Origin of the sequence: Variovorax sp. YR750, assembly GCF_900109805.1 — a bacterium.
Taxonomy (GTDB): domain Bacteria; phylum Pseudomonadota; class Gammaproteobacteria; order Burkholderiales; family Burkholderiaceae_C; genus Variovorax; species Variovorax gossypii.
In genome coordinates, this window is record NZ_FOBJ01000026.1 from 1 (window position 1) to 55722 (window position 55722).

50 protein-coding genes (1 of these 50 only partly in view) are annotated in these 55722 nt (G+C 68.9%); 21 read left to right on the forward strand and 29 right to left on the reverse strand.

Annotation, left to right across the window (positions count from 1 at the left end):
• On the forward strand, positions 1–5082 hold a 5082-nt coding region (locus BMY35_RS35480), incomplete at its 5' end, for a non-ribosomal peptide synthetase (protein WP_143080818.1).
• An 88-nt stretch (positions 5083–5170) separates the two neighbouring features.
• On the opposite strand, the gene BMY35_RS35485 is transcribed toward BMY35_RS35480, so the two are convergent.
• The 7 genes from BMY35_RS35485 to fhuF form a co-directional block, all read right to left on the reverse strand.
• Complete coding sequence (locus tag BMY35_RS35485; protein WP_093209680.1) at positions 5171–6391, reverse strand: PepSY-associated TM helix domain-containing protein; 1221 nt, start codon at positions 6389–6391, stop codon at positions 5171–5173.
• 10 nt (positions 6392–6401) lie between these two features.
• Positions 6402–8789: a TonB-dependent receptor gene (locus BMY35_RS35490; protein WP_093209548.1), complete on the reverse strand. Its 2388-nt coding sequence runs from the start codon at positions 8787–8789 to the stop codon at positions 6402–6404.
• A gap of 166 nt (positions 8790–8955) precedes the next feature.
• The gene (locus tag BMY35_RS35495; protein WP_093209682.1) at positions 8956–9993 is read right to left on the reverse strand and encodes a FecR family protein; all 1038 of its coding nucleotides are present in this window, start codon (positions 9991–9993) and stop codon (positions 8956–8958) included.
• Positions 9994–10010: 17 nt separating this feature from the next.
• Complete coding sequence (locus BMY35_RS35500) at positions 10011–10628, reverse strand: RNA polymerase sigma factor (protein WP_093209549.1); 618 nt, start codon at positions 10626–10628, stop codon at positions 10011–10013.
• A gap of 187 nt (positions 10629–10815) precedes the next feature.
• The gene (locus tag BMY35_RS35505; protein WP_093209551.1) at positions 10816–12129 is read right to left on the reverse strand and encodes a lysine N(6)-hydroxylase/L-ornithine N(5)-oxygenase family protein; all 1314 of its coding nucleotides are present in this window, start codon (positions 12127–12129) and stop codon (positions 10816–10818) included.
• On the reverse strand, positions 12111–14186 hold the full coding sequence (locus BMY35_RS35510) for a GNAT family N-acetyltransferase (protein ID WP_093209553.1): 2076 nt from the start codon (positions 14184–14186) through the stop codon (positions 12111–12113). The genes BMY35_RS35505 and BMY35_RS35510 overlap by 19 nt, the downstream gene beginning before the upstream one ends.
• Positions 14187–14282: 96 nt before the next feature.
• Complete coding sequence (gene fhuF / locus BMY35_RS35515) at positions 14283–15035, reverse strand: siderophore-iron reductase FhuF (protein WP_093209554.1); 753 nt, start codon at positions 15033–15035, stop codon at positions 14283–14285.
• Positions 15036–15216: 181 nt separating this feature from the next.
• Between fhuF and BMY35_RS35520 the strand changes: the two genes are divergently transcribed.
• From BMY35_RS35520 to BMY35_RS35530, 3 genes are read left to right on the forward strand one after another with little or no spacing between them, the layout of a single operon-like run.
• On the forward strand, positions 15217–15456 hold the full coding sequence (locus BMY35_RS35520) for a hypothetical protein (protein WP_093209556.1): 240 nt from the start codon (positions 15217–15219) through the stop codon (positions 15454–15456).
• A 41-nt stretch (positions 15457–15497) separates the two neighbouring features.
• Positions 15498–17177: a cyclic peptide export ABC transporter gene (locus BMY35_RS35525; protein WP_093209557.1), complete on the forward strand. Its 1680-nt coding sequence runs from the start codon at positions 15498–15500 to the stop codon at positions 17175–17177.
• A 56-nt stretch (positions 17178–17233) separates the two neighbouring features.
• Positions 17234–17794 (forward strand): Fur family transcriptional regulator, encoded by a 561-nt coding sequence (locus BMY35_RS35530; protein WP_143080819.1) that lies wholly within the window; start codon positions 17234–17236, stop codon positions 17792–17794.
• 15 nt (positions 17795–17809) lie between these two features.
• On the opposite strand, the gene BMY35_RS35535 is transcribed toward BMY35_RS35530, so the two are convergent.
• The gene (locus BMY35_RS35535; RefSeq protein WP_093209560.1) at positions 17810–19255 is read right to left on the reverse strand and encodes an FAD-binding oxidoreductase; all 1446 of its coding nucleotides are present in this window, start codon (positions 19253–19255) and stop codon (positions 17810–17812) included.
• Positions 19252–19659, reverse strand: a complete 408-nt coding sequence (locus tag BMY35_RS35540; RefSeq protein WP_093209562.1) for a DUF2069 domain-containing protein — start codon at positions 19657–19659, stop codon at positions 19252–19254. The genes BMY35_RS35535 and BMY35_RS35540 overlap by 4 nt, the downstream gene beginning before the upstream one ends.
• A 35-nt stretch (positions 19660–19694) precedes the next feature.
• Here BMY35_RS35540 and BMY35_RS35545 point away from each other — a divergent pair, with 35 nt between their 5' ends.
• Positions 19695–20906, forward strand: a complete 1212-nt coding sequence (locus tag BMY35_RS35545) for a YihY family inner membrane protein (RefSeq protein WP_093209563.1) — start codon at positions 19695–19697, stop codon at positions 20904–20906.
• On the opposite strand, the gene BMY35_RS35550 is transcribed toward BMY35_RS35545, so the two are convergent.
• The gene (locus BMY35_RS35550; RefSeq protein ID WP_093209565.1) at positions 20903–21241 is read right to left on the reverse strand and encodes an Mpo1-like protein; all 339 of its coding nucleotides are present in this window, start codon (positions 21239–21241) and stop codon (positions 20903–20905) included. The genes BMY35_RS35545 and BMY35_RS35550 overlap by 4 nt on opposite strands.
• Positions 21242–21353: 112 nt before the next feature.
• On the opposite strand from BMY35_RS35550, the gene BMY35_RS35555 reads away from it, so the two are divergent.
• Complete coding sequence (locus tag BMY35_RS35555; RefSeq protein WP_093209566.1) at positions 21354–21740, forward strand: thioredoxin family protein; 387 nt, start codon at positions 21354–21356, stop codon at positions 21738–21740.
• A 14-nt stretch (positions 21741–21754) separates the two neighbouring features.
• Positions 21755–22417: an NAD-dependent epimerase/dehydratase family protein gene (locus tag BMY35_RS35560; RefSeq protein WP_093209568.1), complete on the forward strand. Its 663-nt coding sequence runs from the start codon at positions 21755–21757 to the stop codon at positions 22415–22417.
• Here the strand turns inward: BMY35_RS35560 and BMY35_RS35565 are convergent.
• Positions 22401–23369, reverse strand: coding sequence for a LysR family transcriptional regulator (locus BMY35_RS35565; RefSeq protein ID WP_093209570.1), 969 nt, complete (start codon positions 23367–23369; stop codon positions 22401–22403). The genes BMY35_RS35560 and BMY35_RS35565 overlap by 17 nt on opposite strands.
• A 128-nt stretch (positions 23370–23497) precedes the next feature.
• Between BMY35_RS35565 and BMY35_RS35570 the strand changes: the two genes are divergently transcribed.
• Positions 23498–24925, forward strand: a complete 1428-nt coding sequence (locus tag BMY35_RS35570; RefSeq protein ID WP_093209571.1) for a M20 family metallopeptidase — start codon at positions 23498–23500, stop codon at positions 24923–24925.
• 8 nt (positions 24926–24933) lie between these two features.
• Positions 24934–25923, forward strand: a complete 990-nt coding sequence (locus BMY35_RS35575; RefSeq protein WP_093209573.1) for a Bug family tripartite tricarboxylate transporter substrate binding protein — start codon at positions 24934–24936, stop codon at positions 25921–25923.
• Positions 25924–25927: 4 nt separating this feature from the next.
• On the opposite strand, the gene BMY35_RS35580 is transcribed toward BMY35_RS35575, so the two are convergent.
• Complete coding sequence (locus BMY35_RS35580; protein ID WP_093209574.1) at positions 25928–26737, reverse strand: alpha/beta fold hydrolase; 810 nt, start codon at positions 26735–26737, stop codon at positions 25928–25930.
• Between the two features lies 1 nt (position 26738).
• Positions 26739–28049 carry an O-acetylhomoserine aminocarboxypropyltransferase gene (locus tag BMY35_RS35585; RefSeq protein ID WP_093209576.1) on the reverse strand — a complete coding sequence of 437 codons (1311 nt, stop codon included), beginning with the start codon at positions 28047–28049 and terminating at the stop codon, positions 26739–26741.
• A gap of 164 nt (positions 28050–28213) precedes the next feature.
• On the opposite strand from BMY35_RS35585, the gene BMY35_RS35590 reads away from it, so the two are divergent.
• Entirely contained in the window at positions 28214–28666 is a 453-nt protein-coding gene (locus BMY35_RS35590) for a CBS domain-containing protein (protein ID WP_093209578.1), read from the forward strand.
• Between the two features lie 33 nt (positions 28667–28699).
• Here the strand turns inward: BMY35_RS35590 and BMY35_RS35595 are convergent, their stop codons facing one another.
• From BMY35_RS35595 to add, 3 genes are read right to left on the reverse strand one after another with little or no spacing between them, the layout of a single operon-like run.
• A complete protein-coding gene (locus BMY35_RS35595; protein ID WP_093209684.1) occupies positions 28700–29776 on the reverse strand; it encodes a nucleoside hydrolase in 1077 nt (358 codons plus the stop codon).
• 22 nt (positions 29777–29798) lie between these two features.
• The gene (locus BMY35_RS35600) at positions 29799–30776 is read right to left on the reverse strand and encodes a Bug family tripartite tricarboxylate transporter substrate binding protein (RefSeq protein ID WP_093209580.1); all 978 of its coding nucleotides are present in this window, start codon (positions 30774–30776) and stop codon (positions 29799–29801) included.
• 8 nt (positions 30777–30784) lie between these two features.
• On the reverse strand, positions 30785–31876 hold the full coding sequence (add, locus tag BMY35_RS35605) for an adenosine deaminase (RefSeq protein WP_177213789.1): 1092 nt from the start codon (positions 31874–31876) through the stop codon (positions 30785–30787).
• Positions 31877–31963: 87 nt separating this feature from the next.
• On the opposite strand from add, the gene BMY35_RS35610 reads away from it, so the two are divergent.
• The gene (locus tag BMY35_RS35610; RefSeq protein ID WP_093209583.1) at positions 31964–32920 is read left to right on the forward strand and encodes a LysR family transcriptional regulator; all 957 of its coding nucleotides are present in this window, start codon (positions 31964–31966) and stop codon (positions 32918–32920) included.
• Positions 32921–32924: 4 nt separating this feature from the next.
• On the opposite strand, the gene BMY35_RS35615 is transcribed toward BMY35_RS35610, so the two are convergent.
• The 3 genes from BMY35_RS35615 to BMY35_RS35625 form a co-directional block, all read right to left on the reverse strand.
• Positions 32925–33560, reverse strand: coding sequence for an N-acetyltransferase (locus BMY35_RS35615; protein WP_093209584.1), 636 nt, complete (start codon positions 33558–33560; stop codon positions 32925–32927).
• The gene (locus BMY35_RS35620; RefSeq protein WP_093209586.1) at positions 33557–34441 is read right to left on the reverse strand and encodes a universal stress protein; all 885 of its coding nucleotides are present in this window, start codon (positions 34439–34441) and stop codon (positions 33557–33559) included. Before BMY35_RS35620 ends, BMY35_RS35615 begins: the two co-directional genes overlap by 4 nt.
• 351 nt (positions 34442–34792) lie before the next feature.
• Positions 34793–36013: a polyhydroxyalkanoate depolymerase gene (locus BMY35_RS35625; RefSeq protein ID WP_093209588.1), complete on the reverse strand. Its 1221-nt coding sequence runs from the start codon at positions 36011–36013 to the stop codon at positions 34793–34795.
• A 92-nt stretch (positions 36014–36105) separates the two neighbouring features.
• Here BMY35_RS35625 and BMY35_RS35630 point away from each other — a divergent pair, with 92 nt between their 5' ends.
• Positions 36106–36762 (forward strand): glutathione S-transferase, encoded by a 657-nt coding sequence (locus tag BMY35_RS35630; RefSeq protein ID WP_093209685.1) that lies wholly within the window; start codon positions 36106–36108, stop codon positions 36760–36762.
• 10 nt (positions 36763–36772) lie between these two features.
• On the opposite strand, the gene BMY35_RS35635 is transcribed toward BMY35_RS35630, so the two are convergent.
• On the reverse strand, positions 36773–37600 hold the full coding sequence (locus tag BMY35_RS35635; RefSeq protein WP_093209589.1) for a helix-turn-helix domain-containing protein: 828 nt from the start codon (positions 37598–37600) through the stop codon (positions 36773–36775).
• Positions 37601–37710: 110 nt separating this feature from the next.
• Here BMY35_RS35635 and BMY35_RS35640 point away from each other — a divergent pair, with 110 nt between their 5' ends.
• Together BMY35_RS35640 and BMY35_RS35645 are read left to right on the forward strand one after the other, a co-directional pair.
• The gene (locus BMY35_RS35640; protein ID WP_093209591.1) at positions 37711–38697 is read left to right on the forward strand and encodes a Bug family tripartite tricarboxylate transporter substrate binding protein; all 987 of its coding nucleotides are present in this window, start codon (positions 37711–37713) and stop codon (positions 38695–38697) included.
• A gap of 34 nt (positions 38698–38731) precedes the next feature.
• Positions 38732–40051, forward strand: coding sequence for an aromatic ring-hydroxylating oxygenase subunit alpha (locus BMY35_RS35645; RefSeq protein ID WP_093209592.1), 1320 nt, complete (start codon positions 38732–38734; stop codon positions 40049–40051).
• On the opposite strand, the gene BMY35_RS35650 is transcribed toward BMY35_RS35645, so the two are convergent.
• From BMY35_RS35650 to BMY35_RS35675, 6 genes are all read right to left on the reverse strand, one after another.
• Complete coding sequence (locus BMY35_RS35650; RefSeq protein ID WP_093209594.1) at positions 40048–40395, reverse strand: DOPA 4,5-dioxygenase family protein; 348 nt, start codon at positions 40393–40395, stop codon at positions 40048–40050. The genes BMY35_RS35645 and BMY35_RS35650 overlap by 4 nt on opposite strands.
• Positions 40396–40402: 7 nt before the next feature.
• Positions 40403–41032, reverse strand: a complete 630-nt coding sequence (locus BMY35_RS35655) for a DUF4166 domain-containing protein (protein WP_093209596.1) — start codon at positions 41030–41032, stop codon at positions 40403–40405.
• Positions 41029–42063 carry an SRPBCC family protein gene (locus BMY35_RS35660; protein ID WP_093209597.1) on the reverse strand — a complete coding sequence of 345 codons (1035 nt, stop codon included), beginning with the start codon at positions 42061–42063 and terminating at the stop codon, positions 41029–41031. Before BMY35_RS35660 ends, BMY35_RS35655 begins: the two co-directional genes overlap by 4 nt.
• Positions 42064–42112: 49 nt before the next feature.
• A complete protein-coding gene (locus tag BMY35_RS35665; RefSeq protein ID WP_093209599.1) occupies positions 42113–43069 on the reverse strand; it encodes an SAM-dependent methyltransferase in 957 nt (318 codons plus the stop codon).
• Between the two features lie 44 nt (positions 43070–43113).
• Positions 43114–43533 carry a thiol-disulfide oxidoreductase DCC family protein gene (locus BMY35_RS35670; RefSeq protein ID WP_093209600.1) on the reverse strand — a complete coding sequence of 140 codons (420 nt, stop codon included), beginning with the start codon at positions 43531–43533 and terminating at the stop codon, positions 43114–43116.
• 63 nt (positions 43534–43596) lie between these two features.
• Positions 43597–44190: a GbsR/MarR family transcriptional regulator gene (locus tag BMY35_RS35675; RefSeq protein ID WP_093209602.1), complete on the reverse strand. Its 594-nt coding sequence runs from the start codon at positions 44188–44190 to the stop codon at positions 43597–43599.
• Between the two features lie 123 nt (positions 44191–44313).
• Between BMY35_RS35675 and BMY35_RS35680 the strand changes: the two genes are divergently transcribed.
• Positions 44314–45408 carry a PA0069 family radical SAM protein gene (locus tag BMY35_RS35680; protein ID WP_093209603.1) on the forward strand — a complete coding sequence of 365 codons (1095 nt, stop codon included), beginning with the start codon at positions 44314–44316 and terminating at the stop codon, positions 45406–45408.
• 16 nt (positions 45409–45424) lie between these two features.
• On the opposite strand, the gene BMY35_RS35685 is transcribed toward BMY35_RS35680, so the two are convergent.
• The gene (locus tag BMY35_RS35685; RefSeq protein WP_093209687.1) at positions 45425–45883 is read right to left on the reverse strand and encodes an Lrp/AsnC family transcriptional regulator; all 459 of its coding nucleotides are present in this window, start codon (positions 45881–45883) and stop codon (positions 45425–45427) included.
• A 147-nt stretch (positions 45884–46030) separates the two neighbouring features.
• Between BMY35_RS35685 and BMY35_RS35690 the strand changes: the two genes are divergently transcribed.
• The gene (locus tag BMY35_RS35690; protein WP_093209605.1) at positions 46031–48289 is read left to right on the forward strand and encodes an aminotransferase class V-fold PLP-dependent enzyme; all 2259 of its coding nucleotides are present in this window, start codon (positions 46031–46033) and stop codon (positions 48287–48289) included.
• Between the two features lie 41 nt (positions 48290–48330).
• The gene (locus BMY35_RS35695) at positions 48331–48888 is read left to right on the forward strand and encodes a DsbC family protein (protein WP_093209606.1); all 558 of its coding nucleotides are present in this window, start codon (positions 48331–48333) and stop codon (positions 48886–48888) included.
• A 20-nt stretch (positions 48889–48908) separates the two neighbouring features.
• Here BMY35_RS35695 and BMY35_RS35700 read toward each other — a convergent pair whose 3' ends face one another.
• Positions 48909–49808, reverse strand: a complete 900-nt coding sequence (locus BMY35_RS35700) for a LysR family transcriptional regulator (protein WP_093209608.1) — start codon at positions 49806–49808, stop codon at positions 48909–48911.
• A gap of 132 nt (positions 49809–49940) precedes the next feature.
• Between BMY35_RS35700 and BMY35_RS35705 the strand changes: the two genes are divergently transcribed.
• From BMY35_RS35705 to BMY35_RS35720, 4 genes are all read left to right on the forward strand, one after another.
• Entirely contained in the window at positions 49941–51350 is a 1410-nt protein-coding gene (locus tag BMY35_RS35705; protein WP_256230556.1) for an amidase, read from the forward strand.
• 32 nt (positions 51351–51382) lie between these two features.
• A complete protein-coding gene (locus tag BMY35_RS35710; RefSeq protein WP_093209611.1) occupies positions 51383–52354 on the forward strand; it encodes a Bug family tripartite tricarboxylate transporter substrate binding protein in 972 nt (323 codons plus the stop codon).
• Positions 52355–52361: 7 nt separating this feature from the next.
• Positions 52362–53810 carry an MFS transporter gene (locus tag BMY35_RS35715; RefSeq protein ID WP_093209612.1) on the forward strand — a complete coding sequence of 483 codons (1449 nt, stop codon included), beginning with the start codon at positions 52362–52364 and terminating at the stop codon, positions 53808–53810.
• Between the two features lie 82 nt (positions 53811–53892).
• The gene (locus BMY35_RS35720) at positions 53893–54927 is read left to right on the forward strand and encodes an RNA methyltransferase (protein ID WP_093209614.1); all 1035 of its coding nucleotides are present in this window, start codon (positions 53893–53895) and stop codon (positions 54925–54927) included.
• 31 nt (positions 54928–54958) lie between these two features.
• Here the strand turns inward: BMY35_RS35720 and BMY35_RS35725 are convergent, their stop codons facing one another.
• On the reverse strand, positions 54959–55722 hold the 3' portion of the coding sequence (locus tag BMY35_RS35725) for an alpha/beta fold hydrolase (protein WP_256230559.1). Its footprint extends 7 nt past the window's final position; only the last 764 of its 771 coding nucleotides appear in the window; its start codon lies beyond the right edge, outside the window; the stop codon is at positions 54959–54961.

A 55722-nucleotide genomic window follows, 5' to 3' on the forward strand; every position in this document is an offset into this window, starting at 1 on the left:
GCGTTGCAGACCGACCTGGCGGAGGACCTGCATGAGCTGGGCGTGGAGCTGTGGAACATGTACGGCCCGACGGAGACCACCATCTGGTCCAGCGCACAGCGCATCGGTACCGATGCCCCGAGCATCGGCGAAGCCATCCTCGATACCCGCCTGTTCGTGCTGGATGCCGATCTGCAGCCTGTGCCGCAGGGCGTGGCGGGCGAGCTCTACATCGGCGGCGTCGGGTTGGCGCGCGGCTACCTGCACCGTCCGGGCCTCAGCGCGGAGCGCTTCCTGGCCGATCCCTTCGGCACGGGCGGCGGGCGCATCTACCGCACGGGCGACATGGTGCGCTGGACCTTCGACGGCCGGCTGCAGTACCTGAGCCGGGTCGACCACCAGATCAAGATCCGCGGCTTCCGCATCGAGCTCGGCGAGATCGAGACGCAGCTGCTCGCGCAGCCGGAGGTGCGCGAGGCCGTGGTGGTGGCGAAGGAAGGGCCGGGCGGCGCGAGGCTGGTTGCCTACGTCTCGTTGTCGTCCGACGCGGACCCGCAGCTGCTGAAGGCGCGCATCGCGCAGGCGCTGCCCGAGTACATGGTGCCCGCGAGCATCGTGGCGCTGCCTTCGCTGCCGCTGAACATGAACGGCAAGGTCGACCGCAGGCAGCTGCCAGACCCGGAGCCGGCCGCCGAAGCGGCTTGCGAGCCTCCGCAGGGCGCGGTCGAGGAGGCCCTTGCCGCCGTCTGGCGGCAGGTGCTCGGCGCGGACAGGCAGATCGGCCGCCACGACAACTTCTTCGAGCTGGGCGGCGACTCCATCCTGAGCCTGCAGATCGTCACGCGCGCGCAGCGTGCGGGCTGGACGCTCACGCCCCGCCAGCTCTTCGAGCACCAGAGCATTGCCCGTCTCGCGCTGGTGGCGCAGGCCGCCGGTGCGAGCGAGGCTCGGCGCCCGCCACAGCCGCGCGGCAAGCCGCAGGACTTCCTGGCGGCGGATATCCTGGCGAGCCTGCCTTTCGCGGTGGGCGAGATCGAGGACATCTATCCACTGGCTCCTACGCAGGAAGGCATGTTCTTCCACTCGATGGAGGCGCCGGGCTCTGGTCTCTACGTGAACCAGCTCAGCGTGGAGATCGGCAAGGTCGATCCGGAACGCTTCGCCCGCGCCTGGGAGGCAATGGTGGCGCGCCACGCGATGCTGCGCACGGCCTTCCTCTGGCAGGCCGGCATGAAGCGCCCGCTGCAGCTGGTGCTGCGGCAGGCACCGGCACAGGCCGCCCGCATCGCGCAGCTCGACTGGCGCGGCAGCGCCGACGTGCAGCAGCGCCTGGCCGAGCACGTGCGGCAGGAGCTGCTTCGCCCGGTCGACTGGCTGCAGCCGCCGCTGGCCCGCGTGAGCCTGATCCGGCTCTCCGAGGACCGGCATCAACTGGTCTGGACGCATCACCACATCCTGTCCGACGGCTGGACCGACTCGCGCCTGCTGGGCGAATGGCTGGCCTGCTATGCGGGAGAAACGCCGGCTTCGGTGCTGCCGGAGTACGGCGACTACGTGCGCTGGCTGCAGCGCCAGGACGCCGGTGCGGCCGAGTCCTTCTGGAAGTCCGAGCTCGCGCTGCACGATGGTCCGACGCTGCTGTCCGAGCCGAACCGCGACGCCGGCGCACACGAGGGCTTCGAGAAGATCTACACGCGCCTGTCCACCGAGGAGACGGCCGCGCTGCAGCGCTTCGCGCAACGCGAGCGCGTGACGATGAACACGCTGGTGCAGGCCGCCTGGGCGCTGCTGCTGCAGCGTCACACCGAGCGCGAGCACGTGATCTTCGGTGCCACGGTGGCCGGCCGGCCGGCCAGCCTGCCGGGCTCCGAGGACATGATGGGCCTGTTCATCAACACCATTCCCGTCGCCGTCTCGCCGCAGGCGCACCAGACTGTGGGCGACTACCTGCGCTCCGTGCAGGAGCGCAACCTGCGTGCCCGCGAATACGAGCACTCGGCACTCGCCGACGTGCAGCGCTGGGCCGGCTCGGCCGGCCGGCCGCTGTTCGACAGCATCGTTGTGTTCGAGAACTTCCCCGTGGACCAAGCCATGAAGCAGCTCGACCGCTTCGGCCTGCAGTTCGGCGAGGTCGCCGGCGGCGGGCTCACGGGCTACGCGATGGACCTGCAGGTCACGATGGGCGACGTGCTGGAGATCGAGTATTGCTACGCGCGTGCGTCGTTCGCCGACGAATCCGTGCGTGCGCAGCGCCAGCAGATGGAGCACCTGCTGCGCCGCATGACGACGGATGCCTCGCGTCCGGTGGGCGAGCTCGGCTGGCTCGACGCTCCGCTGGAGACGGCCGTGCTCGGGCTGGGACGCGCGGAGCACCTGCGGGCGCTCGATGCGCAGGCCGGCCGCACCATGGTGCATTGGCTCATCGAGGCGCAGGCGCGGCAGCGGCCCGACGCCATCGCGCTGCTGCTGGGCGACGACGAGATGAGTTATGCGCAGCTCAATGCGCGCGCCAACCGCCTCGCGCGTCATCTGCGCTCGCTCGGCGTGGGGCCGGACCGGCTCGTGGGCGTGGCGCTGGAGCGCTCGCTCGACACCATCGTCGCGCTGCTCGCGGTGCTCAAGGCGGGAGGTGCCTACGTGCCGCTCGACGCGGCCTATCCGGCGGACCGGCTGGCCTACATGCTGGGCGACAGCGGCGCGATGCTGCTCGTCACTCAGCGCAGCGTGCTGCCGCGCCTGCCGGAGACGGCGGTGCCGCGACTGCTGCTCGACGAACTGGCGCCGGAAGCGCTCGATGCCCTGAGCGACACCGACCCGGCGCCCGCCGTGGGCGTCGACAACCTCGCCTACGTGATCTACACCTCGGGCTCGACGGGCATGCCCAAGGGCGTGGCCGTCACGCACGGCCCGCTTGCCATGCACTGCCAGGCCACCGCGGACATCTACGGGCTGAATTCGCATTCCTGCGAGCTGCACTTCATGTCCTTCTCTTTCGACGGCGCGCACGAGCGCTGGCTCACGCCGCTGTGCGTGGGGGCTGGCCTCGCGCTGCGCGACAACGAGCTGTGGACGGCCGAGCAGACCTACGAGGCGCTGCACCGCTACGGCGTGACCACCGCCGCGTTCCCGCCCGCGTACCTGAACCAGATCGCCGACTGGGCCGCGCCGCGCGACGACGCGCCGCCGGTGGAGCTCTACGTGTTCGGCGGCGAGGCCATGCCCAAGGCTGCCTACGACAAGGTACGGACGCACCTGAAGCCGCGCATGCTCATCAACGGCTACGGGCCGACCGAGACGGTGGTCACGCCGCTGATCTGGCGCACCGAGGCGAGCCGGACATTCGACTGCGCCTATGCGCCCATCGGGCGCCCGGTGGGCGAACGCACGGCCTACGTGCTCGATGCCGACATGCAGCCGGTGCCCGAAGGCGTGGCGGGCGAGCTCTACATTGGCGGCTACGGCCTGGCACGGGGCTACCTGGGACGCAGCGCCCTGACCGCCGAGCGCTTCGTGGCGGATCCGTTCGGAAGCGCCGGCGAGCGCCTGTACCGCACCGGCGACCTGGTGCGCTGGATGTCCGACGGCAACGTCGAGTACCTGGGGCGCGTGGACAACCAGGTGAAGGTGCGCGGCTTCCGGATCGAGCTCGGCGAGATCGAGGCGCGACTGCTCGCCGTGCCGGGCGTGCGCGAGGCGGCCGTGGTCACGCACGACGGCACCACGGGGCGCCAGCTCGTGGCCTACGTGGTCGCGGACGATGGGGAAGCACCGCCGCAATGGCCGCAGCAGATCCGCCAGCAGCTGGGCGCGCAGCTTCCCGACTACATGGTGCCCTCGCACGTCGTGGTGCTGCCCAAGCTGCCGCGCCTGGTGAGCGGCAAGCTCGACCGCCGCGCGCTGCCGGCCCCCGAGGCGGAAGGCGCGGCGCGCGCGTACGTGCCGCCGTCGACCCCGCAGGCCGAGCAGCTTGCACGTATCTGGCAGCAGGTGCTGGGCGTCGAGCAGGTGGGCGAGACCGACAACTTCTTCGAGCTGGGCGGCGATTCGCTGCTGAGCCTGAAGGTGATTGCACAGGTTCGCCGCCTGCGCGATCCGAAGCTCGACTTCAAGCTGCGCGACCTGATGCGCTGGCCGACCATCGGTGGACTGCTGCATGCGATGGGCGCCGCCGCGCAACAGGAGGGCAACCTGATCGCTCTCAACGGCGAAAGCCGGGGCGGCGGCATGCCGGCACTGTTCTGCATCCATGCCGGCATGGGCACCGTGTTCGACTACCGCCCGTTGGCACAGCGGCTGCAGGGCGCGCGCACCGTCTACGGGCTGCCATGCCGCTCACTCACCGACGCCGCGCATCGCGATGTATCGATCGCGCAGATGGCAGCCGACTACTGCGCCATGATCCGCAAGGTGCAGCCCGAAGGGCCTGTGCATCTGCTGGGATGGTCGCTGGGCGGCACGCTGGCAGCGGCCATGGCGGCGTGGTTCGAGGCGCGGGGCCAGTTGGTCGCGTTCCTGGGGCTGGTCGATCCCTATGTGCCGATGGAGTCCGATGCGTCCGCGCATGCGGCAGCGGCCGGCGGCGAAGAGGCGTGGCAGGACTTCACCGATTTCGTCTCGATCGCGCTGCCCGGCGTACGAACAGAATCGGTGAAGGCCGACGGCTTCGGGCTCGACGAGGCGGTCGTGGCCACGGCGCTGGACGGCCTGCTTTCGCAGATGCGGGAGCAGGGAGAGCAGTCTGGCGCTGCGGGCCTTCACGCCGGCTATGCGGCCCTCGGCAGCCAGGAGCTGGCGCGCATCTTCATCGTGGCGCGGCACCTCAAGGCGCTTTCGCTTCAGACCGATGCGCTGCCCGCGCTTCAGTGCCGGACGGACTGCTGGTGGATCGCGGGACGCCTGGCGGCGCATCGCGATGCGCTCGCCCGGCAGCTCGGCCAGCCTGTGCCGGCAGACCGCGAACTGGCGCTGGGGCACTTCGAGATCGTGCGCAGCGCTGCCTTGCTTGACGAGATCGTGGCGGTGCTCGCGGCGGCGGTACCCGAGTCGGGCGAATCGGGCGATTCGCGCGGTTCGGCGACACGCCAGCACCACGAGGCCGCGTAACGGAACGGCGCCCTCCCGTCAGGGGAGGGCGCTCTCGAATCCGGAAGGGATGAAGCGGTGCCGGAAAAAGAAGCCGAGCGACCCGGGCTCAGGTCGCGACGGCCGCGCCGCGCGCCGGCTGCAGGCTGGCCGCGCGTACCTGGGCGCGGCGCTTGCGCATCCAGATGACCACTCCGGTCACGCTGAGCATTGCCACCGCCAGGCCCATGAGCGAGATCATGATGCGTCCCGGCAGGCCGAGGATGCGGCCCGAATGCAGCGGGAACTGCGCCTGCAGGAAGATGTCGCCCGCACTGCCGGTACCCGGCACGTTGGTGCCCGCGAGCGCGCCGGTGATTCCGTCGATGTAGAGCCAGGGGTTGCCGAGACCGCCGTCGCCGTGGTCCTGGCCGGGCTCGAAGAAGCCGACGCCGTAGATGCCGTGGCGTGCCGAGTAGAAGACACCGCCGGGCGGCGCGGTCCAGCCCCTGCGCGTGGCGTCCGATTGCGCCAGTGCGATGGCGCGCTCGCGCGTGATCGCGGGTTCGATCGGCCGCTCCAGCGGCGCTGGCGTGCGGGTCGAGAAGACGTTGGGCGTGAGCGGCGAGAAGAACGACACCACCGGACGCATCACCTGGTCGCCGAGGTTCATCGAGATCGATGTCGTCGCGAGGATCAGCAGCAGGGCCCAGACCCAGACGCCGCCGGAGCGGTGCAGGTCGAAGTTGAGCTTGTGGCCGCCCTGGCGCCAGCGGAAGGCGAACGACTTGCGCCACGACTTGCGGCTGGGAAACGACAGCCACAGCGCAACGAAGCAGTCGAGCGTCCAGACGATGGCCACCAGCCCCATCAGCCACATGCCGAACTCGATGTCCCACCGGTCGGGAATGTGCAGGCTGTAGTGCAGCTTGTAGAGAAAGGGCAGCAGGTTCTCGCGCGACAGCGAGATGGCGCCCCACTCGCGCGTGCCCTGCACGACGCCGGTAGCGGGGTCGAGCGCCATCTGGTTGAACCCGGGCTCGTGGAGCCGGCCGGTGGCAGGGTCGACGCGGGCGTCGACCGACATCGACAGCGTGTGGCCGGGCTCGATGAAAAGAGGCAGGTAGTTGACCCGCAGGCGCGGATCGACCGCCTCCACCTGGCGTGCGAGCTCGAGCGGCGGAATGGGCGACGACGTGGCGCCGCTCTTCGCGTCGAACAGGACGGGATTGAGCCATTCGTCGAGCTCGTGGTCCCACGAGATCACCGCGCCGGTGAGCCCGGAGACGAACAGGAACAGCGCGGCGAACAGCCCCGCCCAGCGATGGAAGATGCCGAATGCCGCGCGCATGCCGGTCAACTCAGAACTGCACCTGGGCCGAGAACGCGATGCTGCGCGGTGCGCCCACGTAGTAGCTGTTGAGCCAGTAGCTCTTGTTGGTCACGTTGCTCACGTTCAGGCGCAGGGTGACCGGCTTGCCCGAGACCTTGGTGGCGTAGCGCATGCCGATGTCGGCGGTGGTCACGCCCGGCAGGCGGTCGGTGTTGGCGGCGTTGGCCCATTGCTTGCCGGTGTAGTAGATGCCGCCGGTCAGGCTCAGGCCCGGAACGGGGAGTTCGTACTCGGAGTAGATCTTGGCCACGACCTTTGCCACGTTCATGGGCGCGTTGCCGTTGAACTCGGAGCCCTTCACCTTGGCGTCGAGCGCGGTGATGCCGCCCACCACGGTCCATTTGTCGGTGACCTTGCCCGAGGCGTTGAACTCGATGCCCTTGTGGTTCTGGCGGCCGCTTTGGGTGTAGACGTTGTTGGCGTCGGTGAATTCGTAGGCCTTCTCGATGTCGAACAGCGCGGTGGTCAGCAGCATGTTGCCGACGGTGGCCTTGATGCCGATTTCCTTCTGCCGGCTGACCATCGGCGCGAGGATCGAGCCGAAGTTGCTCGCGGTGTCAGGCGCGGTGCCGCCCTGTTCCAGGCCCTCGATGTAGCTGGCGTAGGTGGTCAGCCAGGGCACCGGCTTGTACATGAGCGAGACCGAGGGCGAGTTGCGGCTCTTGTTGTAGTCGGGCTGCGACGGAGCTCCGGTGGAGTCGAGCGACTGCGTGCGGATGTTGCTGTGATTCACGCCCAGCAGCAGCGACCATTGGTCGTTGAACTGGATGTTGTCGCCGATCACGTAGTTGGAATTGACCACGCGGCCCGAGTAGTAGGGCGCGGAAAGGCTCGGCGGGAAATACGGCTCGGGCACGTAGGTCGGCGTGTTGAAGGGGTAGGGGCCCTGCCAGCCGGTGTTGGGGTTGCTGCGCGTGCTCCACGACCGGTCGGAATACATGTAGTAGCCGAGGGTCAGCTTGTGCGCGACCGGGCCGGTGTTGAAGCTGATGTCGGCCAGCGCGGAGCCGGCGTCGAAGGTGTCCTTGGTGCGGCCCGAGCGGATGCGGATCTGGTTGTAGCCGTCGGTGGAGGACACGCTGTTCATGGTGTGGTCCTGCACCGGGCGGTCGATGTTGTCGCGCATGTAGGCGGCGCGCAGCGTCACGTTGTCGTTGAGCCGATAGGTCGCCTTGCCCATGAGCTTGGTGTTCTCGAACTCGTCGCGCACCCAGGGCTGGCTCCAGTTCCTCTTCGCGTCGGGGGCGCGGCCGTGCGGCACGCCGTCGAAGAACCAGTAGGCGGAAGTGCCGGAGGTCTTGTACTTGTTGTAGACCGCGTTGAACTCGAGCAGCAGCCTGTCGGTCACCTGCCAGTCGACCGCGGCGCTGACCAGCGTGCGGTTGATCTTCTGGTCGTCGATGGCGGTGGAGCCTTCCTGCTTGACCACGTTCAGGCGGTAGCCGGCGCGGCCTGCCTCGTCGAAGCGGCCGCCGAAGTCGCCGTGGACGTAGCCCTGGCTGCCGCCGTAGTTGCCCACCGTGACGCTGTTGAGGCGCTCCATGGTCGGGCGCTTGTACACGTAGTTGATCATGCCGCCCGGCGAGGCCGCGCCGTAGAGGAAGCCCGAGAGGCCGTTCAGGATCTCGACGCGCTCCTTGTCCTCGAGCACCGCCGCATGGTTGTAGACGCGGCGCAGGCCGTCTTCGGCGATGTTCGATCCCTCGAAGCCGCGGATGCTCACCAGCGGGCTCCAGCTGGTGATCTGCGGGGTGGAGGTGCGGGTGGACGGATTGAGCTTGTAGATGTCGTCGGGCGACTGCGCCTGGATGTTCTGCATCAGCTCGCGCGGGACCACGCTCATGGAGAAGGGCGTGTCCTGCAGGTTCATGCTGCCCAGCGGGCCGAGCGACGACACGGTCTTGGCGCGGTAGCCGTCGGCGGCGGTGCCGTCCTTCTGCAGGGCAGACGAGTCGTTCTCGGCGTCCGCGGTGACCAGCACCTGCGGCAGGGTCCGGCCGGAATCCGTGGTGGTCGCGGAGCGGATGACGAACGCGCCGCCTTCGCGCGAGGCACCCAGGCTGCTGCCGGCGAGCAGCCTGTCGAGCGCCTGCTGGACGGTCAGGCGGCCCGAGACCGCCGGGGCATTGACGCGCGAGACCAGGTCACCGGAAGCCAGCACCTGGGTGCCGGTCTGACGGGAGAGTTCGTTCAACGCCGCCGCCAGCGGCTGCGCGGGCACGTTGACTTCGTAGGTCGGCGCGGTCGCCTGCGCGGTCGCTTGTGCCGAAGCGAGGCCGCTCCAGCTGACGAAGGTGGTTCCGAAGGCGGCGGCGAGCGCGGCGCTCAGGAGGCGGTGGCGAGGCGAAGAACGCATGTGTCAGGGCTCCAGTTCAAGTAAATGCGACGTATTCGTACTTTTGGGCGAAAGAACCCACGAAAATCGGAGTCCTGGCGCTTCTCAAAGTAAGACGTTTGAACTCGCCAAACAGAGACACCCCCCGCTTCCGGCGGGCGCAGGCCTTGGGGCGGCAGCGCTTTTTTCAGCGTGCCTGCAGTTCCACGCTGCCGTCCGGGCGGGGTACGGTCGTCACCGGGAGGATGGTCGGCAGTACTTCCACGAGGCCCACGGAATCGTTGGTACGGAAGCGACCGGAGAGCCGCATGGCGTCGATGCGGGCGTCGGCACTGACGATGGGGCGGGTGCGATAGCTGTTGACCACCGCCAGGGCGTCGCCCAGGGGGGTGTTGTCGAACACCAGCCAGCCGTCCCGCCATGCGGACAGCGCGCGGGCGTCGGCTTGCCGCACCGTGTCGGCGTGACCGTCCTGCACTTCCACGAGTTCGCCCGCTCGCAGGTCGACGACCTGCACGGTGGGCGTCTCGCCGTGCTGGCGGGTGGCCTGGACCTGCACGCGGACATGCCCCTGCTCCACCCCCACGGTGATCGGTCCGCCACGGTCGCGCACCGTGAAGACCGTTCCGACGACCTCGATGATCGCGCCGCGCGTGTGCACCAGGAAGGGGCGCTGCTTGTCGTGTGCCACTTCGAATCGCACTTCGCCGCGCGCCATCTCGACGATGCGGCGCTGGCGGTACAGCGTGACTTCGATCGCGCTCTGCGGTGCGATGTCGAGCTGACTGCCCGAGGCATCGGCAATGCCGTCCGGCAGCGTTACCTTCAGCATCTGTGCGGTACGGGTGCCGTAGGCCGAGTGAAAGACAGGCTGCTGCCAATACCACTGCACGCCGCGGCCTGCGACGAGTCCTCCGGCCACGAGCCCCGCGATGGAAAGCAGCAGCTTGCGACGCTGCGGCGCGCGGGCGGATGTCGCGGCCGCCGCTGCGGCAGCCATGCCGGCAGCCGGCGTGTCGAAGTGCGCGCGCAGGTCGTCGGCCATGCCGCCGAGGGCGTCCCAGCGATGGCGAGCCTCCAGCAGCGCGGCCGCGTGCTGAGGCGATCTGTTGCGCCATTGGCTCAGGGCCATGCGGGCGCGCTGCGCGGCCTCGCCGGGAGCGACTTCGCCTTCCACGATCAGCGCGAGGGCGCGCTCGATCAGCCGTTCGCTCGGAGCGCTCATCGCCATGCCGCCGTGGCTCACGAGAAGTCTTCGGCCAGTGCGGCGTCGAAGCCTGCGCGGCCCTGCACGTGCTGCGGCTCGATCATTTCGGCGCGCAGCTCGGCGAACACGCGCGAGCAATCGATGGTGGCGCGCAGCAGATGCTTGGCTACGGCCATTTCGGTGACGTTCAGCTGCTGCGCGATTTCCGCGCGCGTGTGTCCGTAGGCCCGGAACAACAGGAACACCTCACGCCGGCGCGGCGGAAGCTTTTCCATCACCTCGACCACCCGCGCCAGCACACGCTGCTGGGCCAGGATGAATTCGCTGGACGGCGCCACGGGATACGTGCTGACCGTGGCATGCGTGCCGACCCACTCCTGCGCCACCTTGCGGCGGCGTGCCTCGTCGATGCAGAGGTTGCGGGCTACGCGAAAGAGCAGGGCGCGCGGCGATTCGATGCCTGCGCCGTCCTTCGCGTCGTCCGGCGAAGCTTCGATGCGTGCTGCACCGGGCGACTTCGTGGCCAGCGCGTACACCCGCTCGAAGCTCGACTGGGCGATGTCGGCGGCGTAGTGGGGATCCCTCAGGTCGCGAGTGAGCTGTCGGCGCAAGTCCGCATAGTGAGCTACAAGTTCCTGGACGAGGTCGCGCATCCGGCAGCCTTCTCGCAAGCATCGACGATGGGCCCCGGAAACCGGCCGCTGGTCATGCTCGCGGAGTCGCCGCCTCCTTCCGGGAGCAACGAAATCGGCGCGCTGGCACTGCGTCTCGGCGACCCCGGGGAATGGGGTTAATAAGAACTATTCTTATTAAGTGTATCACCGAGCTGTGTCCTGACAGTTAAAGCACGGCTGCGGCGCGTGGTGCGCGTTCGGCAGCCTGCGCGGTCGGCTGCACCGGGCGCGGATTCGCATTCAGCAGCGCCTGGCCGATTTCGTCCGACCGTATCGCTGTGACCGACAGCAGCGTGTCGCTCAGTCCGTGGCTGGTTTCGCAGGCGCCCTGCAGGAAGATGCCCGGCTTCAGCTCCGGCGTGGCCAGCAGCCGGTAGTTGCGATCGACGGCGAAGTCGCCCAGGTAGGAGGCGAGCGGATCGAGCAGCGACCTGTGCGCATCGCGCGCATAGCCGGTGGCCAGGATCACGACGTCGTAGGCCTGGTTGCCGCGCTGTTCGGTGTTGAGGTCGTGCAGCGACAGGTGGATGCCGTCCGGCGCGGCGCGCACGGCCGACACCTCGTGGCGCCGCAGGAAGCTGTGGCGCGCCACGCCCGCCACGCGCTGGCGATAGAACACGTTGAAGATCTGCTGGATCAGCTCCAGGTCGGGCGCCGCGTAGTTGGTGTGCCAGAACTCCTCCAGCAGCTCGGCGCGCTCGGGTCCGGAGCGGTTGAACACGAAGTCGGTGAAATCGGCATTGAAGATCTCGTTGACGAAGGGGCTGTCGTCCGAAGGCTTGATCGAGCGTGCCCGCATGATGAGGTCGACAGCCGGCTTGTTCGGATGGCTCTGCAGGTCCATGAAGATCTCGGCCGCGCTCTGGCCGGCGCCCACGATGGCGATGCGCTTGGCGTCCGGATGCTTCGCGATCGCCTCCAGGTAGCTGCTCGAATGGAACACGCGCACGTCGTCCCTGAAGGGCTGGAAGCGCGCAGGAATGTTCGGCACGCCGCCAACGCTCACCACCAGGTTGCGCGCCAGCCGCTCGCGCACGGTGCCGTCGGCTTCGCGCGAGCGCACGCGCAGCATCTGCACCTCGGTGCCGCGCATCTCCGGCACCACCTCGAACACCGCCTCGCCGTACGCGCAGCGGTCCTCGAACTGCGCCGCGGCCCAGCCGAGGTAGTCGTTGAATTCGTGGCGGCTCGGGAAGAAGGTCTTGAGGTTGACGAAGTCCTGCAGGCGCTGCTTCTCGTGCAGGTAGTTCAGGAAGGTGAAGCGGCTCGCCGGGTTGCGCAGCGTCGCCAGGTCCTTGATGAAGGAGATCTGCATGTGCGCGTTGTCCAGCAGCATGTTCTTGTGCCAGACGAAGCCCGGCTGCTTCTCTATGAACAACGCATCCACGAACTGGCCGTGGTGGCGCTTCTCGTCGAGGGCGATCGCCAGGGCGATGTTGGACGGGCCGAAGCCGACGCCGATCAGGTCATGGATTTGCATGTGGTGTCCTCAGTGGGAAGTTCGGCGCGCTTGGCCGAAGTTGGCGAAATGGTGGGTTGCTCCCCTTGGGGAATCCAGAGGGCCTCGCCGAAGAAGCGTTCGCGCAGCAGCATGCCCAGCATGGCCCGCTTGTGCGGAAAGTCGAACTCCTTCACGTGCGCGTAGCCGCAGCGGCCCAGGCTCTTGATCATCTTGTGGTTGTCCGCGCGCGGCTCGATCACGATGCGCTGCGTGCGGCAGTCGTCGAGAAAGAGGTAGTGCGACACCGAAGGCATCCACGCCGTGAGAAACGGCTTGCCGCGAAAGCGCGCCTCGCCGATCAGCGCGTGCCAGCCGCGGTCGTGGTCGCCCGCGTCGTAGAAGGGCGCGATGCGGTCTTCCTTGGCCCAGTACACCTCGAAGTAGCCGAAGGCTTCCCCGTCGAGCCGGCCGATCAGTCCTGTGACGCGCGGGTCCGCCGCGATGGCGTCGAGATACGCGCGGTGCTTGGCGAGGTCGCCTTGTTCTTCCCAGAAGTAGGACACCACCGGGTCGTTCATCCAGCGGTTGAAGGCGGGAAGGTCGCGTTCGATGTCCACGGTGTCGAGCGTCAGCGTCTGCGACAGCCATGGAATGTGACGTTGGTAGACCGTGCCGACTGGCTTCGTCGGGCGCAGCGGATGGCGCTTGCCCTGGCTCATCACGTGGCGCTGAGCGAACGGCTCTCGCGGGTTGCGCTGCCATACGCGCGGCAGCTGCCAGAAGCCTTCGCGCGCCACGTTCGGCGATTGGCCGGCGCCGAGGCTGATCGCCCCCGCGTCGACCAGGCGCGTGAGGCTTGGCAACGGAGCCTGCAGCGACAGCGTCTTGCACTCCGGATGACGGACGAAGGCCGCTTCGATCGCTGCCAGCAGATGCGCTTCGGCTGGCTCCTGGTCGGCGTCGAGCGGCCATTCCAGACGCAGCGTGCCGGCCTGCCCGCGCAGCGTCCAGCGGCTGGCCGGCTCGTTGCCGGCCTGCGGACCGACCGTCAGCTTCGTCGCGTCGATCCTCGCTTCGAGCGGATGGCCGTCGGGGTGCGCGTGGAACACCCACGCACCGATCGACGCTGGCGTGGATGCCGCGTCGGCCGGGCGCCGGAACGCCTCGGCCAGCACCTGCGCGAGCGAAGAGCGCAGGGTGTCCGCCTCTTCCACCACCTGGCTCAGGCGGGCGAAGTCGTGGACCATGCCTTCGTGCACCTCGAGATGCGTGCGTACGCCGGCTTCGTGCAGGCGCGCGGCGTAGGCCTTGCCCTCGTCCACCAGCGGGTCGTATTCGGCCAGCACGATGTGCGCGGGTGCGATGCCCTGCAGGCTCCGCGCGGCGAGCGGGGCGAAGCGCCAGTCCTGGCGGTCGTCCTCGCTGCGCAGGTAGTGCCCGAACATCCATTGCAGCGTGCGCTGCTCGAGCAGGTGCCCGCTGGCATAGCGGCGGTGCGATTCGCTGTCCTGGCGGATGCTGGTGCAGGGGTAGAGCAGCACCTGCAGCAGCGGCTGCGGGCGGCCGGCGTCGCGCGCGGCAAGCGTCAATGCCGTGGCCAGCGTGCCGCCGACGCTGTCGCCTGCGAATGCCACGCGCGTGGTGTCGAGGCCGTGCGTGCCGCCGTGTGCCGCCAGCCACAGGGCGGCGTCTTCGGCGTCGTGGAAGGCAGTGGGGAACCTGTGTTCCGGCGCGAGACGGTAGTCGATGGCCAGCACGGCGCACGGTGTGCGTTGCGCGAGGGCGCGGCACAGCGCGTCGTGCGAATCCAGCCCGCCGACGACATAGCCGCCGCCATGGAAGTAGAGCAGGGTCGGCAGCGGCGCACCGGTGGCGGCACCCCGGTACAGCCGGGCGCGCAGCGTGGCGCCGTCGCGGGCGCGCAAGGCTATGTCCTCGACGGGCAGGTCGGGCCCGACGCCGTCGAGCGCCAGGGTCGACTGGTCGTAGCTGGCGCGGGCCTCGTCGGGCGACATGTCGCACATCGGCGGGCGTCCGTCCTCCTCGGCGAGGGTGGCCAGTTCGAGGAAGGCTTCGAGATCGGGATGCAGTGGCATGGGTGTCGCAGTGGCACCCGTGAATGGATGCATACCCGCAGAAGACGCGCCGCCCGGTCGTTTGTTTAGCCGGGCGTGTGGTTTTCGGGCGCTGTCTCAGTCCCGCGTCTTGCGGAATTCGGGAGCGAGCGGGCAGACGCCGCAGTAGCCCTCTTCGGGCAGCAGGTAGTAGAGACAGCACTGCCGGTGCAGCGTGAGCGATACCGGCGTGCCGGACTGCATGCGCACCACCTTGCGCGGCACCGTGAACAGCGGGTTGTCGCGGCAGCCCCAGCGCGGCTGGTGAAGCAGGTGGTCCAGGTCCTTCGCGATGGACGGCGCGTGGCCGCTCAGCGCCAGGCCCTGCTCGAGCACGGGTTCCAGGTAGCGCGCGACGTTGCCCCAGAGGATCTTGGGTGCGACGCGCGTCAGCCTCGTCAGCTGCTCGAAGAGCGGCGCAAGGTGCTCGGAAAGCAGCTCCGCATAGCGCACGGCCGTGTCGGTGCCGGTGAGCGTTCGCCCCTCGTGCGTGATGTGAAAGCGCAGCGGCACGGCGCCGTCGGCGAAGCTGATCCATACCTGCGACGGAGCCATTGGAAAGCCGTGCTGCAGCAGGCTGGCCGCGGCCGCCACTGGGGGGAGCAGGGCATTCAGGTAGTGCATGCTCCAGGCCGAGGCCACCGGCCGCAGGTCGGGTCTGCGCACGCGCCGGTGCCGGGCGTGCCGGTGCAGCAGCGCGGCAAGAAGCTCCGGATCGGCGATCAGCGCGGCCACCGGCACGGCGTCCGCTGGCGGCTGCTCGGCGCATGCCAGCGATTCGCCGTAGACGGCCCATTCGCCGCGGAAGATCGGCGCCAGCAGAGGAATCATCGGAAAGGCCCGGGCGCGAACGCGCAAGTCGTGCTCATCCAGTTGGAGACGGACGGGCTGCCCGAAGATTTAGTGCGAGGAATAGTTCACAGAACTGCGACGCGGCAATGACACGCGCTAAACATCCGACGGCGGGCCGCGTCTATCCACGCATCCACAGCAGTCCAGGCGTCCAGATGCGATGAACTCCCGACACCACGTTCCTTCCGATCCGGCTTTCAGCGAGGCCTGGCGGCTCTTTCGCGAGTTGCACGACGCCCCGTCGCTCGAGCGCGCGGAGAAGCTGGTCCTGTGGCTGGGGCGCGATGCGAGGCATGTGCGTGCGCTCGACGAGGCCCTGACCCTGTGGGCCCTGGCCGGCGCGGCCATGGTGGGGTCGGCTCCCGGCGACGAGTCGCGCCAGGAGCCGACGCTGCAGTAGCGGGCGGCTAAACATTCCGGCCGCCGGTCCGTCATACCGTCATGCAAACCCAACCCGTCAGCGCCAAGGCGACCGATCTGCTCCGGCTGCTGAAACCCTTCACCCCCTGGATCGCGCTTTCCGCCGTCACCGGCATCGGCGCGGGCGCGGCTACCGTGGCGCTGCTGGCGACCATCAACGAAGTGCTCAGCCGGCCCGGCGGCATGGCCGGCGGACTGCTGCTGACCTTCATCGCGCTGTGCGTGGTGGCGCTCGTCGGCCGCGCGCTCTCGGACATGTCGAACAACGTCGTGGGCCAGCGCCTGGTCGCGCAGGTGCGCAAGGATCTGGCCCTGCGGATCCTTGCGGCGCCCATCGACGCGCTGGAGCGCTATCGCATGCATCGCCTGATGCCCGTGCTCACGCAGGACGTGGACATGATCAGCGACGTGGCCTTCATGCTGGCCGCCACCATGATCTCGCTGGCCATCGCGCTGGGTTGCCTCGGCTACCTCGCCTGGCTGTCGCCGGCGCTGTTCGGCCTGCTGGTCGTGGCGATGCTGATCGGCGTGGCCATCCAGAGCTGGGCCCACAGCCGCGGTATCGCGGGTTTCTTTCAGTCGCGCGAGAAGGAAGAACTCCTGCACAAGGCCTACCGCGGCATCAGCGAGGGCGCCAAGGAGCTGCGCATGCACCGCGCGCGCCGCTCCAGGGTGTACGAGGGGCAGATCGAGCGCACCGTCGACGACATCCGCGACATCAACCATCGCGCCATCAACACCTTCGTGCTCGCCACCTCCTTCGGCTCGGCGCTGTTCTTCCTGCTGATCGCGCTGATCCTCGGCTGGGCCGCGTGGCGCACGACCGACTCGGTGGTGATCAGCGGCTTCGTGCTGGTGCTGCTGTTCATCAAGGGGCCGATCGACCAGATCGTCGGCGCGATGCCGCATCTCGGCCGGGCCAAGGTGGCCTTCGGGCGCATCGCCGACCTGTCGGCGCGTTTCGCCACGCCGGAGCCGTACCTGCACCTCGATTCGCCGCCCACCTCGCCGCCGCTGCGCGATGCCATCGAGCTGCGCGGCGTGCGCTACGCCTTCGATACCCCCGAGGGCGGCGAGGCCTTCGTGCTGGGACCGGTGGACCTGCAGATCGGCCGCAGCGAGATCGTCTTCGTCGTCGGCGACAACGGCTCGGGCAAGACGACTCTCATCAAGCTGCTGCTGGGCCTCTATGCACCGCAGCAGGGCGAGGTGGCGCTCGACGGCAAGGTCGTCACGCCGGAGACGCGCGACGACTACCGCCAGCTTTTCACCACCGTGTTCTCCGACTTCTACCTGTTCGAGGACCTGGTCGCCGGCGAGGAGGGTGGCCACCAGGCGCTGCCGGAAACCGCGCTGCCTTACCTGCAGCGGCTGGAGATCGCGCACAAGGTTTCGGTGAAGGACGGTGCCTTCAGCACCACAGACCTGTCCACCGGCCAGCGCAAGCGGCTGGCGCTGGTGCATGCGTATCTCGAAGGCCGCCCGGTGCTGGTGTTCGACGAATGGGCCGCCGACCAGGACCCGACCTTCCGCCATCTCTTCTACACAGAGCTGCTGCCCGAGCTGCGCGCCAAGGGGCACTCGCTGGTCGTCATCTCGCACGACGACCGCTATTTCCACGTGGCCGACCGCATCGTGCACATGAAGGCCGGGCGCGTCGCGCAGGTCACCACCACGCCGGCGCACGGCCTGGCCGCCTGAGGGCAGGCGGCCGTACAGGCAAGCAGGCAACGAACAGGGCAGGAGCGGTCGAGCCGGTGGCAGTTTCAGCAGCAATGCAATACGCGGCGGCACCCGCGAGCGAGAGCTTCTCGGTGCAGTTGCGCAGCATGGGCATACGGCCCACGGTCATCCGCCTCTGCGTGTTGCAGACGCTGGCCGAAAGCGGTTCCGAGTGGCTGGGCGGCGAAGAGGTGTTCCGCCGCATGCTCGCGCGCGGCACCGCAACGGGACTTGCGAGCGTCTACCGCGTGATCAAGGAGCTCGAGAAGGCCGACCTCATCCAGCGCGAATGGGAGCGCAGCCTGGGCGGCGTGCGCGCGGTGCACCGGCTGCGGCGGCCGCACATGGCCGAGAGCAAGGTGCGGCTGAGCTGCGGCGGCTGCAACGCTAGCGTCGAGGTGATCGACGAGGCACTGCACCAGGGGCTGATGCGCGCCGCTCAGGCGCATGGCCTGCGCGCCGGCGGGCCGGTCACGGTGCATCTGGGCTGCATGGAGTCGGATTGCGCGCGCTGCGACGACGCATTGCCGGCGGCGACCGGCATGCAGAGGCCGGACGCGGCGACGGCCGCATCCGTCAAGCTCCACGTCCGCTAGGCCGGTGGGGCCAGCCTAGACCCGGATCACGCGCCCCGGATTCAAAATGTTCTTCGGATCGAGCCCGCGCTTGATCGCCCGCATCATCTCCAGCGCCACCGGCGACTTGTGCTTCTCGAGCTTGTCGACCTTGAGTGAACCCACGCCGTGCTCGGCCGAGAACGAGCCGCCGAACTTCTCGACCGCGTCGTACACCAGCGTGTTGATGCGCTCCTCCTCGTTCTTCAGGAAGGCCTTGGTATCGACGTTCTCCGGCGCCTGCACGTTGTAGTGCAGGTTGCCGTCGCCCAGGTGGCCGAAGTTGACCAGCCGCACGCCGGCGATCTCGCGTGCGAGCAGCGCGTCGGTCTCCTGCACGAAGGCCGGGATGCGCGAGACGGGAATCGAGATGTCGTGCTTGATGTTCAGGCCTTCCTCGGCCTGCGCGAGCGGGATGCTCTCGCGGATGTGCCACAGCTGGTGCGCCTGCGTGAGGTTCTCTGCCACCACGGCGTCGGTCACGCAGCCGTCCTCGAAGGCGGTTTCGAGCAGCGCCTCGAAGCGCGCGCGGGCATGGTCTTCAGATTCGCTGTCGGAGTTCTCGAGCAGCACGCAGTAGGGCACGGCATCGTCGTCGATGAAGGGCACGCGCAGCTGGGGCATGTGCTTGTCGACCAGGCTCAGCGCGAACTTGCCCATCACCTCGAAGCCGGTGAGCCCCGGGCCCAGGTGCTTGTGGGCGAGACCAAGCAGCGTCACCGCGTGGTCGAGCGAAGGCACTGCGGCCCAGGCCGTGAGCTGCGCGGCGGGCAGCGGGTAGAGCTTCATGGTCGCCGCGGTGATGATGCCCAGCGTGCCCTCGCTGCCGACGAACAGGTCGCGCAGGTCGTAGCCGGTGTTGTCCTTGCGCAGGCCGCTGGTGCCTTCCCAGATCTCGCCCTGCGGCGTGACCACCTCCAGGCCCAGGCACAGCTCGCGCGTGTTGCCGTAGCGCACGACCTGCGTACCGCCCGCGTTGGTGGCCAGGTTGCCGCCGATGGTGCAGCTGCCCTCGGCTGCGAGGCTCAGCGGGAACAGGTAGCCCTGCTTCTCTGCGGTTTCCTGCAGGGTCTGCAGGATGCAGCCGGCTTCGACCGTCATCGTGAGGTTGGCGGCGTCGATCGTGCGGATCGCGTTCAGGCGCTGCAGGCTCAGAACCACCTGCGTGCCGCTGTCGTCGGGAATGGAGCCGACCGCGAGGCCGGTGTTGCCGCCCTGCGGGATCACGGCCGCGCCGGCCGCGGCGCAGGCCTTGACCACGTCGGCCACCTGCTGCGTGTTGGCCGGCCGCACCACGGCCAGCGACTTGCCGCGCGAGCGCTTGCGCCAGTCCTGCTCGTAGGCGGTGAGGTCGCCCTCGTTGAGCACATGCGACGCGCCGACGATGGCGCGCAGTTGTTCGATCAGGGAAGCGGAAGAAGCAGAAGCGGCGGTTGTGTTCATTGGGCGGAAGCCTCCAGTTGGCGGGCAGCGTTCTTGGCGTGGCGCAGGCGCAGTCGCACATGCCATGCGCAGGCGGCGAAGAGCACGAGGCACAGCAGCACCTCGATCAGCGCGAGCACCTGGCCCGTGCCGTTGGTGTCGCTCCAGGCGCGCACCACGCCCTCGGTGAAATAGAGCCAGATCATCAGGCTGACCCAGCGGTAGGTGTACATGCGGTTCTTCCACAGGCCCGCGAGCGGAATGACGAGCGGCAGCACCTTCAGCGCCATCAGCGAGCCGCCCGGACGCAGCGGCGCGAGCCAGAGTTCCCAGGCAAGGCCTAACACGATGAGGCCGAGCAGGCTGCCCACGGCGGCCCAGCGGGTGGCGCGAACGGAAGATGGAGGAAGCGGGGTGTCGGACACGGTGGGCGGCGGGCGCTGCGAAAAGGGCGGATGGCATGATACCGGCCATGAATCGACGGCAGCTCTGGAGGGATCTTTCGCGCTTTCCGTGGCGCAACACCGCGGCGGTGCTGGGCGAGCGTTTCCGCGAGGATCGGCTCGGCCTCACGGCCAGCAGCCTGACCTTCACCACCACCATCGCGATGGTGCCCTTCTTCACGGTGGCGCTGGCCCTCTTCACCGTGTTCCCGATGTTCGCGAAGATGCAGGGCCGCCTGCAGCGCTGGCTCATCGAGAGCCTGATTCCCGACAACATCGCGCGTCAGGTGCTGGGCTACCTGAACCAGTTCGCGAGCAAGGCCAGCGGGCTGGGCATCGCGGGCCTGATCGTGCTGCTGATCACCGCCATCGCGCTGATCCTGACCATCGACAAGACGCTCAACAACATCTGGCGCGTGCGCTCGCCGCGGCCGTTCGCGCAGCGGGTGCTGATCTACTGGGCCGCGATCACGCTGGGGCCGATCATCCTCGCGGTGAGCCTCTCGACCACTTCCTACGTGGTCTCGGCCACCAGCGACGTGGTGGGGCGCGGCATGGTGAAGCTGTTCTTCGACACCTTCGAGTTCGCGCTGCTGGCAGTCGGCATGGCGTCGCTGTACCACTATGTGCCCAACACCAACGTGCGCTGGTCGCACGCCTGGGCCGGAGGCATCTTCGTGGCGGCGGCCATCGAGATCGCCAAGCGCGTGCTGGGCTACTACCTGAGCCTGGTGCCGACCTACTCCGTGCTGTATGGCGCCTTCGCCACGGTGCCTATTCTTCTGGTGTGGATCTACGTGGCCTGGGTGATCGCGCTGCTGGGCGCGGTCATCGCGGCCTACCTGCCGAGCCTGCTGACGGGCGTCGCTCGGCGCGGCGGCACAGCCGGCTGGCCGCTGCAACTGGCGATGGAAACGCTGCAGCACCTGGCCCGCGCACAGGCCACGCCGGCCAAGGGCATGGGCGCGACCGAACTGGTGACGCGCATGCGCGTCGATGCGCTGCAGCTCGCGCCGGTGCTCGAGACGCTGGTGGCGCTCGACTGGATCGCGCCGCTGGCGGAAGAACCAGCCAACGAAGACCCGCGCTACGTGCTGCTCGCAGACCCGTCGACGCCCATCGAGCCCTTGCTGAAAGAGTTGCTGATGCCGCAGGCCGAGCCGCTTGAGGACCTGTGGCAGAAGGGGCCGCTGCGCTCGCTGAGGCTTGGCGACGTGCTCCTGATCTAGATCTTTACCCTGCCGAGCCAGATGTCGCGGTACATGGCCCAGTCGCCCATGAAGGAATAGAGCGGTCGCTTGAACGAGGCCGGCTTGTTCTTCTCGAAGCCGAAGTGCCCGACCCAGGCGAAGCCGTAGCCCGCCACCAGCCCGGCCAGCAGCCACAGCGGGTTGAGCGTGACCACCAGCGCCACCAGGCACAGCAGCGAGATTGTCGAGCCCGCGAAGTGCAGCCGCCTGCAGGTGATGTTGGCGTGCTCGGTCAGGTAGAAGGGATAGAACTCCGCAAAGCTCTTGAATTGGCGCGGATCGACGGCAGATCCCGAGGCAGTCGTGGTGTTCATCGAGGGTCTCCTGTATCCCCCGGATCTCGTGGAATGGGGGCTTTGTCCATAATAGCCACGACCTTCCGGCCGCACCATCCGGCCTTCCGATCACACCACTGACGCATCAGCCTTGAGCGCTCTACCCAGCACCCCCGAATCCGTCGATCCGGCCGGCAGCGATGCGCCGTGGGTCGTCTGCCTCTGCGCCGAATGGTGCGGCACCTGCCGCGACTACCGGCCGCTGCTCGAAGAAGTGGCTCGCGCGAACCCGCAGTTCCGCTTCGCCTGGGTCGACATCGAGGACCACGCCGACATCGCCGATGCCTTCGACGTCGAGACCTTCCCGACCCTGCTGGTCGCGGGCGCGGACGGCACGCGCTTCCTGGGCCCGCTGCTGCCGCATGCCGAGACGCTCTCGCGAATGCTCTCCGCGCTGCAGCCGCCGAAGCCCTCGAGCCTCGACGTCGACCTGCTGCTGGCCGTGCTCAACAAGAAGCCCACCGTCTTCACGGTCTGACCGGAGCCCCTCCCATGAAAGTCCTGATCTTCGGCGCCACCGGCATGGTGGGGCAGGGCGTGCTGCGCGAGTGCCTGCTGGCGCCCGACGTGGAAAGTGTCGTCGCGGTCGGCCGAAACCCCACGGGGCAACAGAACCCGAAGCTGCGCGAGCTGGTCCACAAGGACATGTACGACTACGGCGCCATCGAATCGCAGCTGCAGGGCTTCGACGCCTGCTTCTTCTGCCTCGGCGTGTCGTCAGTGGGCATGAAGGAGCCCGAGTACAAGCGCATCACCTACGACCTGACGCTGGCCGCCGCCACCGTGCTCGCGCGGCTCAACCCGGGCATGACCTTCACCTACGTAACGGGCGCGGGCACCGACAGCAGCGAGCGCGGCAGCAGCATGTGGGCGCGCGTGAAGGGCGCGACCGAGAACGCGCTGCTGCGCCTGCCCTTCAAGGCGGCCTACATGTTCCGCCCCGGAATGATCCAGCCGCTGCACGGCATCCGCTCGAAGACGCCGCTGTACGACGCGGCCATCGTCGTGCTCAGGCCCGTGCTCGGGCTGGCCTTCCGCCTCTGGCCGAACCGGGTGACGACCACCGAGAAGGTGGGCCGCGCGATGCTGGCGGTGGCGCGCAACGGCGCGCCGAAGCCGATCCTCGACCCAGCGGACATCAACGCCCTGGGCTGATCTCTTTCTTCGTTGCGCCGGAAGCCTGCGCGCGCCCCAGCTTGCGCCGGCCCGCGCTGGCGATCGCCGCGACCAGGTGCCGCACGAAGTCCTGCGCCAGCGGCGGCAGCGTGCGGCCCTCGAGCGCCAGCACCTGGAGCTGGCGCTGCTGCAGCGGCGCTTCCGCGAAAGGCCGTGCCACCACCGTGCCCGCGTCGATCAGGTGCATCACCGTGAGCAGGCCCGACAGCATCACGTCGGGCGTGCGCAGCAGCGGCAGCAGCACCGACGAGAAATTGCTCACGAAGAGCGCGTGGTACTGCAGCCCCTGCAGGCTGCAGGCCTGGTCGAAGAGCTGGCGCGCGGTCACGCCCTTGTCGCCCACGGCCAGCGGGTAGCGCACCACGTCTGCCACCGACACCACGCGCTGGCGCGCCAGCGGATGGTCGGGCCGCAGCACCGCGTACACCGGTGCTGTGGCCGAGTGCTCGATCTTCAGGCCGGACTCGGGCGCGACCACGTACTTGAGCGCGATGTCGGTCTCGCCGCGCGCCAGCAGCGCGCTCACGCCATCGGGCGAGCCCACGTGCAGCTCGAGCTGGCAGCCCGGGTTCGCCGACTCGAAGCTGCGCATCACCAGCGGCATGAAGTGCCCCGCGAAGCCTTCGGTGCAGGCCATGCGGATTCGCCGCGCGCCCAGCCCGCCGAGGTCGCGCACCTGCTCGATCACCTGCTCGATGTCGAGCTGCGCATTGCGCAGGTGCGCGGCCAGCCGCTCGCCGGCGGCGGTGAGCGCCATGCCGCGCGCATGCCGCTCGAAGAGGGGCGTGCCCAGGCTGTCTTCCAGCTTTGCGATCTGCCGGCTCACCGCCGACGAGGCCACGAACAGCCGGGCGGCAGCCTGGTTGACCGAGCCGCTGCGCGCCACTTCGAGGAAGTGCCGCATCGGGATGCTGAGGAGCGGTAGCGTCATGACAGGGGGTAAAGCGTCCGATGTATTGCCTTCAAGGCAATGGTAGCTTGCCAAAACGATGCTGGAAGCATCGGCCCGCAGGCCTTGTACTTGCTCTCCCGACGGACAGAAAGACAAGGAACCCCTTCATGCAACGCCCGGACAGCCTCGCCGCTGCAGCCGCCTACTTCGATGGAGGCGGCTTCTTCGCCGACCTCCAGCGCCGAGTCGCCTTCCGCACCGAGAGCGACACCGGTGCCGCCACGCCCGCGCTGGAGGCTTACCTGCGCGAGGAAATGATCCCGCCGCTCGCGGCGCTCGGCTTCGCCTGCGAGGTGATCGCCAACCCGGTGCCCGGCGGCGGCCCCTTCCTCATCGCGCGCCGCATCGAAGACCCGTCCCTGCCCACTGTGATGACCTACGGCCACGGCGACGTGGTCAGCGGGCAGGACGCGCAGTGGCAGGAAGGCCTCGCCCCGTGGGCGCTGACCGTGCGCGGCGAGCGCTGGTACGGGCGCGGCACGGCCGACAACAAGGGCCAGCACAGCATCAACATCGGCGGCCTCGCGGCGGCGCTGGAGGCGCGCGGCGGGCGCCTTGGCTACAACGTGACATGGCTCGTCGAAATGGGCGAGGAGGCTGCCTCGCCCGGCCTGCACGCGGTGTGTGCGCAGCAGCGCGACAAGCTGCGCGCCGACCTGTTCATCGCGAGCGACGGCCCGCGCGTGAGCGCGGCGCGGCCTACGCTGTTCCTCGGCTCGCGCGGCGCGGTCAACTTCAGCCTGCGGCTGCGCGCCCGGCCGCGTGGCTATCACTCGGGCAACTGGGGCGGCGTGCTGGTCAATCCCGGCACGGTCGTCAGCCATGCGGTGGCCTCGCTGGTGGATGCGCGCGGGCGCATCCTCGTCGAGGCGCTGCGGCCTCCACCGGTCACGCAGGCCGTGCGCGATGCGCTGGCCGGCATCGCCATCGGCGGCGGTGCGGACGATCCCGAGGTCGACGAGGGCTGGGGCGAGCCCGGCCTGAGCGCGGCCGAGCGGCTGGTGGCCTGGAACACCATCGAGGTGCTGGCGCTCGGCGCAGGCTCGCCGCAGCGGCCCGTCAACGCGATTCCCTCGGAGGCCGTGGCGCATTGCCAGCTGCGCTTCGTGGTCGGCACGCCGTGGCGGGACCTGGAGAAGATCGTGCGCGAGCATCTCGACGCGCATGGTTTCGAGCAGGTCGAGGTGCAGGTCACGCTGACCGGCGCCGCGACGCGACTCGACGTCGAGAACCCCTGGGTGGGCTGGGCGCGCCGGTCCATCGAGCAGAGCAGCGGCCAGCGCCTGGATTTGCTGCCCAACCTCGCGGGCTCGCTGCCCAATGACGTCTTCGCCGACCTGCTGGGGCTGCCCACGCTGTGGGTGCCGCATTCGTACCCCGCCTGTGCGCAGCACGCGCCCAACGAGCACCTGCTCGCGCCGCTGGCGCGCGAGGGCCTGCAGATCATGGCCGGCCTCTACTGGGACCTGGGCGAGCCGGGGCTCGCACCGTGGGCCGCCGGTCGGCTGCCGCAATCCGTTTCCTCCCTTTCCTGACACGCACCATGAGCCTCGCCATTTCCCGCCGCCGATTCGGCCTGCTGCTTTCCGCCTCCGCCGTGCTGGGCACCCATGCGCCCGCTTTCGCCCAGGGGGCGTGGCCCGACCGCCCGATCAGGCTGGTCGTGCCGTTCCCGCCGGGCGGCGGTACCGACCTCGTGGCGCGTGCGATGGGGCAGACGCTGTCGGAGCATCTGGGCCAGCCCATCGTGATCGACAACAAGCCCGGTGCCTCCACCATCATCGGCACCGACGCGGTCGCCAAGGCCGCCCCTGACGGCTACACGCTGCTGCTGTCGGGCTCCACCAGCTTCAGCGTGAACCCGGCCCTGCGCGCGAAGCTGCCCTACGACACGGTGCGCGACCTCGCGCCCATCGCCATCGTGGCACGCACGCCGCTGGTGCTTGTGGTGGGCAAGGGCACGCCGTGGCAGTCGCTGCCCGAGCTCATCGCGGCGGCCAGGGCGAAGCCGAAGAGCATCCGCTACGCCACATTCGGCTCGGGTTCGGGGCCGCACCTGGCGGGCGAGCTGTTCGCGATGGCCGCGGGCATCCAGTTGCAGGACATCCCGTACAAAGGCAGCAGCCAGGGGGCGATGGCGGTGATCGGCGGCGAGATCGAGATCGGCATCGACACCGTGGCTTCCGTGGCGCCGCACGTGCGATCGGGCAAGCTGCGCGCGCTCGGCATCGTGGGCGCGACGCGCTCCAGCATGCTGCCCGAGGTGCGCACGCTGGCCGAGCAGGGCCTGCCCGACGCCACCTTCGATGCCTGGTACGGCTTCGCCGCGCCGGCACGCACGCCGGCTCCGGTGATCGACAAGCTCGCCCGCACGGTGGTGGCGACCATGGGCAACCCGGCGCTGCAGGCGCAGCTTCGCACGCAGGGCATGGAGCCGGTGGCCATCGGCGCGGCGGCGTTCCGCGCGCAGATGGAAGGCGAGATCTCGCGCTACCGCGCGCTCGCCCACCGGGCGGGCATCGCGGCGGAGTAGGCGCTCAGGCGGCCGTCACGAAGTCGCGCAGCGCGAACAGCACTGCGTCGGGCGCCTCGCTCATCAGCGCGTGGCCGGCGTGCACCGTCACCACCTTGGCGTTGCGCGCCTTGCCCACCAGCGCCTTGGTGGCGCGCGGCGGCGTCATCTGGTCGGCGTCGCCCAGCAGGAAGAGCACCGGGCACTGCACCTTCTCCATCGCGGCCTCGCCGTTGGCGTAGTCGTTGCAGGCCTTGAAGCCGATGTGGAACACGTTCGCCTCGCGGTTGCTCGCGAGCACGCGGCGCATCAGCGCGCGCGAGCTGCCGTAGAGCCAGGTGCCCGGGCCGAGCGAGGAGGGCGGTGGCGCGAGCAGCGAGTGCGAGAAGGTGTTGACCATGGCGATGGCGCGCTGCGGATCGCTCACCGAGCTTTCGAGCAGCGCGGGCGACACGACCATCGGATAGGCCGTGCCGACCATCGCGAGGTGCGTGATGCGGTCGGGGGCGCGCGAAGCCGTTTCGAGCGCGATCAGCGAGCCGAAGCTGTGGCCGACCAGCGCGGCCTTGCGCACGCCGGCCGCGTCGAGCAGCGCGATGACGAATTGCGCCGCCTCTTCCACGCTGGCCGGCGGCGGGCCCTCGCTCTTGCAGTGGCCGGGCAGGTCGACCGCGAGCACGTTCCAGCCGTGGTTGGCGAACCAGCGGCTCTGCAGGATCCACACGCTGTGGTCGTTGAGCACGCCGTGGACGAAGACGACCGTGGGCTTGGCCGCGTCGAAGGGCTTGCCGCCGGTGTAGCAGTAGGTGGTGTGGCCGTTGACGGTGTAGTTCATGTCAGGCACCCGCCTTTTCCGCGGCCTTCAGGGCGCGCTTCAGGTCGTCGATCAGGTCGGCCGGGTCTTCGAGGCCGATGGACAGGCGGATCGTGCCCTGCGAGATGCCCGCGCCCGCCAGCGCCTCGTCGGTCATGCGGAAGTGCGTGGTGCTCGCGGGGTGGATCACCAGGCTGCGGCAGTCGCCCACGTTGGCCAGGTGGCTGAAGATCTTCAGCGTCTCGATGAAGGCCTTGCCCTGCGCGCGGCTGCCCTTGATGTCGAAGCTGAACACCGCGCCGGCGCCGCGCGCGCCATGGCGCAGCAGCTTCTGCGCGAGCGCATGGCTCGGGTGCGATTCGATCAGCGGGTGTCCCACGCGAGACACGAAGGGGTGGCTCGCGAGGAACTCGACCACCTTCTGCGTGCTGTCGATGTGGCGTTCCATGCGCAGCGGCAGCGTCTCGATGCCCTGCAATATGAGCCATGCCGTGTGCGGGCTCATCGAGGCGCCGAAGTCGCGCAGGCCCTCGCGGCGGGCGCGCAGCAGGAAGGCGCCCACCGTGCTTTCCTCGCTGAAGACCATGTTGTGGAAGCCGTCGTAGGCCTGGGTCAGCTCGGCGAACTTGCCGGATTTCTCCCAGTCGAAGCTGCCGCCGTCGACCACCACGCCGCCGATGACGGTGCCGTGGCCCGAGAGGAACTTGGTGGCCGAGTGGTAGACCAGGTCGGCGCCCCAGTCGAAGGGCTTGATCAGGTAGGGCGAGGTGAGCGTGGAATCGACCAGCAGCGGCACGCCGGCCTCGTGGGCGATGTCGGCCACGGCCGGGATGTCGAGCACGTCGAGCCCGGGGTTGCCCACGGTCTCGCCGAAGAAAAGCTTGGTCTCGGGGCGTACCGCGGCGCGCCAGCCGTCGAGGTCGCCGGGCTTCACGAAGGTGGTCTCGATGCCGAAGCGGCGCATCGTGTAGTGCAGCAGGTTCTGCGAGCCGCCGTACAGGGCCGTGCTGGCCACGATGTGCGAGCCCGCGCCCATCAGCGTGGCCACCGACAGGTGCAGCGCCGCCTGCCCGCTGGCGGTGGCGATGGCGCCGATGCCGCCTTCGAGCGCCGACACGCGCTGCTCCAGCACCGCGTTGGTCGGGTTGCTGATGCGCGAGTACACATGGCCGGCGCGCTCCAGGTTGAAGAGGGCGGCGGCGTGGTCGCTCGACTCGAAGACGAAGGAGGTGGTCAGGTGGATCGGCACCGCCCGCGCGCCGGTGGCGGGGTCGGGCGCGGCGCCGGCGTGCAGCGCGAGGGTGTCGAAACCGGGGTCGGAATATCCGGGCATGAGGGCCTTTCTCGTGTCTGAGCTGTTGTCTCCTGGCAAAGCCCCGTTACGTCTGCAATTCAGCACGCGCGACAGGGGCGCTCAGGTCGGCGTCGATTGTGGGCTATATTCAAAAACGTAACCCCCGCCCAGATAGCCGGGATCGAGTTCGAGAGGAGCACACGATGAAAGTCAGCGACATCCTTCGCGTCAAGGGCAATACGCTCTTCACCATCACGCCAGACGACCTGCTGGCAGAAGCCGCCAAGACGATGGCGGAAAAGGACATCGGTTCGCTGGTGGTCATGGAACACGGCGACCTCGTCGGCATGCTCACCTTCCGCGAGGTGATCGTCACCATCGTCGCCAACGGCGGCCAGGTCGGCACCACGCAGGTCCGCAAGGCCATGGACGACGCCCCCGTCACCTGCACGCTGGAAACCGACCTCGACGAGATCCGCCGCATCATGCTGGAGCGCCACGCGCGCTACATGCCCGTGATGGACAAGCGCATGCTGATGGGCGTGATCAGCTTCTACGACGTGGCCAAGGCCGTGGTGGACAGCCAGAACTTCGAGAACAAGATGCTCAAGGCCTACATCCGCGACTGGCCGGAAGAAGACGAAAAGGCCGGCTGACCGGCCAGCCTTCCCTTGCGCGGCCGGCCCCGATCAGGGCAGCCGCGCGATCTGCGCCTGCAATAGCGCGTAGAAGCCCTCGGTATCGGCCTCGCTGATCCAAAGCGTATTGGGCGTGCGGCGGTTGTAGCCGCGAAAGTCGACCACCGTCGCGCCGGTCGTGAACTCGCCCTTCGTCTCCACATCCACGCTCACCTTCGCGCCCTTGAATAACTCGGGCTTCAGCAGGTACGCGATCACGCAAGGGTCGTAGATCGGCCCGACCGCCACGCTCCGGCGGCGCAGGCCGTAGGCCATCATCGAATCGAAGATGTCCGCCACCACCTTGCCGGCGTTGTTGCGCATGGCGCGGAAGGGCGCGATGCGATCGGGCGTCAGCAGCACGCGCCGCGCCGCGTCGTGCGACATGGCAGTCACCGGCACGCCGCTGCGGAACACGATCGAGGCGGCCTCGGGGTCCGCATACACGTTGAAGGTGGCTGCCGGCGTGATGTTGCCGCCCACGCCCCAGGAGCCGTCCATCACCACGATCTCGGCAATGGCCGGCTTGATGTCGGGCGCCGAGTTGAGCGCGGCCGCGAAGTTGGTGAGCGGCCCCAGGCCCACGAGCGTGATGCTCTTCGGCTGGGCGGCGCGCAGCGTCTCGATGATGTACTGCACCGCGTGCTTCGGCTCCAGCGGGCCGCGTGGCTCGTGCAGCGTCGGGCCTTCCATGCCGGTCTTGCCGTGCACGTCGTCGGCGAAGATGGGTTCGCGCACCAGCGGGCGCGGATAGCCGGCGTAGACCGGAATCTCGGGCCGGTTGGCCCAGTCGCGCACGATGCGCGCGTTCTTCTCGGTCACCGTGAGCGGCAGGTTGCCCACGCTCACGGTCAGCGCCTTGATGTCGAGCCGGTCGGTGGCGGCCATGGCCATCAGCAGGGCGATGGCGTCGTCCTGGCCGGGGTCGGTGTCGATGATGACCTGGCGCTTGCCCACTACGGGAGGCAGCCGGGTGGCGGGCGTGCCGGCGAGCGCCTGTGCCAGTTCGGCCGGGCTCGGGCTCTGTGCGAAGGCCATGCCCGTGAGGCCGGCGGCGGATGCGCCCAGCAGGGCACGGCGGGACAGCATGGGCAGGGTCTTCTTCACAGGCTCACTCCTTGATGTTGGCGGTCTGCACGATCTTCTGGTTGCGCGCGTACTCGGCCTGCACGAACTTCGCGAAGGACTCGGGCGTGCCGCTGCCCGGCAGCGCGCCTTGCTCCACGAGCTTGCTGCGCACGCCTTCTTCCAGCAGCACCGCGTTGAGTTCCTGGTTGATCTGCGCGACCACGGCCGGCGGCGTCTTCGCGGGCGCGAAGATGCCGGTCCAACTCACCATGTCGAAGCCCTTGAGGCCGGGCATCTCGTCGAAGGTGGGCACGTTGGGCAGTGCGGCCAGCCGCTTGTTGCCGGTGATGCCCAGCGCCTTCAGCCGCTTGCCGTTCACGTGCGGGATGGCGCTGGTGCTCACCAGCATTGCCAGGTCGACCTGCTCGCCGATCACGTCGGTGGCGATCTGCGCGCCGCCGCGGTAGGGCACGTGCGTAACGAAGATGCCGCTGCGCTCCTTCAGCAGCTCCATGGCCAGCTGCAGCACGGTGCCCACGCCCGAGGTCGCGTAGTTGTATTTGCCGGGCTTCGCCTTGGCCAGCTTCACGAAGTCGGAGAAGGTCTGGGCCTCGAGGCCGGGCCGTGCAACCAGCACCATCGGCGCGGTGTTGAGCATGCCCACCGGTGCCAGGTCCTTCAGCGGATCGAAGCGGAAGGCCGAGGGGTTCACCAGCTTGCCGATGGCGATGGCGCTGTCGGGGCCCGCCACCAGCGTGTAGCCGTCGGGCGCCGCATTCACGGCCTTGGCCACGCCGATGGCACCGCCCGCGCCGGCCACGTTCTCGACCACCACCGACTGCTTGAGCCGCTCGCCGAGTCGCTGGGCCACGAGGCGCGCGTTCACGTCCACGCTGCCGCCGGCGGTGAAGGGAACGATCAGCGTGATTGGCTTGGCGCTGGGCCAGGCCTGCGCGAGGGCTATGGTGGGCAGGGCGGCGCAGAGCGCGGCAGCGAGAAGCAGGCGGCGGGGCGTGTTCATGGCGTGGGTCATTCGTGGTTGGTGGGGGCGGGTTCGGTATCGAGCCGTGCGCGCAGCGCGTCGAACTCGGCGCTCCATTGCGTGCGCCATTCGCGACGTTGGGCATCGTCGATCCAGGCGCCGTCGAGGCCGTTGAGCATGAAGCCGCGCAGGTCGTCCAGGCCGAAGCCGAAGTCGCGCACCATCATCAGCCAGGCCTGCGTGGGCGTGACCTTGTGCAGCGTCGGGTCGTCGGTGTTGGGGTGGATGCGCAGGCCCAGGCCGGGCATGCGGCGGATGGGGTGGTCCAGGGCCCAGCGCTCGGGCGGCAGGGTGCGCAGGTAGTAGGAGTTGGTGGGCACCACGGTGAAGATCACGCCGCGCTCGGCGCACTTGTGCGCGTAGTCGGGCTGGTCGACCACCGTGTAGCCGTGGTCGATGCGGTCGACCTTCAGCTCGTCGAGCGCGGTGCGCACGTTGGTCCAGGGCATGCCGAACTCGCCGGCGTGCGCGGTGGTCTTCAGGCCGGCCTTCTTCGCCTCGGCATAGGCCCGGGCGAACATCTCGGGCGGACGGTCGACCTCGCGGTAGTCGATGCCGATGCCGATCACCTCGTCGCAACGGTGGGCCTTGACCCATTCGACCATCTCCACCGCAGCCTCGGGGCTTGCCTCGCGGTCGATGGCGGCGATGAGGCGGCCGTCGATGCCGAATTCCTGCTTCGCGTCGTGTATGGCGCGCACGATGGCGCCCTGCGCGAGTGGGTAGGCAATGCCCGATTCGTGCACCGTGCCGGTAGGGTTCCAGAAGAACTCCGCGTGGCGCACGTTGTGCGAAGCCGCGTCCTGCAGGTATTCGAGCGTGAGCTGGTAGATGTCGCCGGCGCTGCGCACCAACTGGGCGTCGAGCGCGCGCAGCACCCGCAGCACGCCGACCGGCTTCTCGCCGCGCGTGTAGAAGCCCTCGATCTCGTCGTCGGCCAGCGGAGAGCCGGCACGGCGATTGAGTTGCTTGAAGGTCTCGTGGCGCACCGTGCCGAACAGGTGGCAGTGCAGCTCGGCCTTGGGCATCGCATGCAGCATCGCCTCCAGCGTGAGGGGCGCGTGGGTGGGGCTGATCATGGCGGGCAGTCTAGTAACGCCATGCTCATAAGGAAAATTTTGAATTTCTATAATTTGATTCACTGAATCAATAACCGGGGATTCGCCATGGCCGCCTTGCCCCTGCGCGCTCTCACGCTGCGACAGTTGCAGTTCTTCTCGGTGCTGGTGGAGGAAGGCCAGTTCGGCAGGGCCGCGCGGCGGCTGGCCATCACGCAGCCGGCCCTGAGCAACGCCATCAAGCAGATGGAGAAGCTGCTCGGCGCCGAGCTGCTCACCCGCTCCACCCACCGGCTCGAGCTCACGCCCGTCGGCGCCGAGGTGCTCGCGCGCACCGACTTCCTGGTCAATACCTTCGAGGTGGCGCTGCGCGACATCGAGAGCACCGTGCAGCGCGGCCGGGCCTACGTGCGCATCGGCGTGATCCCCTCGGCCAGCGCGCGGGTGGCGGCCGCCGCCAGCGAATTCCTGCAAGGCGGCCATCGCGAGGTGGAGCTGTCCTGGCGCGATGCCCCGTCGAACGCCCTGCTGGCCGAACTGCGCAGTGGCCAGATCGACATGGCGGTGGCCGCCATCACCGAGCCGCCGGGCGGGCTGACCTGCATCGACCTGTTTCGAGACCCGCTGGTGCTCGTGGTGCGGCGCGACCACCCGCTGGCGGCGGCCGGCGATGCCACCTGGGAGGCCATCGGCAAGGAGCGGCTGGTGCTCTTCGAAAGCGGCAGCATGCCGGCGCTGGGCAATCCGGCGCGCGCGCAGTTCGCCCAGGGGCCGCAGCCGTATCGCGTGAGCTACTCCGAGACGCTCTATGCGCTGGTGCGCGGCGGGCAGGCTCTGGGCCTCATGCCGCGTCTCTACACCTCGTCGCTGCGCGATCCCGAACTGGCCGTGGTGCCGCTGCTGAAGCCGCGCGTCGAGCGCCGAGTGGTGCTGGCCTACCTGCCGGGGCCCATGCGCAACGTGGTGGCCCAGGAGCTCATCGCCTTCCTGCGCGAGCGGCTGCCGCAGGCCGGCGAGGCGACGGTGCGGCGCGTGAGCGGCAAGGGCGTGCGTACGCGGCGCTGAGGCTCTAACCCATCTGTGTTTCGCAGCGGAAGCGCTCCAGCGTCCAGCCTTCGCCGAGCAGAAACATGCGCGTGTGCAGCGAGTCGAGCGTGGCGCCACCGACCTCGCGGCCCAGATAGTTCAGCTGCTTGCATCGCAGGTCGGCGAAGCCGGCCTCGTAGTGGCGCGACAGGCGCTGCCAGAGTGCATGCGCGCCCGGAGACTGCCGGGCGCCGCTCATGAGGCAGGTACCCCGGTCCAGTGCCCAGCGATAGACGGCGGAGGCGAGCCCGTGCCGCTGCCAGGCCGGGTGGTATTGCGAATGCGGCGCGCGGATGTGGCGGTCGGCCCTGCGGCTCAGCTCGATCAGCCGGTTGAACACGGTGTAGCCGACGAGCATGTCGCGGCGCAGGTCCTCGATGTAGACGTAGAGCTCGCCGTCGGCCTCGCGAAAACGTGCGCGCAGGTCGGGGGCGCCGAGCCCGAGGCCCGGCATTTCCTGCAGGCGGTCGTGCATGGCGCGCATGCGTTGGTGTACGGGCAGGAGCGTGTCCTCGGGACTGGCCCTGCCCGGATCGACGTCGATGCGCAGTTCGGCCGGCCTGAAGCGCCAGCACGGCAGCAGGGGAAGAAACGGAAATGGCAGCGTCAGCGACGTCATGCCGTGCCCCTTTGCACCAGTGCCGCGGAGTGCCGCGCCTGCACGCCATGCGGCACCACGAGCACGTCGCCCGTGGACCATCGCAGCACGCGCAGCGCCACGCTGCCGAGCAGGAAGTCCGTCAACGCCGAGCGCCTGCGCTTGCCGACCACCAGCAGGTCGGCCCCGGTGTACTGCTGCTGGACGGCGGCCTGTCGCGCCGGATCGCCGCGACCGATCGACGACACCACGCGGTTGCGGCGCGCGCTCGATGCGTCCGAGAGCCACAGCATGCGCTCGCGCGCCTGGCGGGCGCAGGCGTGGCGGTAGGCGTCTATCACGTGCGCCGACACGTCCGCGTAGCGAAGCTTGCCTTCGTGCATGGGCGTGAAGGCATGGAACAGCTCGATGTCGGCCTGGCCGTCGAAGTCGCAGGCCAGATCGACCAGGGCACGCGATTCCTCGACGAGGTCGATGGCGACGAGGATGCGCGCGTAGCCGGCGGCCTGTGCGTGCAGCCGCGTCACCAGCACGGGCCGTTGCGCCGCCCGCAGCAGCCGTTCGGCGGGCTGGCCCCGGAAGAAGGCCGCGAGCGAACGGTCGGGCTCGTCGCCGATCACCACGAGGTCGCACCAGCGTGCCTCGCGCGCGGCGTCTTCGAGCAGCCCGTGCGTGTCGTCGATCTTCTTGACCAGGATGCCGAAGCGCTCGACCACCTCGAGGCACACGGCGCCCAGGCCGCCTGCCGCATCGGCATTCGCGGGGCCCGCGAACGCCGCGGGCGCGTACATGATCTTCAGCAGCGCGCCGTGCGCCGCCGCGATGGAGGCCGCGCGCACCACAGTGCGCAGGCCGCGCGCCGACAGGTCCGTCACCGCCAGGATCGATTGGATGTTGTTCATCGTCAGTGCTCTTTCCGCATGGCAAAGCCGGCCGCCGGCCTTGGCGAAGCGGCTGGCGGTGGGCAAGGGGTTCAGCTGGGGATAGCGCGGCGCGCCCGTGCGGGCGCGCTACCGCGCGGGGCTTGGGCCCGGCGGTCGATGAAAGGTGCTGAAGAAGAGGGAGGGAGGCTGACCGCCGGGCTCAGAGATCTGCGAGGGTCTGGTGCGACCCTGCGGCCGTCCGCGCAGTGAAGACTGCGCGCGGCGTGCTGCGGATGACGGGCTGGCGTTGCATGGCGGCCGAGTGTAGGAAGCCTCGCGCGCAAGGGCAAACAATGGCCTCACGGCCTTTGCCAGATTGGAAGTCGCCCCTCAGCCGTTCAGCTCGGCTGCGGCATGAATGGTTTCGCGCACGCGCGGGTAGATCTGCGCATTCCACTTGCTGCCGCTGAACACGCCGTAGTGCCCTACGCCGGCCTGCAGGTGATGCGCCTTCATGTAGGGCCGGATGCCCGTGCAGAGGTCCTGCGCCGCCACTGTCTGGCCCACGGAGCAGATGTCGTCGCGCTCGCCTTCCACCGTGAGCAGCGCGGTGCGGCGGATGGCGGCGGGGTTCACGGTGCGCTCGCCCACGGTGAGCCTGCCCAGCGGCAGGTCGTAGGTCTGGAACACGCGCTCCACCGTCTCCAGGTAGAACTCGGCCGGCAGATCGTTCACGGCCAGGTACTCGTCGTAGAAGGTACCGATGGTGCGAGCCTTCTCGATGTCGCCCTCGACCAGATGGCTGTACATGTCCTCGAACTGCTTCTTGTGCCGCTCGGGGTTCATGCTCATGAAGGCCGAGAGCTGCAGGAAGCCCGGGTACACGCGCCGCATCATGCCGGCGTGAGGCCAGGGCACGTGGCTGATGAGGTTGCGCCGGAACCAGTCGATGGGGCGGTCGGTGGCGAGCTTGTTGACGGCGGTCGGGTTGATGCGGCAGTCGACCGGGCCCGCCATCAGCGTCAGGCTGCGCGGCGTGGCGGGGTTGTCGTCCTCGGCCATCAGCGCGGTGGCGGCCAGCGCGGCCACGCAGGGCTGGCATACGGCCACCATGTGCACGCCCGGGCCCACGGCCTCCAGGAAGCGGACGAGCTGCAGCGTGTAGTCGTCGAGGCCGAAACCACCGTGCCACAGGGGCACGTCGCGCGCGTTGTGCCAGTCGGTCAGGTACACGTCGTGGTCGCGCAGCAGCGTGCGCACCGTTTCGCGCAGCAGCGTGGAGAAATGGCCCGACAACGGTGCGGCCAGCAGCACGGGCGGGTGCACCGCATCGGTGTTCTTGCGGAAGTGCAGCAGGGTGCCGAAGGGCGAGACGAGGGTCTTCTCCTCGTGCACGGCCACCTCCGAGCCGTCGGACACCACGCTGTGGATGCCGTAGTCGGGCCGGGTGTGGGTCAGCCGCATGCGCGAGAACACCTCGAACTGGGCCGCCATGCGCCGCATCATGGTGCGCTCGGTGCCTTCCTTCCAGAGCGCCTTGGCCAGGTACTGCGCCGCGAGCCGCGCCGGGGAGAGCAGGTCGGCTTGGTTCTGGTAGGCCCGGTACAGCATGAGCCCCGTGCAGGCAAGTTGCGGGCCAGCTGCATGGCATGGGGCTTGCACGCGGCAAGGGCAAAGGCGCAACGCCCAAGGAGAGCTCCGAGATGGCCAAACCCGTTCTCACCATCAGCAGCAAGAACTACGGTGCGTGGGCGCTGCGCGGCTGGCTGATGTGCAGGCTGGCGGGGCTGGACTTCAGCGAGAAGGTCATTCCGCCCGACGATCCGGCCATGAAGGCCGAGATGCTGCTGCTGTCCTCGTCGATGCTCGTGCCCTCGCTGCAGCACGGCAGCGTGAAGGTGTGGGACACCCTGGCCATCGGCGAATACCTCAACGAGATCAAGCCCAAGGCCGGCCTGCTGCCCGACGACATCGCCGCCCGCGCCCATTGCCGCGCCATCTGCGGCGAGATGCATTCGGGTTTCGCCTCGATGCGCGGCGCGCTGCCGATGAACATCAAGGCCCATTTCAAGAACTTCAAGGTTTGGTCGCGCGCGCAGGCGGACATCGACCGCATCGTCGCGATCTGGCGCGAATGCCTGAAGGCCTATGGCGGCCCTTTTCTCTTCGGCAAGCAGCCGGGCATGGCGGACGCCATGTACGCCCCGGTGGTTACGCGCTTCCTGAGCTACGACGTGGCGCTCGATGCCGTGTGCGCCGCCTACTGCAAGCGCGTGATGGAGCTGCCGGCCATGAAGGAATGGGTGGCGGCCGCCAAGCAGGAGCCCGACGAGATCGACGAGCTCGACGCGGAGTTCTGAGCCGCGCGCTTCATGAGCTTGCCGGAGGCGGCTCCAACCCCGCCTGCGCCAGCTTGCGCTCGATGTTCTGCGCGGCCTGCTGCAGGTCGCCCAGGTGGGCCGACACGATCTCGCGTTCGTTCTTCACCGCCGGCAGCCAGGCGCAGCTGAGGCAGCCCACCACCCGCTCGCCCTGGCGCAGCGGCACCGAGATCGCGCCGAAGCGGTCGGGCGAATCCATGCTGGTCGAGGTCGGGTCGCGCGTCACGTAGCCGAGGTCGCGCGCATGCGCCACCATGCGGCGGATGTTCTCGGGGCGCCGCGCGCTGCGGTCGAAGTCGTTGGGCGAGCGCGCCAGCGCGGCGAGGATCTCGCGGCGCTCGTCTTCCGGGCAGAACGAGAGATAGCAGCGCCCCAGCGAGGACAGCAGCATCGGCGGACGAAAGCCCAGCGCGCGGTAGTTGACGGCCAGTCCGTTGCGCGGCCTGTCGGTGTCGAGGATGAGCATGGCCGTGCCGTCGCGCACGCCCAGGTCGATGGGCCACGGCACCACGCGCTGCAGCGTGGCGCGCGCGGGCGCAGCCAATGCCGACAGCCGCGTGCGCCACGCCGCCGCCGGCCCCGACTGCCCGGTGGCAGAGGTGGGCACGTAGCGCCGGTCGTGCTCGCTGCGCTCTGCCCAGCCCGCCTGCTGCAGCGTCTTGAGGATGCGCAGCAGCGTCGCCTTCGACAGGCCGGTCTGCCGGTGCAGCTCCTGCAGCGTGACGGCCGAGGAGCGCTGGATGGCCAGCATCACGTCGAGCCCGCGGCGCAATGCGTCGATGGATTTCACGCTCTGTGCGCCTGTGGTGTCCGACATGCCGGTCTCCGGAAAAAGGTTCACTGCGTGAAACTATATCTTCTGGCTTCGCAGCCCCGTTCCTACAGTGCGGACGACACCAACGTCGTCCCATCGAGAAGGAAAAGAGCATGTTGTTTCACCCGCGAAACGCGGCCCGTGCCGCTGCAGCAGCCGTTCTTTCGCTATGCGCCGTCACCGCGGCCATGGCGCAGTCCTGGCCATCGAAGCCGATCACCATCGTCGTGGCCTACCCGGCCGGCGGCGACACCGACGCCATCGCGCGCACCTATGCCGAGAAGCTGTCGCAGCGCATCGGCCAGCCGGTGCTGATCGACAACCGGCCCGGCGCGAGCGGAATGATCGGCAACGTCTGGGTCGCGAAGGCACCGGCCGACGGCTACACGCTGCTCTTCACGCCCAGCACCTTTCCCATCGCGCAGCACGTTCTGAAGGCCGGCCCCGGCGTGGCGCACGACGTGGTGAAGGACTTCACCCCCATCGTCAAGACCGGCAACATCCCGCTGCTGCTGGTGACCGCGCCGGTGACGGGCATCCGCAGCGTCGCGCAGCTCGTGGCCGGAGCCAAGGCCGGCAAGGCGCTGAGCTACGGCACGCCGGGCGCGGGTTCGCCGATGCACATCGCGGGCGAGCTCTTCAACAAGGACGCGGGCATCGCGGCCACGCACGCGCCGTACCGCGGCGTGGCGCCGGTGGTCAACGACGTGCTGGGCGGCCACGTCGGCGTGGGCTGGATCACGCCGGGCGCGGTGGCAAGCCACATCGCCGCGGGCAAGCTGGTGCCGCTCGGCGTCGCGGAGCGCCAGCGCACGAAGCTGATGCCCGAAGTGCCCACCTTCATCGAGCTGGGCTTCAAGGACGTGGACGTGAGCGCGTGGATGGGCCTGCTCGGCCCGAAGGCGATGCCGCCCGATGTGGTGCAGGCGCTCAACAGGCATTTCAACGAGATCCTGAAGATGCCCGACGTGCAGGCAAAGATGGCCGCGCTCGGCATCGAACCCGTGGGCGGCGCGCCCTCGGTGCTGGCGCAGCAGATATCGGACGACGACCAGCGCTTCGGCAGGCTGGTGCGCGAGTTCGGCATCCGCGCCGACTGAAGAAGACAAGCGACAAGGAACAAGGAGACTCCGCATGTTGAGCGAAGAAAAGAACCGCCTGCTGACCGAAGTGGGCCCCGGCAAGCCGATGGGCGATTACCTGCGCCGCTACTGGCACCCGATCGCGGGCGCGAGCGAGTTCGACGACAAGGCGGTGAAGCCGCTGCGCATCCTGGGCGAGGACCTTGTGCTCTACAAGGACCTGAGCGGCAACTACGGCCTGGTCGACCGCCGCTGCCCGCACCGCAACGCCGACATGTCGTACGGCTACGTCGAGCAGTGCGGCCTGCGCTGCAGCTACCACGGCTGGCAATACGACCAGAGCGGCCAGTGCGTGCACCAGCCCTTCGAGGAAACACTGGACCCCGGCGCGCGCATGCGCAGGAACACGAAGATCAAGGCCTACCCGGTGCAGGAGAAGGCCGGCCTGCTGTGGGCCTACATGGGGCCGCAGCCCGCGCCGCTCCTGCCCGACTGGGAACTCTTCAACTGCGCGAACGGCTTCGCGCAGGCGGTGTTCGCCGAGATCCCGTGCAACTGGTTCCAGTGCCAGGAGAACTCCATCGACCCTGTGCACTTCGAGTGGACCCACAACAACTGGACCACGCGCCTGCAGGGCGACGAAGGGCCCTACGTGCCCACGCACCTGAAGCTGGCCTTCGAGGAATTCGAGCACGGCTTCGTCTACAAGCGCCTGCGCGGCGGCGAGCGCGAGGACAACGTGATGTGGACCACCGGCCGCGTCACGCTGTGGCCCAACGGCTTCTTCCTTGGCCATCACTTCGAATGGCGCGTGCCCATCGACGACCACAACACGCTGAGCGTGCTGTGGGTGCTGAGCCGCGTGCCCAACGAGCAGGAGCCCTACGTGCAGGAGCGCATTCCCTCGTGGTACGGACCGATCAAGGACCCGGTGACCGGCCGCTGGATCACCAGCCACGTCGCCAACCAGGACTTCGTGGTGTGGGTGGGGCAGGGCGCCATCACCGACCGCACGCGCGAGAAGCTGGGCCAGAGCGACAAGGGCATCGTGATGATGCGCCGTCGCTTCTTCGAGGAACTGGAGGCGATGCAGGCCGACCCGGCGCACGAGCCGAAGGGGCTGATCCGCGACCCGGAGAAGAACCGTGACGTGTTCCTGCCCTCGGCGTGTCGCGACGAAATGATCAACGGCCTGCCGCGCAAGGAGCTGGCGGCGCATCCGCTGCTGGGGCCGTATCTGAAGGACTTCTTCGGACAGGCCGGGCAGCCGGAGGATGTGCGCGCGGCCTACGAGCAAGCCATCGGGCAGAAGGTGGAAGGCGCCACCTTCTTCAAGGTGCACGGCGCCGGCCAGGAGGAGGAAACGGTCTAGCGGCGGAACATCCGCAGGTCGAGTTCGCTTTCCTCGCCCAGCCACATGGCGTGCGTCGTGTGGTCGGCGAGGTCGTCGCCGGTCACGCCGTGCACGAATACGTCGAGCCCGTCGCGGTTGGCTTCGAGCCAGCCGATGACCTGGTCGAACTCGGCGGCGTCGAAGGCGAGCTGGCAGCTCCAGTGCGGATGCGGGCCCACCAGCCGCTCGTGCACCCGGCCGACCACCACCATCAGTTCGTGGCCTGCGCGTTCGCAGAGGGCGCGGGCCTGCGCGATCGTGTCGGGCCCGAAATAGACGTGGGCGTGGTACTGGGCGTAGAGGTTTTCTGGTCGGCGCGGCATGGTGCGCTCATTGTGATCCTGTTCGTGGGCCGAGGTGAAAGCACCCGCTGTAGCGGAACACGTCACCGAACAGGCGGTGACGCAGCAGCATTTTCATGGTGAAGCGGTCGGCATCGGCCGGGTCGGGGCGCTCCTCCACGTAGGCCGTGCCCATGAAGAGGCCCAGCGGCAGCGGAATGCGCAGCCCCGCGATGCGCCAGACATAGCCACGGTCGCGGAACACCACCGCGCCTTCTTCCGCGCTCACTGCCAGGCGCATGCCGATGCCGAAGCGCACGTATTCGATCACCTCGCCGGCATGGCCTTCCGCAAGCTCCATGTGCGAGCGGAAATGAAAGGGCGGCCTGCCCGGGAAATGAAAGACGCGATCCCAGTAGAGCGTGGCGTTGTCGGGACGGCAGCGGTAGTGCACTTCGATCGGAACCTCCTTGCCCTGGTGCGGCACGAGCGCGCCGAACAGCCGGCCGAAGGGCATCAGCAGCGCGGCCCAAGGGGCGTGCCAGACCTCGCTCATGGTGCCGCGCACGCAGACGTGGTCGTCGGAGAACGGCCGCATCGTGTAGTGGCGGCGGATGACGTCGCCGAGCCTTTCCCAGTCGGAGCCGAGCGCCTGCTGGAAGACGGGCTGCATCGTCATCGGGCCGCCGCGGTTGCCGTGGCTTCGGCGCGTGCCTTGTAGAAGCGCAGGATGTTCTGCGAGGCGTCCGCCAGCATGAGATGCATGACACGGTCGGCATACCAGTTGAAGCTGGTGCTCATGCGCCACGAAACGGCCACGCGCAGCTCGGTGCCGCCGTCGCGCGGCGTCAGCGTGTAGGTGGCGTCGCGCAGGTCGAAGTACTGGCCGCCGATCATCACGTGGTCGTCGAGCGCGCCGGCAGGGAAGGAGTCGGGCGAGAAGCGAAAGCGCCACTTCAGCAGGCGGTTGGGCTGCCACTCGGTGATGACCTCCTCGAAGTGCACGTTCTTCTGCCACTGCACCTGGCGCACGCGGCCCTCGGGGGTGTCGACCGTCACGCCCGACACCGGCATCGGCACGCCGATGCGATAGGCCCAGGCGTCGCCGACCTCCTCGGGGCGGATGTCGTACGCGGCGTTGAGCTCGTGCCACACGCGCTCGGGCGGCGCGGCGATGAAGAGCGTGCGCGAGGTGTCGGAGTAGCGGTCGGGGTTGGGCAGCTGGGGCTCGATGGCGCCCAGCACCAGCGGCAGCATCGCGAAGCTGTAGACGGCTTGCTTCGGCCAGTTGGTGATGCGGCACACGATGCCCATCGCGAGCCCACCGACGCTGCCCATGGTGGCGAACAGCGGCACGATGACGATGGCGCAGATCAGGCCTTCGATGAACACCAGCAGCGTGCCGCCGACGAAGAGCGAAGTCGCCACCCACGGCGCCCAGATGTAGTAGCCCCAGCTGCGCCGTTCGATGCGCTCGGCCATGTAGACCGTGACCGCGCCGCACACCGCGGGCACGAAATAGACGAAGGAGCCCAGCATGGCCGAGTAGGGATTGCCGGGGGCGCTGCTGAAGACGATGCGCAGCACGAGCGCAATCGCGGCGCCGGACGCCATCGGCCAGAACCAGCCGAAGGGCATGCCGCGAACGGGCTTGGGTGGTTCGATGGGGGTGAGTTCGGAAAGCCTGCCTTCTTGGGAGTCGTTTTGCATGCGGGAACCTCTTCTTCTCCTCGTTGTGTCGTTTTCGGGGCCTGCCTGTTCAGTCGCAACGGCGCGTCGCGGTGACCATGCAGTAGTCGAAGTCGCGCCAGAACATGCCCAGCGCCAGTGCGCAGTAGCTGGCCACGATGTGCTTGCGCCGCCACGGGCTGAGCCTGCCGCGCGCCTTCCAGAGTTCGGCCAGCGTGAAGCGGGTTGCGAGCACGGGGATGTGCAGCGCGCTGGGCGCGACGCGCCAGCGCAGCGACTTCACTTCCACGTCTTCGAAGCCATGTGCCTGCAGCGCCGCGACGAAATCGTCGCGCACGGCCAGCGTGGGCACGGCCCAGCTGTCGGCCCACAGGCGGTGCAGCCAGCCTGCGAGGCGGCCGGGCTGGCGCCGCAGCAGGAAGCCGTCGACCACCGCCAGCCGCGCGCCGGGCTTCAGCAGCCGGGCGGCTTCGCGAACGAAGTCGGCCTTGTCGGTGCCGCCGGCATAGCAGGCGCTTTCCACGGCCCACGCGCCATCGGCCTGCGCGGCGGGCAGGCCGGTGCGGGTGTAGTCGGCTTCGATGTGCGCCATGCGGTCGGCCACGCCGGCGGCGGCATCGAGCTTCGCGGCGATGCGGTTCTGCACGGCGACGTTGGTCACGGTGACGGCGTAGAGCGATGCGTCGTCGCCGACCAGCGTGCGCGCAGTGGCCCCGGCGCCGCAGCCCATGTCGATCACGCAGCGGCGCGTGTCGTTGCCCTGGGGCGCGTCGCCGAGGCGCAGCGCGCGGCCGACCATGCGGTTCATCTCCACCAGCATGCCTTCGCGCCGCAGCGGGTTCAGGCCCGCGCGCCAGAAGCCGAAGTGCATGTTGTAGCTGGGGCTCCAGGCGCTGTAGTCGGTCGCGACCTCGGTGAAGTAGTCCTGCGTGTCGCCGGGCGTGATGGGGAGGCCGGCATGGTCGGTGCGCGGGCGGGCCGGTGTTTCGCCCGGCATGCGGAAGTCGGGCTGGAAGACGGTGGGCATGGCTCTGTTCCCTCGTGTGGTTGTTCGTCGGGTTTCTTTTCAGGTCAGATGCGGCAGTTGTCGTCGCATGAACGCGCGACGCGCCCGGCGAGCCTCGTGGCCAGCCAGCGTGGAATGCGGTAGCGGTTGCGCGCCAGCAGCGCATAGGCGCGGTCGGCCAGCGGAGCGACGACCGGCAGGTCGAGCAGGAAGCTGCCGCTGGAAAGCCCCACCGCCGAGCGGCAGATGCGGATGGCTGGCACGCCGACGTGCACGCGGCCTTCGGCGTCCGACACGTGGATGGCCGCCATCAGCGCCTCGCGCGGCGCCGGGCCGCCGTTGAACGCGGCCGGGGAGCAGTCGATCATCTGAAGCCGGCCAGCCTTGTCGCGCGCCTTGAGGCTGCCCATCTCGGCCGAGCAGATCGCGCAGCTTGCGTCGAAATAGACGGTGAGAGGGTAGGCGGGGGTGCTGGTGTTGCTCATGATGTTTTTTGTTCTCGATATTTCTGTTGAAACAGAAATGATTGGGCAAAAAAAGAGACCGGCTCAGATCATGGGAAGGCTGGCGTGGTGCGCATCGGGGTCGTCGCCCTTGCCGCCCTTGCCCGGCTGGGCCGAATCGCCGCGCACGAAGCGCTGCACGCTCGCGCCCAGCGTCATCACCTTGTCGAGCGTGCCGGGCGAAAGCCGCAGCATTTCGTCGGCCCAGGTGGCGAGCTTTTCCATGAGCTCCATGGTGGAGCGGATGCGGTCCTGCGCATCGGCCGGCTCCTTCTGGAATTCGGGGCTGGAGACCAGCTCGCGCAGCACGCGCACGGTGGGATCGAACTCGCGCTCCTTGCGCTCGCGCACCACGGTGCGGAACAGCTCCCACACGTCGACGCTGGTCTCGAAGTAGTCGCGCCGGTCGCCCAGCGTGTGGGTGATGCGCACGAGGTTCCAGGCCTGCAGCTCCTTCAGGCTGTTGCTGATGTTGGAGCGGGCCACGCCGAGCGTGTCGCACAGCTCTTCGGCGTTCATGGGCTTGCCGTATGCGAAGAGCAGGGCGTGGATCTGCGAGACGGTGCGGTTCACGCCCCACAGCGAGCCCATTTCGCCCCAGTGCAGGACGAACTTGCGTTGGATGTCGGTGAGTTCCATGGCGCCGAGTTTAGGATTTACGAAATTTCTGTCAATAGAGAAATTGAAAAACTGGCGACGATGGTGAATCGATGGAATACTGTATGAATAAACAGTAAATCGAGTTGCGAAGGAGTCGCCGCCATGCCAGCCGCCCGCATCCCCATCCATGCCATCAAGGGCCGCGGCGCGGCCACGCACATCGCGCACCGTTTCTCGAAGGACGAGCGCAATGCCTTCGACGACGGCTGGGGCACGCTCGAGGAGGGCGTGGCCGAGGCGGAAGAGCTGCAGCCCCTCGCCACCGAAGTGCGCTTCGAGGACGTGAAGTCGGTGCTCAACGAGAACGAGTCGCCCGACATCTCCTTCGACCGCTCGCTCAATCCGTACCGCGGCTGCGAGCACGGCTGCATCTACTGCTTCGCGCGGCCCACGCACAGCTATCTCAACCTGTCGCCGGGGCTCGACTTCGAGACCAAGCTGATCGCCAAGCGCAACATCGCCGAGGTACTGCGCACCGAGCTCGGGCGCAGGAGCTACCGGCCGAGCTACATCGCCATCGGCACCGCCACCGACTGCTACCAGCCCATCGAGCGCGAACTGCGCCTCACGCGCTCGGTCATCGAGCTGCTGCGGGAAGCGCGGCATCCGTTCGCGCTGGTCACCAAGTCGAGCGCCATCGAGCGCGACCTGGACGTGATCGCGCCCATGGCGGCCGAGCACCTCGCGGCCGTGTACGTGACCGTGACCACGCTCGACGGCGAGCTCGCCCGCAAGCTGGAGCCGCGCGCAGCCGCGCCGCATCGTCGGCTGCGCACCATCCGCACGCTCACCGAAGCCGGCGTGCCGGTCGGCGTGAGCGTGGCGCCGCAGATTCCCTTCGTGACCGAAGACATGGAGCAGGTGCTCGAGGCCGCGTGGGAGGCCGGCGCGCGCAGCGCCTTCTACACGGTGGTGCGGCTGCCGTGGGAGGTGGCGCCGCTCTTCAAGGAATGGCTCGCGCTGCACTACCCGCAGCGCGCCGACCGCATCATGGCGCGCATCCACGAGATGCGCGGCGGCAAGGACTACGACGCCGACTTCGCCACGCGCATGAAGGGCTCCGGCCTGTGGGCAGACCTGATCCACCAGCGCTTCCAGAAGGCGACCAGCCGCCTGGGCTACAACCGCGAGCGCATTCCGCTCGATGTGTCGGCGTTCCGTCCGCCGGGCGCGGCGGGGCAGGGCAGCCTGTTCTGACCCGACCGGGGGTCTTCTACACGTAGCTCAGCGGCAGGGCCGTGGTCTGCTTCAGTTCCTGCATGGCGAAGCTCGAGCTGACGTCGTGCAGGTTCGTTCCCGTGATGAGGCGCTTGTAGACCGCGTCGTAGGCCGCGATGTCGGGCACCACCACGCGCAACAGGTAGTCGACGTCGCCGCTCATCCGATAGAACTCCACCACTTCCGGAATGGCATGCACCGTGGCCGTGAAGCGGTCGAACCATTCCTGCGAGTGCGTGCTGGTGCGCACCGACACGAACACCGTCACCGCCACATTGACCTTGCGCGGATCGAGCAGGGCCACCGAGCGCGTGATGACTCCGGCCTCCTTCAGGCGCTGGATGCGCCGCCAGCACGGCGTGGCGGAGAGGCCGACCTGCTCGGCGATCTGGGCCACCTGCAGCTCGGCGTCTCGCTGCAGGAGATCAAGAATCCTGATGTCTATGGAATCCAGTTTCACGAACTATTCAAAAAAGAGCATTGAATTCCAATCTTATAGATATCGACAGCGCAAAAGGCAAGCCGCTTCCCGTGCCCGGCCGGCAGACTCCTTCAGGAGCGCGGCACCCGCCCTGCAACCCCTTTCGCTGGAATCACCTCAATGGACATCTACCTCGACGCCAACGCCACCACGCCCGTGCTGCCCCGCGCGCGGGCCGCGGCACTCGCAGCCATGGCCGACGACTTCGGCAATCCCAGCAGCGTCCACAGCACCGGGCTGAAGGCGCGCGCGCTGATGGATTCGGTGCGCGCCCGCGCGCGCCGCCTGCTCGGCGCTCCCTCGGGGGGCCTGCTCTTCTTGAGCGGCGCCACCGAAGGCATCCAGACGGCCGTGCTGTCGGCGCTGAGCTCCCTGCGCGGCCGCACGGACGTCGACTGCATCCTGTACGGCGCGACCGAGCACAAGGCGGTGCCGGAGGCGATCAGGCACTGGAACAGGCTGCTGGGCCTGGACCTGCGCGTGCTGCCCATCCCGGTCGGCCGCGACGGCCGCCACGACCTGCAATGGCTGCGCGCGCATGCCGGCCGGGCCGGCCTGGTCTGCACCATGGCCGCCAACAACGAAACCGGCGTCATCAGCGACCTCGACGGCATCGAGCAGGCATTGGCCGGCAGCCCGGCCCTGTGGATGGTGGACAGCGTGCAGGCGCTGGGCAAGCTCGAACTGCGGCTCGCGGCCCACCGCATCGACTACGCGCCGTTCTCGGGCCACAAGCTCTACGCCCCCAAGGGCATCGGCATGCTCTACGTGCGCGAAGGCGCGCCGTTCACTCCGCTGATGGCGGGCGGCGGCCAGGAAGGCGCGCTGCGCTCCGGAACCGAGAACATGTCCGGCATTGCCGCGCTCGGCACCGTGCTGGAGGCGCTCGAGGACGGCCAGACCTTCATGGGCAGGCGCACGCTGGAGGCGTACCGCGAACGCATCGCCGCCGCGCTGAAGAGCGCGTTCCCCGGCGTGGTGTTCAACGCACCCTTCGAGCTGAGCCTGCCGACGACCCTCAATTTCTCGGTGCCCGGCCTTGATTCCAAGCTGCTGCAGGACCTGTTCGACGCAGCCGACGTGCGGGTGAGCGGGGGCTCGGCCTGCGGCGCGGCCAAGGCGCTGCCGAGCCATGTGCTGGAGGCGATGGGGCTGCCCGCCTGGCAGGCGGCATCGGCCGTGCGCCTGTCGTTCGGCCCGGCCAGCGACCCGGCCTTCATCGACGAAGCCTGCGCGCGCATCGGCTCCTGCGGCGCTTCGCTGCGCGCCAGTTGCCTAAGTACCTCGGAAGAAGCGCCGCGCCCGGGCAACGCGCTCGACGGCCTGACCCGGTTCGTGGTGGGCGGTGCGTGTTGCTACCTCGTGGCCGACGCCGACAGCCGGCGTTGCGTCGTCATCGACCCGCTGCCCGAGCTGACCGGGCGCATCTCGCAGCTGCTTCGCTGCCAGGAATACACACTGGTCGCCGCGCTCGACACGCACAGCCACGGCGATCACGTCTCCTCGGGCGGCGAGCTGCGCGCGGCGCTTCCCGCGCGGCTCCTGGCGCAGGGCGGGTTCGATGCGCTCGGCTGGCCGCTGGGCATCGATGCGATCTGCCTCGGGGCGCAGATGCTGACCCGGCTCGCGACCCCCGGGCACACCGCCGACTCCACCGCCTACCTGTTGCACGATGCGCAGATGAACATCCGCCTGGCTTTCGTGGGCGACACCGTGATGCCCGGCGCATTGGGCCGGAGCGACTTCGCGCAGAGCGCGCCGCTGGCATTCGGCTCCTCGCTGAAGAAGCTGCAGCAGGCAGCGGGCCCGCGCACGCTGCTGCTTCCGGCGCACGACTACGACGACCGCTTCGCGAGCACCCTGGTCCGCGAATGCGCCGCCCAGCCGCTGCTCGCGCAGGTGCTCGCCGGCGGCATCGACGCGCAACACTTCGCGGCGGCGAAGGCCGAACTCGAAGAAGGCCTCGCGCTGACCGAGTACCAGACCCTGGCATGCGGCGCACGCGTCGACACCGGCTGCGCCGGCACGGGCCACGAGATGAGCGCCGCCGAGGCGCGGCGGCTGCTGCGCGAAAACCCGGGCCTGCTGCTGGTGGACGTGCGCGAGCCCTACGAGCAGCGCCTGAGCGAATCGCTTCCCTTCGGCGCCGACGCGCATTGCGAAGCCGTTCCGCTGTCGGGGCTGCTCAATGCGTTGCCCGCGTGGCTGGCGCTGCCGACCGCGACCCCGGTGCTGTTCTACTGTCGAAGCGGCAATCGCAGCGCGCAGGCCGCCAAGGCGCTTCGTCGCCTCGGCCATGCGCAGGCATGGAGTCTCTCGGGCGGCCTCGCGCTGTGGCCTGCGCGCGTTGCCGAAGAGTCGGGCGCCGCAGTGCATTGAACGTCCTCGACAAACCATTTCCCCCGATCGACATGGAGAATATGAATTCCACGCGCCGTACCTTGCTGACGGCTTGTGCCCTGGGAGCACTCGCATTCGCAGGCGCCAGCCATGCCCAGGGCAAGAGCAGCTCGCCGGAAGGGCGCTTCAAGAAGATCGACGGCTTCGTCTTCGACAAGCTCCCCCTGAACGACGCGATCAGGATCGTGCACGGCAGCGGCAAGCGCAGGCTGGCCGTCTTCTCCGATCCGAACTGCGGCCACTGCAAGCGCATCGACAAGGACCTCAAGGCCATCGGCAACGTGACGGTCTACATGTTCCTGTACCCCGTGCTCGGCGACGATTCGCTCGCCAAGGCGCGCGGCGTCTGGTGCAGCAGAGACAGGCAGAAGACCTGGTCCGACTGGATCGAGAGCGGCACCCCGCCCGCCGGCGCGGCGCAGGGCTGCGACACCACCGGCCTGCAACGCGGCATCGAGCTCGGCCGCCGCTACAAGGTCGAAGGAACGCCGACGCTGATCTTCGACGACGGCACCCGTGTGCCGGGCGCGATTCCGCCCGCCTGGATCGAGACGCTGCTGGCCGCTCCCGCCAGGTGAGCTGAGGCCGCCGGCCTTCGTCAGCCCGCCTGCCGCAGCGATGCGCGCGCGCAGGCCAGGAAAGGTTCGATCAGCGGGCTTTCCCAGTCGCTGCGCCAGCAGGCCGCGACGTCCATCTTCGCGTTGGCGTTGCGCAGGGGCCTGAACACCACGCCCGGAGGCCGGCCGATGCGCGCGCACGCGGGAAGGATCGCCACGCCCCTGCCAGCGAGCACCAGCGCCAGCGCCGACACCATGGTCTCGACCCGCTGCGCGACCGGCATGCTGACGTCGTGCCGCCGCAGCAGCGAGGCGACGACCGATTTGTCCACGTCGCCCTCCGGCACCGGCAGGCCGATGAGCGGCACGCCCTCGAGCCGGTCCAGCGGAACGCTGGCCATGCGGGCAAGGGCCGAGTCCGTGCGCACGGCCAGCATCAGCGGCTGGGTGCCGATGCGCTCCACCGCGATGCCCGGCTGCGCGATCGGCGGAATGCAGATCGCCACCGACACCTCCGACTCGATCAGCGCCGGGACGTTGTTGACGGCATTCAGCTCCACGTACTGGATCTCCACGTCCGGCAACTTCGCGCGAAGCGCGTTCTCCAGGCGGGGCAGCACCAGGTAGGAGAGGGCGATCATGGTCCCGACCGTGAGCCTGCCCCTGCTGCCCGAGCCGATGGCGCGGGCGGCGTCGAATCCCTCGTTGGCGAGCAGCAGCGCCTCCTTGGCGCGCCTGAAGAGAGCGTTGCCCGCGTCGGTGATCTCCATGCCCCGCGCCGTCCTGCGAAACAGCGGCGTGCCCACCGACTCCTCCAGGTTCCTGATATGGACCGACAGCGGCGGCTGCGCCATGTTGAGCCGCCGCGCCGCCTTGCCCACGCTGCGTTCCTCGGCGACCGCCACGAAGTAGCGGAGCGTTCTGAAGTCCGGTGTAGCCATACGCTGCCCATATGCCTTTTCGAGAAAACAGTATTGGACTCGCGAATGCGGCGAATCAATCATTTGCGCATGCAAAAGTTTTCTCCGTCCCGCCACTCGTTCCCCGCGCTGCCGAAGTCAGAAATCTGCGAGATGTCCGCCGCAACGCTGCGCACCCTCGTCGCGCAGCGCAAGCTCTCGCCGGTGGAGGTCGTCGGCGAGGTGCTGCGCAGGGCCGACGCGGTGCAGCCGCTGCTGAACTGCTTCGTTACCCTCTGCCACGAGCAGGCGATGGAGCAGGCCAGGAGCGCGGAAGCGGCGCTCATGAAGGGCGAGGCGTCGGGGTTGCTGCACGGCCTGCCGTTCACGGTGAAGGACATCGTCGACACGCAGGACGTGCGGACGACCTACGGCTCCATGCTGCATCGCGACCATGTTCCCGAACGCGATGCGGTGGCCGTCGCTCGCATGCGGCGGGCGGGCGCCATCCTCATCGGCAAGACGACCTCGTCGGAATTCGGTGCCAAGTGCCTGACCGACGCGCCGCTCTTCGGCAGCACGCGCAACGCATGGGACTCGACGCGCACCAGCGGCGGCTCCAGCGGCGGCGCCGCGGCGTCCATCGCGGCGGGCGTGGCGCCGCTGGCCATCGCCACCGACGGCGGCGGCTCCACCCGCATTCCCGCCGCCTGCAACGGCGTGGTCGGCCTCAAGCAGAGCCTGGGCGTGGTTCCCCACAGCCAGGTGCAGGACGCCTTCGGCAACTACACCTACGTGACGCCCACCACGCGCGACGTGGCCGACACGGCGCTCATGCTGCAGGCGATGACCGGTGCCCACGGCAGCGATCCGTGGTCGCTCGGCGTGCCCGCACAGCCGTACTTCGACGCGCTTCGGCCCGGCGGGGACCTGCGCGGCAAGCGGGTCCTGTACTGCGCGACGCCGAAGGGGCGGCCGGTTTCCGCCGACGTCGCCGCCGCCTTCGAGGCCGCGCTCGAAACGCTGCACTCGATGGGCGCTGAGCTGGAGCAGATGTCGGGCGAGGGCTACGACGTCGAGCCCGTGTGGCGGGTCATCAACCACACCAGCTGGCGCGGACGCTTCGCGCCGCTGGCGGCCGCGCATGCCGACCAGCTGAGCCCGTCGCTGCTGAAGCAGCTCGCGCTCGCCGAGCATGTCGACGGCGTCGCCTTCCAGCAGGCCATGTTCGCGAGGACCGCGCTCTTCCGCACGGTGCAGGCCCAGCTCGAGACGCACGACTTCATCTTCACGCCGACGCTCTCGCGCACGGCCCTGCCTATCGACCAGGACCTGTTCGGCAGCATCGAGATCGACGGAGAGTCCTTCGCCGAGCTGCGACCTAACTGGTTCCCGTGGACGATGCCCTTCAACCTCACGGGCCATCCCGCCATCAGCCTGCCGTGCGGCGCGGGCAGCGACGGGCTGCCCATCGGCATGCAGCTCGTCGGCCGTTTCCGCGAAGACCAGCAGCTGCTGCAGGCCGCCGCCGCCTTCGAGGCCGCGCACCGGCCGGCCAACGCGCTGCCCGTGCTGCCCTTCTGAGTCCGTTTTTCCAACTCCGCAGGTACTCCACCATGGCCTCGTTCCTCAAGACACTTCTTCTCGGCGCGTCGATCGCCCTGATCGGCGCGGCCGCGCATGCCGACAACAACATGCCCATCCGTCTGATCATCGGATTCCCGCCGGGCGGCGCCCTCGACAGCCTCGCGCGCTCGCTGGCGGAGGAGCTGCGCAGCACGCTGAAGGAGCCCGTGCTGGTGGAGAACCGGCCCGGCGCCTCGACCCGCATCTCCATCGAGACGGTCAAGGCGGCGAAGCCCGACGGGCGGACGATCCTGGTCGGCGGCACGCCGCCCTTCGTGCTCTTTCCGATGACCTATGCGCGGTTGAACTACGACGTCGACAAGGACTTCATTCCCGTCGCGCACCTGGCGAACGTGCCCAGCGTCGTCTCGGCCGGCGCGAACCAGCCGTTCAGGACGATCCCCGAGTACGTCGCGTGGGTCCGGAAGAATCCTTCCGCGGGCAGCGTGGGCATGACCAATCTCGGCGGCGGGCTGCATTTCAGCGTGCTGCAGCTGTCCAAGGCCATCGGCGTGCCGCTCGCGCCGGTCAGCTACAGGGGCGGCGCGCCGCTGGCGACCGACATCATCGGCTCGCACGTGCCGCTCGGCGCCGACGCGCTGGCCAGCCAGCTCGAACTGCACCGCTCGGGCAAGCTGCGGATACTGGGTGTCGCGGGCACGAAGCGCCTGAGCTGGCTGCCCGACGTGCCGACGATCAAGGAGTCGGGCTACGACGCCTTCGACCGCGCCAATGCCGCCTACGCCGCCTTCGTGCCGGCCGGCACGCCGAAGGACGTGGTCGCGAAGCTGGAGTCGGCATTCCTCGCCGCGATGCGCAGCCCGCAGGTGCGCGCGCAGGTCGATCGCATGGGCCTGGAGCCCACGGGGCTGCCCGGCGCGGACGTGAAGCGGATCATGGCCGAGGACCGCGCCTACTGGCGCCCCATCGTCGAGGCCTCGGGGTTCAAGAGCGAGGACTGAGCAGGCGATGACCGACGATGCGGACAGGGCGGGCTGGGCGGTGCTCGTCGCCGCCAGCGCGGGGGCGCTGCTGTGCTTTCTCAATCTCAGCGCGCTCAATGTCGCGCTGCCCGCGGTGGCGCGCAGCCTGCACGCCTCGCCTGCGCAGGCGAGCTGGATCCTGCTGTCCTACATGCTGGTCAGCACCGTCTGCATCCTCAGCTTCGGGCGGCTGGCCGATCTCTGGGGGCGGCGCAGGCTTTTTCTCTCGGGGCTTTCGCTCTTCATCGTCGCCTGTGCGGCCTGCGCGTTCGCTCCCACCGCGGAGCTGATGCTGGCGGCGCGCGTGTGCCAGGCCGTGGGCGCGGCGGGCGTCATGGCCAATTCGAGCGCGCTGGTGGGCGACGCATTCGGTCGTCGCAGGATGGGGCTCGCGCTGGGCATCCTCGCGATGGTCGCGGCGCTGGCCCAGGTGGTGGGCCCGCTGGCCGGCGGCTTCGTCGTGTCGTGGTGGGGCTGGCGCGTTCTCTTCATGCTCAACGTGCCGCTGGGGCTTTGCGTGCTTGCATGGTCGTGGAAGGTCCTGCCCGCGAGCGCGGCGCCGGGAGCAGGGGCCGAGCGCTTCGACATCGCGGGCGCGGTGCTGTCCTTCGCCGGCATCGGCGGCGTGACCTACGCGCTCTCGATGGCGGGAACGCATGGATGGACGAGCACGCCGGTGTCGGCGTTCATGCTCGCGGGGCTCTGTGCCGTGGCGCTGTTCGCGAAGCTGCAGCTGCGATCGGCGAGCCCGCTGGTCGACCCGTCGCTGTTCGCCGATCCGGCGCGCCGCACCGCGTATGCGGGCATCCTGCTGCTGTCGATGACGCAGGCCGCTCCGCTGGTGCTGGTGGCCTTGTACCTGCAGGCCTGCGCGGGCCTGGAGCCGTCGCAGGCTGGCCTGCGGGTCGCGCCGGTCGCATTCGGCATGCTGATGGCCGCGCCGGTGGCGGGCATGCTGATCCGGCGCTTCAGCCCCGAATCCGTCTGCGTGTGCGGAATGCTGCTCGCGGGATGCGCACTCGCGGCGCTGGCCGCGCTGCTGCGGCCGGAGATCGGCGCGGCACAGCTGTCCGCCTGCCTCTGGGTGCTCGGGCTCGGCATCGGCAGCTTCGTGACGCCGAACAACGCGTCGATCCTGCAGAACGTGCAGCCCCGGCGGCGGGGCATCGCCAACGGCGTGCGCTCGACGCTGCAGAACACCGGGATCATGGTGGGAACCGCGCTGGCGCTGAGCGTGGCGCTCGCGCGGCTTGCGCCGGGATCGCAGCGCATGGTTCTCGGAAGCGCCGGAGCGGGGCTTTCCGACCCCGATGTGGCGGTCTTCACCCGGGGCGCCAGTACCGCGCTGGCCCTGCTGGCGTTGCTGTGCCTTGCCGGCTCGGCCATGATCGTCAACAGCCGCCGGCAAGCCGTGCGGCTGCAGTCGCAGGAGTGAGGCGCTCGGCGCCGTGCACAATCTGGCGCTAGTCGATCACCGTCCCGCACGCATGCGGGAGCTTTCCTGCCCCAGGCGGCACATGCGAATCCACGAACTGAAACAGCGGCTGCGAAAAGCCGGAGCCGGCCCCAGCCACGAGCAGCGCATCCTGCGGCTGTGGTCCCACGCGCTGCCCAGGAACAGCGGCAGGCGGCTGCCCGCGAGCTTCTTTCCCGCCTCGCTGATGGAGGAACTGCCGTCCATCGAGGCGGAGCTGGCCGGGCTCGCGCGCGTCGTCGCGGCGCATCCCGGCGCCGACGGCTCCGAGCGGCTGCTGGTGGCCCTCGCGGACGGCCAGACGGTGGAGAGCGTGCTGCTGCCGCGCGACGGCCTGTGCGTCTCCTCGCAGGTGGGCTGCGCCGTCGGCTGCCAGTTCTGCATGACGGGTCGCGACGGCCTGCTGCGGCAGGTGGGAAGCGCCGAGATCATTGCGCAGGTCGCGCTCGCGCGCATGCGCAGGCCGGTGCGCAAGGTGGTGTTCATGGGCATGGGCGAGCCGGCCCACAACATGGACAACGTGCTGGAGGCGATCGAGCTGCTGGGCACTGTCGGCAATGTCGGCCACAAGAACCTGGTGTTCTCCACCGTGGGCGATCCGCGCGTGTTCGAGCGGCTCATGCAGGAACGCGTGAGGCCCGCGCTGGCGCTCTCGCTGCACACCACCAAGGCAGAGCTGCGCCGGAAGCTGCTTCCGCGCGCGCCCGGCATGACGCCCGAAGAACTGGTCGAGGCGGGCGAACGCTATGCGCGCGCCAGCGGCTACCCCATCCAGTACCAGTGGACGCTGCTGGAGGGCGTGAACGACGGGCAGGACGAAATCGACGGCATCGTGCGACTGCTCTCGGGCAAGTGGGGCGTGCTGAACATGATTCCCTTCAACGCGGTGGACGGCGTGGACTTCAGCCGCCCGTCGCTGGAGCGCTGCGAGCAGATGGCCCGCACGCTGCATGAGCGCGGTATCCTGACGAAGCTGCGCCACTCGGCAGGGCAGGACGTCGACGGCGGATGCGGCCAACTGAGGGCGCGTGCCGCCGAGGCGGCGATACCGATCCGCAGGATCGAAGTGGTGCGCTGAGAAAAGGAAGCGGCCTTTCGAGCCGCCTGCCTCATGCGAAGGAGGCCATCCAGTCGCGGACCTGCGCGGGCGCCTCGACCATCACGTTGTGGCCGTGCGGGCCGAGGTCGACTGCTTCGAGATCGAGCGAGCGGGTCTGCTCCAGCGTCACCATCGCGTCGTTGCCTCCGCGTCCGAGATGCACGGGGCAGCGCGCCAGCGTCATCAGCTCGGACAGCGGCGGCTTGCCGACCGCATTGGCGCGAGGGTCCATCGCCAGGCGCCAGCCGTCGCCGTCGCGCGCGACGCCTCGCGCGGCCACCGATGCCGCTGCGCCGGCAACCGCCGCGAGGCCCGAGACCTTCAGGTAGCGCTCCTGCGCTTCCGCTTCCGTCGGGAACAGCTTCGCGGGCTGGAGCGCCAGCGTCTCCATGCGGCGAAGCTCCTCGTCGCTCCACGCGATCTTGATGCCGGCCGCGAACACGCGGTGCGGCACCACGCCGAACCAGCCGGTGGCGAGCGCGAGACCGATCACGCCGCCGAGCGAATGCCCGAGCACCACGAGGCGTCCCCCAGGCTGGATGTGCGGCAGCACCGCGCGCGCCACGCTCGCTGCGTGCTGGCCGATGGCATAGGAGTCCTGTGCGGCGGAGCGGCCGTGGCCGGGCAGGTCGGGCGCGAGCCAGCGGCCTTGCCATCGGGTACCGGCACCGGCACGCATGTCTGCGCACAGGGGCGACCACACCGCGCCGGTCGCGCCCATGCCGTGCAGCATGAGAAGCAGGTCGGGGCCTTCGCCGCCTTGTTCCATGTAGA

Bases quoted from the DNA above. Each gene is read 5' to 3' on its own strand.
- BMY35_RS35485 (WP_093209680.1), bottom strand. From the start codon at position 6,391: ATGCGCGCGGCATTCGGCATCTTCCATCGCTGGGCGGGGCTGTTCGCC.
- BMY35_RS35490 (WP_093209548.1), bottom strand. From the start codon at position 8,789: ATGCGTTCTTCGCCTCGCCACCGCCTCCTGAGCGCCGCGCTCGCCGCC.
- BMY35_RS35495 (WP_093209682.1), bottom strand. From the start codon at position 9,993: ATGAGCGCTCCGAGCGAACGGCTGATCGAGCGCGCCCTCGCGCTGATC.
- BMY35_RS35500 (WP_093209549.1), bottom strand. From the start codon at position 10,628: ATGCGCGACCTCGTCCAGGAACTTGTAGCTCACTATGCGGACTTGCGC.
- BMY35_RS35505 (WP_093209551.1), bottom strand. From the start codon at position 12,129: ATGCAAATCCATGACCTGATCGGCGTCGGCTTCGGCCCGTCCAACATC.
- BMY35_RS35510 (WP_093209553.1), bottom strand. From the start codon at position 14,186: ATGCCACTGCATCCCGATCTCGAAGCCTTCCTCGAACTGGCCACCCTC.
- fhuF (WP_093209554.1), bottom strand. From the start codon at position 15,035: ATGATTCCTCTGCTGGCGCCGATCTTCCGCGGCGAATGGGCCGTCTAC.
- BMY35_RS35520 (WP_093209556.1), top strand. From the start codon at position 15,217: ATGAACTCCCGACACCACGTTCCTTCCGATCCGGCTTTCAGCGAGGCC.
- BMY35_RS35525 (WP_093209557.1), top strand. From the start codon at position 15,498: ATGCAAACCCAACCCGTCAGCGCCAAGGCGACCGATCTGCTCCGGCTG.
- BMY35_RS35535 (WP_093209560.1), bottom strand. From the start codon at position 19,255: ATGAACACAACCGCCGCTTCTGCTTCTTCCGCTTCCCTGATCGAACAA.
- BMY35_RS35545 (WP_093209563.1), top strand. From the start codon at position 19,695: ATGATACCGGCCATGAATCGACGGCAGCTCTGGAGGGATCTTTCGCGC.
- BMY35_RS35550 (WP_093209565.1), bottom strand. From the start codon at position 21,241: ATGAACACCACGACTGCCTCGGGATCTGCCGTCGATCCGCGCCAATTC.
- BMY35_RS35560 (WP_093209568.1), top strand. From the start codon at position 21,755: ATGAAAGTCCTGATCTTCGGCGCCACCGGCATGGTGGGGCAGGGCGTG.
- BMY35_RS35565 (WP_093209570.1), bottom strand. From the start codon at position 23,369: ATGACGCTACCGCTCCTCAGCATCCCGATGCGGCACTTCCTCGAAGTG.
- BMY35_RS35570 (WP_093209571.1), top strand. From the start codon at position 23,498: ATGCAACGCCCGGACAGCCTCGCCGCTGCAGCCGCCTACTTCGATGGA.
- BMY35_RS35575 (WP_093209573.1), top strand. From the start codon at position 24,934: ATGAGCCTCGCCATTTCCCGCCGCCGATTCGGCCTGCTGCTTTCCGCC.
- BMY35_RS35580 (WP_093209574.1), bottom strand. From the start codon at position 26,737: ATGAACTACACCGTCAACGGCCACACCACCTACTGCTACACCGGCGGC.
- BMY35_RS35585 (WP_093209576.1), bottom strand. From the start codon at position 28,049: ATGCCCGGATATTCCGACCCCGGTTTCGACACCCTCGCGCTGCACGCC.
- BMY35_RS35590 (WP_093209578.1), top strand. From the start codon at position 28,214: ATGAAAGTCAGCGACATCCTTCGCGTCAAGGGCAATACGCTCTTCACC.
- BMY35_RS35595 (WP_093209684.1), bottom strand. From the start codon at position 29,776: ATGCTGTCCCGCCGTGCCCTGCTGGGCGCATCCGCCGCCGGCCTCACG.
- BMY35_RS35600 (WP_093209580.1), bottom strand. From the start codon at position 30,776: ATGAACACGCCCCGCCGCCTGCTTCTCGCTGCCGCGCTCTGCGCCGCC.
- add (WP_177213789.1), bottom strand. From the start codon at position 31,876: ATGATCAGCCCCACCCACGCGCCCCTCACGCTGGAGGCGATGCTGCAT.
- BMY35_RS35610 (WP_093209583.1), top strand. From the start codon at position 31,964: ATGGCCGCCTTGCCCCTGCGCGCTCTCACGCTGCGACAGTTGCAGTTC.
- BMY35_RS35615 (WP_093209584.1), bottom strand. From the start codon at position 33,560: ATGACGTCGCTGACGCTGCCATTTCCGTTTCTTCCCCTGCTGCCGTGC.
- BMY35_RS35620 (WP_093209586.1), bottom strand. From the start codon at position 34,441: ATGAACAACATCCAATCGATCCTGGCGGTGACGGACCTGTCGGCGCGC.
- BMY35_RS35625 (WP_093209588.1), bottom strand. From the start codon at position 36,013: ATGCTGTACCGGGCCTACCAGAACCAAGCCGACCTGCTCTCCCCGGCG.
- BMY35_RS35630 (WP_093209685.1), top strand. From the start codon at position 36,106: ATGGCCAAACCCGTTCTCACCATCAGCAGCAAGAACTACGGTGCGTGG.
- BMY35_RS35635 (WP_093209589.1), bottom strand. From the start codon at position 37,600: ATGTCGGACACCACAGGCGCACAGAGCGTGAAATCCATCGACGCATTG.
- BMY35_RS35640 (WP_093209591.1), top strand. From the start codon at position 37,711: ATGTTGTTTCACCCGCGAAACGCGGCCCGTGCCGCTGCAGCAGCCGTT.
- BMY35_RS35645 (WP_093209592.1), top strand. From the start codon at position 38,732: ATGTTGAGCGAAGAAAAGAACCGCCTGCTGACCGAAGTGGGCCCCGGC.
- BMY35_RS35650 (WP_093209594.1), bottom strand. From the start codon at position 40,395: ATGCCGCGCCGACCAGAAAACCTCTACGCCCAGTACCACGCCCACGTC.
- BMY35_RS35655 (WP_093209596.1), bottom strand. From the start codon at position 41,032: ATGACGATGCAGCCCGTCTTCCAGCAGGCGCTCGGCTCCGACTGGGAA.
- BMY35_RS35660 (WP_093209597.1), bottom strand. From the start codon at position 42,063: ATGCAAAACGACTCCCAAGAAGGCAGGCTTTCCGAACTCACCCCCATC.
- BMY35_RS35665 (WP_093209599.1), bottom strand. From the start codon at position 43,069: ATGCCCACCGTCTTCCAGCCCGACTTCCGCATGCCGGGCGAAACACCG.
- BMY35_RS35670 (WP_093209600.1), bottom strand. From the start codon at position 43,533: ATGAGCAACACCAGCACCCCCGCCTACCCTCTCACCGTCTATTTCGAC.
- BMY35_RS35675 (WP_093209602.1), bottom strand. From the start codon at position 44,190: ATGGAACTCACCGACATCCAACGCAAGTTCGTCCTGCACTGGGGCGAA.
- BMY35_RS35680 (WP_093209603.1), top strand. From the start codon at position 44,314: ATGCCAGCCGCCCGCATCCCCATCCATGCCATCAAGGGCCGCGGCGCG.
- BMY35_RS35690 (WP_093209605.1), top strand. From the start codon at position 46,031: ATGGACATCTACCTCGACGCCAACGCCACCACGCCCGTGCTGCCCCGC.
- BMY35_RS35695 (WP_093209606.1), top strand. From the start codon at position 48,331: ATGAATTCCACGCGCCGTACCTTGCTGACGGCTTGTGCCCTGGGAGCA.
- BMY35_RS35700 (WP_093209608.1), bottom strand. From the start codon at position 49,808: ATGGCTACACCGGACTTCAGAACGCTCCGCTACTTCGTGGCGGTCGCC.
- BMY35_RS35705 (WP_256230556.1), top strand. From the start codon at position 49,941: ATGTCCGCCGCAACGCTGCGCACCCTCGTCGCGCAGCGCAAGCTCTCG.
- BMY35_RS35710 (WP_093209611.1), top strand. From the start codon at position 51,383: ATGGCCTCGTTCCTCAAGACACTTCTTCTCGGCGCGTCGATCGCCCTG.
- BMY35_RS35715 (WP_093209612.1), top strand. From the start codon at position 52,362: ATGACCGACGATGCGGACAGGGCGGGCTGGGCGGTGCTCGTCGCCGCC.
- BMY35_RS35720 (WP_093209614.1), top strand. From the start codon at position 53,893: ATGCGAATCCACGAACTGAAACAGCGGCTGCGAAAAGCCGGAGCCGGC.